This is a genomic window from Candidatus Endomicrobium procryptotermitis, from assembly GCA_031279415.1.
Classification (GTDB): Bacteria; Elusimicrobiota; Endomicrobiia; order Endomicrobiales; family Endomicrobiaceae; genus Endomicrobium_B; species Endomicrobium_B procryptotermitis.
The window spans coordinates 1-57,671 of record JAITIP010000037.1; the positions used below are offsets into that span (position 1 = coordinate 1).

Annotated in this window: 53 protein-coding genes (1 of these 53 running past the window's edge); all 53 read left to right on the forward strand. The window is 36.4% G+C overall.

Going from position 1 to position 57,671, the window contains the following annotated elements:
- The first annotated feature begins 146 nt into the window (after positions 1 to 146).
- A complete protein-coding gene (locus LBD46_07025; GenBank protein MDR2426907.1) occupies positions 147 to 1,241 on the forward strand; it encodes a metallophosphoesterase in 1,095 nt (364 codons plus the stop codon).
- A gap of 393 nt (positions 1,242 to 1,634) precedes the next feature.
- Entirely contained in the window at positions 1,635 to 2,717 is a 1,083-nt protein-coding gene (gene pheA / locus LBD46_07030) for a prephenate dehydratase (protein MDR2426908.1), read from the forward strand.
- Between the two features lie 38 nt (positions 2,718 to 2,755).
- Entirely contained in the window at positions 2,756 to 3,883 is a 1,128-nt protein-coding gene (gene hisC / locus LBD46_07035; GenBank protein ID MDR2426909.1) for a histidinol-phosphate transaminase, read from the forward strand.
- Complete coding sequence (gene aroF / locus LBD46_07040; protein MDR2426910.1) at positions 3,880 to 4,902, forward strand: 3-deoxy-7-phosphoheptulonate synthase; 1,023 nt, start codon at positions 3,880 to 3,882, stop codon at positions 4,900 to 4,902. The genes hisC and aroF overlap by 4 nt, the downstream gene beginning before the upstream one ends.
- Entirely contained in the window at positions 4,902 to 5,705 is an 804-nt protein-coding gene (locus LBD46_07045) for a prephenate dehydrogenase/arogenate dehydrogenase family protein (protein ID MDR2426911.1), read from the forward strand. The genes aroF and LBD46_07045 overlap by 1 nt, the downstream gene beginning before the upstream one ends.
- A gap of 2 nt (positions 5,706 to 5,707) precedes the next feature.
- Positions 5,708 to 6,991, forward strand: a complete 1,284-nt coding sequence (gene aroA, locus LBD46_07050; protein ID MDR2426912.1) for a 3-phosphoshikimate 1-carboxyvinyltransferase — start codon at positions 5,708 to 5,710, stop codon at positions 6,989 to 6,991.
- Positions 6,982 to 7,587 (forward strand): 1-acyl-sn-glycerol-3-phosphate acyltransferase, encoded by a 606-nt coding sequence (locus tag LBD46_07055; protein MDR2426913.1) that lies wholly within the window; start codon positions 6,982 to 6,984, stop codon positions 7,585 to 7,587. The genes aroA and LBD46_07055 overlap by 10 nt, the downstream gene beginning before the upstream one ends.
- Positions 7,584 to 8,435, forward strand: a complete 852-nt coding sequence (locus tag LBD46_07060; protein MDR2426914.1) for a 4-hydroxy-3-methylbut-2-enyl diphosphate reductase — start codon at positions 7,584 to 7,586, stop codon at positions 8,433 to 8,435. Before LBD46_07055 ends, LBD46_07060 begins: the two co-directional genes overlap by 4 nt.
- A gap of 31 nt (positions 8,436 to 8,466) precedes the next feature.
- Positions 8,467 to 10,152 (forward strand): 30S ribosomal protein S1, encoded by a 1,686-nt coding sequence (locus tag LBD46_07065; protein ID MDR2426915.1) that lies wholly within the window; start codon positions 8,467 to 8,469, stop codon positions 10,150 to 10,152.
- Positions 10,153 to 10,312: 160 nt separating this feature from the next.
- The gene (rplM, locus tag LBD46_07070; protein ID MDR2426916.1) at positions 10,313 to 10,759 is read left to right on the forward strand and encodes a 50S ribosomal protein L13; all 447 of its coding nucleotides are present in this window, start codon (positions 10,313 to 10,315) and stop codon (positions 10,757 to 10,759) included.
- Positions 10,756 to 11,151, forward strand: a complete 396-nt coding sequence (gene rpsI, locus LBD46_07075) for a 30S ribosomal protein S9 (GenBank protein MDR2426917.1) — start codon at positions 10,756 to 10,758, stop codon at positions 11,149 to 11,151. Before rplM ends, rpsI begins: the two co-directional genes overlap by 4 nt.
- Before the next feature lie 383 nt (positions 11,152 to 11,534).
- Entirely contained in the window at positions 11,535 to 13,223 is a 1,689-nt protein-coding gene (gene tadA, locus LBD46_07080; protein ID MDR2426918.1) for a Flp pilus assembly complex ATPase component TadA, read from the forward strand.
- A gap of 20 nt (positions 13,224 to 13,243) precedes the next feature.
- A complete protein-coding gene (locus LBD46_07085) occupies positions 13,244 to 14,494 on the forward strand; it encodes a type II secretion system F family protein (GenBank protein MDR2426919.1) in 1,251 nt (416 codons plus the stop codon).
- An 82-nt stretch (positions 14,495 to 14,576) separates the two neighbouring features.
- A complete protein-coding gene (locus tag LBD46_07090; GenBank protein ID MDR2426920.1) occupies positions 14,577 to 15,257 on the forward strand; it encodes a hypothetical protein in 681 nt (226 codons plus the stop codon).
- Between the two features lie 57 nt (positions 15,258 to 15,314).
- Positions 15,315 to 15,722: a prepilin-type N-terminal cleavage/methylation domain-containing protein gene (locus LBD46_07095; protein MDR2426921.1), complete on the forward strand. Its 408-nt coding sequence runs from the start codon at positions 15,315 to 15,317 to the stop codon at positions 15,720 to 15,722.
- A gap of 10 nt (positions 15,723 to 15,732) precedes the next feature.
- Entirely contained in the window at positions 15,733 to 17,373 is a 1,641-nt protein-coding gene (locus LBD46_07100; GenBank protein ID MDR2426922.1) for a prepilin-type N-terminal cleavage/methylation domain-containing protein, read from the forward strand.
- Positions 17,370 to 18,299 (forward strand): prepilin-type N-terminal cleavage/methylation domain-containing protein, encoded by a 930-nt coding sequence (locus LBD46_07105; protein ID MDR2426923.1) that lies wholly within the window; start codon positions 17,370 to 17,372, stop codon positions 18,297 to 18,299. The genes LBD46_07100 and LBD46_07105 overlap by 4 nt, the downstream gene beginning before the upstream one ends.
- Positions 18,300 to 18,439: 140 nt before the next feature.
- Positions 18,440 to 19,246 carry a hypothetical protein gene (locus LBD46_07110; GenBank protein MDR2426924.1) on the forward strand — a complete coding sequence of 269 codons (807 nt, stop codon included), beginning with the start codon at positions 18,440 to 18,442 and terminating at the stop codon, positions 19,244 to 19,246.
- A 2-nt stretch (positions 19,247 to 19,248) separates the two neighbouring features.
- A complete protein-coding gene (locus LBD46_07115; GenBank protein ID MDR2426925.1) occupies positions 19,249 to 20,262 on the forward strand; it encodes a pilus assembly protein PilM in 1,014 nt (337 codons plus the stop codon).
- Positions 20,255 to 20,860: a hypothetical protein gene (locus LBD46_07120; protein ID MDR2426926.1), complete on the forward strand. Its 606-nt coding sequence runs from the start codon at positions 20,255 to 20,257 to the stop codon at positions 20,858 to 20,860. Before LBD46_07115 ends, LBD46_07120 begins: the two co-directional genes overlap by 8 nt.
- Positions 20,860 to 21,789 carry a hypothetical protein gene (locus LBD46_07125; protein MDR2426927.1) on the forward strand — a complete coding sequence of 310 codons (930 nt, stop codon included), beginning with the start codon at positions 20,860 to 20,862 and terminating at the stop codon, positions 21,787 to 21,789. Before LBD46_07120 ends, LBD46_07125 begins: the two co-directional genes overlap by 1 nt.
- A complete protein-coding gene (locus tag LBD46_07130; protein ID MDR2426928.1) occupies positions 21,789 to 23,099 on the forward strand; it encodes a secretin and TonB N-terminal domain-containing protein in 1,311 nt (436 codons plus the stop codon). The genes LBD46_07125 and LBD46_07130 overlap by 1 nt, the downstream gene beginning before the upstream one ends.
- A gap of 12 nt (positions 23,100 to 23,111) precedes the next feature.
- Entirely contained in the window at positions 23,112 to 23,675 is a 564-nt protein-coding gene (locus LBD46_07135; GenBank protein MDR2426929.1) for a response regulator, read from the forward strand.
- 16 nt (positions 23,676 to 23,691) lie between these two features.
- Complete coding sequence (locus tag LBD46_07140) at positions 23,692 to 24,483, forward strand: hypothetical protein (GenBank protein MDR2426930.1); 792 nt, start codon at positions 23,692 to 23,694, stop codon at positions 24,481 to 24,483.
- Between the two features lie 168 nt (positions 24,484 to 24,651).
- Complete coding sequence (gene ppdK, locus LBD46_07145) at positions 24,652 to 27,438, forward strand: pyruvate, phosphate dikinase (GenBank protein MDR2426931.1); 2,787 nt, start codon at positions 24,652 to 24,654, stop codon at positions 27,436 to 27,438.
- Positions 27,439 to 27,612: 174 nt separating this feature from the next.
- A complete protein-coding gene (locus LBD46_07150; GenBank protein MDR2426932.1) occupies positions 27,613 to 29,016 on the forward strand; it encodes an OmpA family protein in 1,404 nt (467 codons plus the stop codon).
- Positions 29,013 to 29,873 (forward strand): hypothetical protein, encoded by an 861-nt coding sequence (locus tag LBD46_07155; protein MDR2426933.1) that lies wholly within the window; start codon positions 29,013 to 29,015, stop codon positions 29,871 to 29,873. The genes LBD46_07150 and LBD46_07155 overlap by 4 nt, the downstream gene beginning before the upstream one ends.
- A 10-nt stretch (positions 29,874 to 29,883) precedes the next feature.
- On the forward strand, positions 29,884 to 31,452 hold the full coding sequence (locus LBD46_07160; protein ID MDR2426934.1) for an NAD(P)/FAD-dependent oxidoreductase: 1,569 nt from the start codon (positions 29,884 to 29,886) through the stop codon (positions 31,450 to 31,452).
- Complete coding sequence (locus LBD46_07165; GenBank protein MDR2426935.1) at positions 31,421 to 33,091, forward strand: hypothetical protein; 1,671 nt, start codon at positions 31,421 to 31,423, stop codon at positions 33,089 to 33,091. Before LBD46_07160 ends, LBD46_07165 begins: the two co-directional genes overlap by 32 nt.
- A 787-nt stretch (positions 33,092 to 33,878) precedes the next feature.
- Positions 33,879 to 34,385: a translation initiation factor IF-3 gene (infC, locus tag LBD46_07170; protein MDR2426936.1), complete on the forward strand. Its 507-nt coding sequence runs from the start codon at positions 33,879 to 33,881 to the stop codon at positions 34,383 to 34,385.
- A 25-nt stretch (positions 34,386 to 34,410) separates the two neighbouring features.
- Positions 34,411 to 34,611 (forward strand): 50S ribosomal protein L35, encoded by a 201-nt coding sequence (gene rpmI, locus LBD46_07175; GenBank protein ID MDR2426937.1) that lies wholly within the window; start codon positions 34,411 to 34,413, stop codon positions 34,609 to 34,611.
- 36 nt (positions 34,612 to 34,647) lie between these two features.
- A complete protein-coding gene (gene rplT / locus LBD46_07180) occupies positions 34,648 to 34,995 on the forward strand; it encodes a 50S ribosomal protein L20 (GenBank protein MDR2426938.1) in 348 nt (115 codons plus the stop codon).
- A gap of 9 nt (positions 34,996 to 35,004) precedes the next feature.
- Complete coding sequence (locus LBD46_07185; protein ID MDR2426939.1) at positions 35,005 to 36,315, forward strand: hypothetical protein; 1,311 nt, start codon at positions 35,005 to 35,007, stop codon at positions 36,313 to 36,315.
- Positions 36,316 to 36,332: 17 nt separating this feature from the next.
- The gene (locus LBD46_07190; GenBank protein MDR2426940.1) at positions 36,333 to 37,025 is read left to right on the forward strand and encodes a TrkA family potassium uptake protein; all 693 of its coding nucleotides are present in this window, start codon (positions 36,333 to 36,335) and stop codon (positions 37,023 to 37,025) included.
- Positions 37,026 to 37,035: 10 nt separating this feature from the next.
- Positions 37,036 to 37,323: a tetratricopeptide repeat protein gene (locus tag LBD46_07195; protein MDR2426941.1), complete on the forward strand. Its 288-nt coding sequence runs from the start codon at positions 37,036 to 37,038 to the stop codon at positions 37,321 to 37,323.
- Positions 37,316 to 38,335 carry a phenylalanine--tRNA ligase subunit alpha gene (gene pheS, locus LBD46_07200; protein MDR2426942.1) on the forward strand — a complete coding sequence of 340 codons (1,020 nt, stop codon included), beginning with the start codon at positions 37,316 to 37,318 and terminating at the stop codon, positions 38,333 to 38,335. Before LBD46_07195 ends, pheS begins: the two co-directional genes overlap by 8 nt.
- Positions 38,336 to 38,351: 16 nt before the next feature.
- Entirely contained in the window at positions 38,352 to 40,715 is a 2,364-nt protein-coding gene (pheT, locus tag LBD46_07205; protein ID MDR2426943.1) for a phenylalanine--tRNA ligase subunit beta, read from the forward strand.
- A 91-nt stretch (positions 40,716 to 40,806) separates the two neighbouring features.
- Positions 40,807 to 42,333 carry a serine hydrolase gene (locus tag LBD46_07210; protein MDR2426944.1) on the forward strand — a complete coding sequence of 509 codons (1,527 nt, stop codon included), beginning with the start codon at positions 40,807 to 40,809 and terminating at the stop codon, positions 42,331 to 42,333.
- On the forward strand, positions 42,330 to 43,814 hold the full coding sequence (locus LBD46_07215; GenBank protein MDR2426945.1) for an FAD-binding oxidoreductase: 1,485 nt from the start codon (positions 42,330 to 42,332) through the stop codon (positions 43,812 to 43,814). Before LBD46_07210 ends, LBD46_07215 begins: the two co-directional genes overlap by 4 nt.
- Positions 43,815 to 44,052: 238 nt before the next feature.
- Positions 44,053 to 44,283 carry a hypothetical protein gene (locus LBD46_07220; GenBank protein ID MDR2426946.1) on the forward strand — a complete coding sequence of 77 codons (231 nt, stop codon included), beginning with the start codon at positions 44,053 to 44,055 and terminating at the stop codon, positions 44,281 to 44,283.
- Between the two features lie 2 nt (positions 44,284 to 44,285).
- A complete protein-coding gene (locus LBD46_07225; GenBank protein ID MDR2426947.1) occupies positions 44,286 to 44,576 on the forward strand; it encodes a cell division protein ZapA in 291 nt (96 codons plus the stop codon).
- A 195-nt stretch (positions 44,577 to 44,771) separates the two neighbouring features.
- Positions 44,772 to 46,091, forward strand: a complete 1,320-nt coding sequence (locus LBD46_07230; protein ID MDR2426948.1) for a replication-associated recombination protein A — start codon at positions 44,772 to 44,774, stop codon at positions 46,089 to 46,091.
- Positions 46,048 to 46,641 carry a 5-formyltetrahydrofolate cyclo-ligase gene (locus LBD46_07235; GenBank protein MDR2426949.1) on the forward strand — a complete coding sequence of 198 codons (594 nt, stop codon included), beginning with the start codon at positions 46,048 to 46,050 and terminating at the stop codon, positions 46,639 to 46,641. Before LBD46_07230 ends, LBD46_07235 begins: the two co-directional genes overlap by 44 nt.
- A 35-nt stretch (positions 46,642 to 46,676) precedes the next feature.
- Entirely contained in the window at positions 46,677 to 48,233 is a 1,557-nt protein-coding gene (gene rny, locus LBD46_07240; GenBank protein MDR2426950.1) for a ribonuclease Y, read from the forward strand.
- The gene (locus LBD46_07245) at positions 48,230 to 49,003 is read left to right on the forward strand and encodes a TIGR00282 family metallophosphoesterase (GenBank protein MDR2426951.1); all 774 of its coding nucleotides are present in this window, start codon (positions 48,230 to 48,232) and stop codon (positions 49,001 to 49,003) included. The genes rny and LBD46_07245 overlap by 4 nt, the downstream gene beginning before the upstream one ends.
- Positions 48,996 to 50,225: an exodeoxyribonuclease VII large subunit gene (gene xseA / locus LBD46_07250; protein ID MDR2426952.1), complete on the forward strand. Its 1,230-nt coding sequence runs from the start codon at positions 48,996 to 48,998 to the stop codon at positions 50,223 to 50,225. The genes LBD46_07245 and xseA overlap by 8 nt, the downstream gene beginning before the upstream one ends.
- Positions 50,218 to 50,490 (forward strand): exodeoxyribonuclease VII small subunit, encoded by a 273-nt coding sequence (gene xseB, locus LBD46_07255; GenBank protein ID MDR2426953.1) that lies wholly within the window; start codon positions 50,218 to 50,220, stop codon positions 50,488 to 50,490. Before xseA ends, xseB begins: the two co-directional genes overlap by 8 nt.
- Before the next feature lies 1 nt (position 50,491).
- Positions 50,492 to 51,382 carry a polyprenyl synthetase family protein gene (locus LBD46_07260; GenBank protein MDR2426954.1) on the forward strand — a complete coding sequence of 297 codons (891 nt, stop codon included), beginning with the start codon at positions 50,492 to 50,494 and terminating at the stop codon, positions 51,380 to 51,382.
- Positions 51,382 to 53,226: a 1-deoxy-D-xylulose-5-phosphate synthase gene (gene dxs / locus LBD46_07265; GenBank protein MDR2426955.1), complete on the forward strand. Its 1,845-nt coding sequence runs from the start codon at positions 51,382 to 51,384 to the stop codon at positions 53,224 to 53,226. Before LBD46_07260 ends, dxs begins: the two co-directional genes overlap by 1 nt.
- A 2-nt stretch (positions 53,227 to 53,228) precedes the next feature.
- Positions 53,229 to 53,966 carry a TlyA family RNA methyltransferase gene (locus tag LBD46_07270; protein ID MDR2426956.1) on the forward strand — a complete coding sequence of 246 codons (738 nt, stop codon included), beginning with the start codon at positions 53,229 to 53,231 and terminating at the stop codon, positions 53,964 to 53,966.
- Between the two features lie 16 nt (positions 53,967 to 53,982).
- Positions 53,983 to 54,765 carry a hypothetical protein gene (locus LBD46_07275; GenBank protein MDR2426957.1) on the forward strand — a complete coding sequence of 261 codons (783 nt, stop codon included), beginning with the start codon at positions 53,983 to 53,985 and terminating at the stop codon, positions 54,763 to 54,765.
- A gap of 132 nt (positions 54,766 to 54,897) precedes the next feature.
- The gene (locus LBD46_07280; protein MDR2426958.1) at positions 54,898 to 55,884 is read left to right on the forward strand and encodes a site-specific DNA-methyltransferase; all 987 of its coding nucleotides are present in this window, start codon (positions 54,898 to 54,900) and stop codon (positions 55,882 to 55,884) included.
- Between the two features lie 45 nt (positions 55,885 to 55,929).
- A protein-coding gene (leuS, locus tag LBD46_07285; GenBank protein MDR2426959.1) for a leucine--tRNA ligase crosses the window boundary here: on the forward strand, positions 55,930 to 57,671 show its 5' portion. It continues 697 nt past the right edge of the window; 1,742 of the gene's 2,439 nt are visible here — the first part of the coding sequence; the start codon lies at positions 55,930 to 55,932; the stop codon falls past the right edge of the window.

Below are 57,671 nucleotides of genomic sequence, written 5' to 3' on the forward strand. Positions count from 1 at the left end.
GCAAAGCTTGTTCCGAAATCGACCGTCCTGAAAGGTGCGGCTTTTTCTGGTTACGGCGCGAAAAATGCGCAAAAAGAAGTTGCGGATTGGATAAAAAAATTGGCGTTAAGTAATATGTATATATAAAATATGCAAAAGGATAATATATGACAAGGATGCTTTTACCACTTTTGTTGATTGCGATATTGAATGCTTATATGCCTTATAGGCTGGGAAATCTGCTAGGATTGAAAAATAAGAAAACACTGTATATTTTGTTTGCGGCAGGATTTGTATCGATATTTATTTCCATGCCGCTTATAACGAGATTCAGCGGTATTTTCACGACTATATATTACAATATATCGACTTTATGGCTTGGCAATATTTTGTTTTTGTTTTGCATTATGGCGGTTTTTGAGATTTTTAATCTTATTTTTAAATTTCCTAAGAAAAAAGCGGCTTACGTTATAATATCGCTTACTCTATTGATAGATGCTTATGCCGCGGTTAATGCAAGTTTTTTCAAAGTAGCTTATGTAGATATTCCAATAAAAAATCTTTCCGAAGAAATTAAAATCATGCAGGTTTCCGACGTTCATCTTGGCGCGCATAGAGGGGTTAAATATTTGGAAAAAATAATTCAAAAAACCAATGAGTTAAACCCCGATTTTGTCGTTATCACAGGAGATATAGCCGACAGCAAATCTGCTTTGACAAAAAATATGTTTACTCCTTTACGAAATCTTCACGCGCCATCTTATTTTGTTTCTGGAAATCATGACGTTTATGTGGGGCTTGAAGAAATAATAAAACGTCTTACGGAAAATGGCATTATCATAATGCAAAATAAAGTGATTGAGACAAATGGAATAAAACTCATAGGTTTGAATTATATGAAAGCCGATGACAGTGTTTATGATCCGCATCAGGTAAACGATAAAACTATTAAAGATACTTTGCCACTGCTAGATTTCAGCGGAGATATGCCAAAAATCGTTATCCATCATGGTCCTTGGGGGGTAGAATATATGAATGAATATGGAACGGATTTGGTTATATCAGGTCATACGCATGCCGGCCAGATTTTTCCCGCTACTTTAATTGCAAAAAGCAGGTTTCCGTATCTCAGAGGATTAAAAAATTATAAAGGTACTTATATTTATGTTTCACAGGGAGCGGGAACTTTTTTTGCAAGAATGAGATTTGCAACAAATAATGAAATAAATCTGATAACGCTAAAGCCTTCTCAGGCGGATTAGTTTTTGCAATTTCATTTAATATTACCTGTCAAAAATATAAATCCCATATTTATAAATAAGTTTTTAAATGATTGAATCGCGCTTTGAAAACAGTTGAAGCTGCTTCATTCTTATTTTGACTATATTTGTCATACTTGATATAATTATACAATTCTAAAAAAGCAGTAAGTTTTTTTATTTGTCTAAAAAATAAAAATGTCAACGGCAAAACAAAGGTTTGTTTGTCATTGTGCGCTTTAGTTTTACAATCTTAGTAGAAATTCGAAAAAGCAGTTCTAGAAACCTGTCTGATTTTATTTTAATATGAAGTTTCCAAACCCAGTCTACTATACAGCTTCTCAACTGCTTAATTTTAATTTTGATTTTGCGGTCTATAAGGACAAGGATAAAATTATGAAAAAGAACGTACAAAACGTAAGAAAAGATATAGATAGAGTTGATAAAGAAATTGTTAAATTGCTCAATAAAAGAGCTAAGTTTGCACTTGAAGTCGGGAAGTCAAAAGATAAAACTAGAGCGGCAATATATGTTCCTTCGAGGGAAAAAGAAGTTATGCGCAATGTTTTTTCAGCGTCCAGACAATCCTGCAGCGTTAAAAGCATTTTGAGTGAAGAATCGCTTGAAAATATTTATTCCGAAATAATAAGTGCATGCAGAAATCTTGAAGTCCCGGCAAAAGTCGCATTTTTGGGTCCATGGGCGACTTTCACTCATCAGGCGGCGATGAAAAATTTTGGTTCTTCAAGTTTTTTTGTTCCATGTTCGACGCCTTTCGAAGTGCTGAAAGAAGTTGAAAACGACAGAACGGATTTTGGTGTGGTGCCGATAGAAAATTCAAATGAAGGTTCGGTCAATGCCACCCTTGACATGCTTGTCGATACGGATATTCTGATATGCGGTGAAATAAGTTTAAAAATAGAGCAATGTTTTTTAGTTATAGACCCAAAAATTAAGCCTACAAAAGTTTATTCTCATCCTCATGCTTTAGCCCAGTGCAGTGCGTGGCTGGGAAAAAATTATCCCGACGCTCAGCTGGTGGCCACCGCTTCGACCGCCGAAGCTGCAAAACTTGCTTCTAAAGAAGTATATTCCGCAGCCATAGCCTCTCATGCCGCTTCGAAAATATATAAATTGTACGTTTTGCAAAAAGGAATACAAGACAGTAAACAAAACTATACGAGATTTCTAATAATAGGAAAAATAAATGCAAAGCCTACAGGCAGAGATAAGACAAGCCTTGTTTTTATGGGTAAAGACAGAATCGGCATGCTTTATCATCTTTTAGGAATATTTAACGAATATAAGATTAATCTTACAAGAATAGAGTCCAGACCAACTAAGAAAAAAGTATGGGAATATGTCTTTTTTGTTGATTTGGAAGGACATTCGCTTGATGCTAAAATTGTTCATGCTATAGATAAATTGAGAAAAAACTGTATATTTGTAAAGATTTTAGGGTCGTATCCTAAAGCGTAAAAATAGATTTAAAAAGTTTAATATAAAAAGAGGAAAAAATGGGAGACAAAATAACAAAAATAGTGAGAAGCAGCTGTTTAGGTTTTGAGCCGTATGTAGCCGGTAAACCGATTGAAACCATCAAAAGGGAACTCGGACTTAAAGCCGTGATAAAACTTGCCTCAAATGAAAATCCTATCGGACCATCAAAAAAAGCTTTACAGGCTATAAAAAACAATTTGAACAAAATATTTTTTTATCCAGATTCCAATTCTTATGAACTTAAAAAAGCACTATCGCAGCGATACCGGCTTCCGGCCGGAAATATATTTACTGCGGCAGGTGGAGATGAAATAATTGAACTTCTGGCAAAGCTGTTTTTCAATCCGGAAGATGAAATCGTAATGTCAAAGCATTCATTTATAAGGTATTCCATGGCGGCACAGCTCATGGGTGCTAAAGCAATAGTCGTACCCATGAGAGACGGTTTCACGCATGATTTAGAAGCCATGTCGAAAGCATGTACAAAAACAACCAAAGCCGTTTTTATAACAAATCCCAATAATCCTACAGGGACATATAACACGAAAAAAGAGCTTTCTTCATTTTTAAAAAGTATTCCAGAAAATAAATTCGGCATAAAGCCTTTGGTGATTCTCGATGAAGCATACAATGAATATGCCTGTGCCGAGAAAGATTATCCCGACGGGTTGACTTTTTTAAAAGATAATGCGAATTTGATAATTTTCAGGACTTTTTCGAAAATTTATGCTCTTGCTGGACTGAGAGTAGGATACGGTTTTGCCGATGCATGCATAGTAGATTATATTGAGAGAATAAGACCTCCTTTTAATGTCAACCTTCTTGCGCAGGCAGCAGCAGCGGCAAGTTTAAAAGATAAAGCACATGTAAAAAAAGGCCGGCAATTAGTAAAAAAAGAAAAAGAACGCATTTACAAAGAATTTAAAAAAATGGGCGTTAATTATGTTAAATCTGCGGCAAATTTCATTTTGTTTGAAGTTTCGCCGTTTAGCGCAAAAGGGTTCTTTTCTTTAATGCTTAAAGAAGGCGTAATAACGAGGGCAATGGAAGAATACCAGCTTGACCGATGGGTAAGAGTTACTGTGGGTTTACCCAAAGAAAACGATATATTTATAAAAAAATTAAAAAAGGTGCTAAAAAAATGATAATAACTTTAAGAAAAGGCGCAAAAAAGAAAGAAATCGATTTGGTATTGGATAAAATAAAAAAACTGGGTTATAAACCCCACGTATCCAAAGGCAAGGATATGACGATTATCGGTATGATAGGCGAATATGCCGAAAAATACAAAGATATTTTTTCGGCTATGGACGTAGTTGAAAATATAAGCGAAATACAAAAACCCTACAAACTCGCTTCCAGAGAATTTCAAAAAAATAATACGATAGTTAAAGTCAGCCGCAATGTCGAAATAGGTGGCAAAAAGATACATGTTATGGCTGGACCATGCGCCATCGAGACAAAAGAAATCTTGTTTAAGACGTCCAAAGATGTAAAAGATGGCGGAGCAACTATACTCAGAGGCGGAGCGTTTAAGCCCAGAAGTTCTCCATATACGTTTCAGGGGCTTGGCGAAAAAGGGTTGAAATACATGGAAGAAGCCGGTGAGAAACTACATATGCCGACTGTCAGTGAAGCCATGACTGTTGATCAGGTAGATTTGTTGTCAAAATATTGCGATATTATACAGATAGGTGCAAGAAATATACAAAATTACGATTTATTAAAAGCTGCAGGAAAACAAAAAAAGCCTGTTCTTATCAAAAGGGGGATGGCTACTACGGTAAAAGAACTTTTGCTTTCCGCTGAGTACATTCTTTCGCAGGGCAACTATAATGTTTTACTTTGCGAAAGAGGCATAAGGACTTTCGAGACTTCCACGAGATTTACTATGGATTTAAACGCCATTCCCGTACTTAAAAAACTTTCGCATTTGCCCATCGTTCTCGACCCTTCACACGGCGTCGGCATAAGGGAATATGTCGGCACGATGGCAAAGGCCTGCATTGCCGTAGGAGCTGACGCTTTGATTTTAGAAGTTCACCCAAAACCCGAGGAAGCTTTTTCCGATGGACCTCAAAGTTTGCTTCCAGACCAGTTTAAAAATTTGATGAAAGAGCTTGACTTGATTGCAAAAGCAGTCGGCAGGGAGCTTTTGGATTAATGTATAAAGTATCTATTATAGGTATGGGACAGATGGGAGGGTCGCTTGGCAAAGCGCTTAAAAAAGTCGGAAATAAGTATTATATAATAGGCGTAGATAAAGATAAAACAGTTTTAAAAGCTGCTCTTCAGATCGGTGCGGCCGATGAAGTTTCGCAAAATTTGAAAGCGATAAAAGAAAGCTGGATTGCGGTGATATGTCTGCCTGTAAATTTAATCGCGCCTGTTTATAAACGGATTTTAAAAATTGTCGGAAAAGAGACGGTTATTACAGATACTGGAAGCGTTAAAGGAAATATAGTTTCTGCTGCGGATAAAAATAATTTTGTGCCGGCTCACCCAATGGCGGGCAGAGAAAAAAATGGCATAATATCTGCCTGTGCGGAAATGTTTAGAAACGCAAATTTAATTATCACTGAAAATAAAAATCCCGCGGCAGAAAAAAAAGTCATTCAAATGTGGAAAGACGCCGGCGCAAAAATTGTTAAGATGTCTGTAAAAAAACACGACAATCTTGCTGCACTCACAAGCCATCTGCCGCACATAATAGCTTTTTCTCTAAATAAAATATATAAAAAGAGCAAAAAGAATAATCCTGAAATCGATATGCTTACGGCGGGCTCGTTTAAAAGCATGACAAGAGTTTCCATTTCAAGCACGGATATGTGGGCTCCGATTTTTGCTATGAACGCCGAAAATGTCGGCAGACATTTAAGTGATTTCATAAAAGAGCTTGAAACTTTTAAAAAAGCATTAAATAGTCAAAATAAATTAAAAAAAGAAATATTAAAAACGCAGAAATAAAAATGAATATCACGCTTAAAAAGGTCAATGAAGTAAAAGGCATTATGGAAATTCCCGCTGATAAATCCATAACTCACCGCGCAATAATGCTTTCTTCTTTGGCAAAAGGTGATTCCATCGTACACAATTACCTTCCTTCCGACGATTGCATAAGAACTATTGAAGCTTTTAAACTTCTCGGTGCTGAAATCAAAATTTGCGCAGATATTCTTTATATTAAAGGTGCAGGTTTGCGTCTAAAATGTCCTGAAAATGAAATTTTTGCTGGCAATTCTGGAACGACGGCAAGGCTTTTGTCGGGAATTTTGGCGGGACAGAACTTTGAATCCATAATTACTGGCGATGAAAGCCTTTCACAAAGACCTATGAAACGCATTATAGAGCCTCTTTCAAAAATGGGCGCTTGCATACAATCCGACAACTATACGCTTCCGATGAAAATAAAAGGTTCTTCTTCATTAAAAGCAATAAAATATGAAAGTGATAAATCGTCTGCGCAGGTTAAATCGTCCATTTTATTTGCCGGTTTATACGCTTGTGCGGCAACGACTTACATTGAATCCGTAAAATCACGTGACCACACTGAGCGCATGCTTAAATCTTTCGGTGCGCAAGTTGAGATAAATGCAAATGCCGTCACTATATGGCCGGCGGAGCAATTAAACGCGTCGGAAATTTCAGTTCCTGGCGACATTTCTTCTGCGGCATTTTTTATTGCTGCTGCTCTGATAACACCCGGCTCGCAATTGACGATAAAAAATATGGGAATAAACCCCACTAGAAACGGGTTTTTAGAAATGCTTTTAAAAATGGGCGCAAACATAAAAAAAAGCGATGAGAGAGATATTTCAGGAGAACCCGTTTGCAATTTAACTGTAGAATATTCTAAATTGACAGCCGTCGATATCGGAGGAGACGTCGTTCCGCACATGATCGATGAGATACCGGTTTTTGCTTTAATAGCTGCTCAAGCTGATGGAATAACAAAAATCACCGGAGCAAAAGAACTGCGCGTCAAAGAAAGCGACAGAATAAAAGCCGTTTATACGCAATTTCAGAAACTGGGAATTGAGATTGAAGAGCTTGAAGATGGTTTGATTATAAACGGAAGTTCCGGCAGAATGTTTGAAGGCGGAACGTTTGAAAGTTTTAAAGATCACAGAATAGCGATGACTCTTGCCATAGCGTCTTTAATTGCGGAAAATGAAGTGACAATACAAAATGCAGATTGTGTAAATATTTCATTTCCTGATTTTTATGAGAGGCTCAAAAATATATGCCGGTAAAAAAAAGTCCGATATTATTTTATGTGGGAAGATTTTTGTTTTATCTGTGTTTTCGCTTCATATTTAGATGCAATGTTGAAGGAAGAGAAAATATTCCTAAGGAATGCGGCATTATAATAGCATCTAATCATATAAGCGTATGGGATCCGCCGCTGACGGGATCTATGATGGAAAGACCTTTAAACTTTATGGCAAAACAGGAACTTTTTGATATTCCGATTTTGGGTTTTCTTATAAAAAGGACAAACGCTTTTCCCGTTAAAAGAGGAACGCAGGATATGAGCGCAATGCGTAATGCTTTTTCTCTTCTTGAAAATGGAAACGCTTTGCTGATGTTTCCAGAAGGGACGCGTTCAAAAGACGGCTGTTTGGGTAAAGCAAGAGCCGGGGTGGGGATGGTTGCCTGTCATGCTCAGGTGCCGGTGATACCCGTCAAAATAGAAAATACTAACAATGTGTTAAAATTAAAAAAAATAAAAATAAAATATGGCATACCGATAATGCCGCCCAAAGAGTATTCAAAAAGCGATTATATTCGATTTTCACAGAAAATTTTAGATCAAATAAATGAAATGCAGTTTGAAAAACAAGAATGAAAAAAATAAAAATAGCAGATAAATCAGGTTTTTGTTTTGGCGTGCAAAGAGCGGTAAGCCTTGCTGAGAAAACAGCCGGTTTAAATAAAAGAGTTTATACGCTGGGGCCTGTAATACATAATCCTCAGGAAGTTGAAAGGCTTAACAAAAAAGGAATTAAAACACTGGCTGATCCGAGAAGCGTTAAAAAGGGCATAATAATTCTGCGTACACACGGGATACCTTTGCAGCTTCACAAAGAGCTTAAAAAGAAAAAGTCAATCGAGATAATAGATGCAACATGCCCTTTCGTAAAAAGGGCACAGGATATAGTAAAGAAACTAAGTGCAAATAACGACACTATTATAATTGTCGGGGAAAGAGTTCATCCTGAAGTTGTTGCTTTGATGTCTTACGGCAACGGGAAATGCATAGTTGTCGAGAATATAAAAGAAGCGCAAAAACTGGAAATAAAAGGCGATTTAAACATAGTGAGCCAGACGACACAGACGCCGAAAAATTTTGACAGTATTGTAAATTGTTTAAAAAAAAGCTATAAAGTAAAAATTTTCAATACGATATGTAAAGCAACTTTTGACAGGCAGCAGTCGGCTGAGAAGCTTGCCAAGACGGTTGGTTTAATGATAGTTATTGGCGGCAAAAATTCCGGCAACACGACAAGGCTTGCCGAAATTTGTTCGGATAAAACGAAAACCTATCATATAGAAAAAGCCGACGATTTAAAAAAGTCATGGTTTAAAGATAAAGATGTCATAGGGCTGACCGCAGGTGCGTCAACGCCTTACTGGATAATAAAACAGGTGCAAAGGAGGATAGAAGAAATTTGTTCCATAAGCAACAAAGTTTAAAAAAAAGCTAAAAGTAAGGAGAAGAAGTAAAATGGTAGACAATATTAATTTAGATAAAAATGCTACTCATTTTGAAGAAAACGAAGAAATGAGCATGGAAGATTTGATGAAAGAGTTTGATTCCGCAGGGAACATAACAGTCGGTAAAGAACTTGACGTGACGATTATTGCTGAAAATGAAGACGGATATATGGCAGATTTGGGAATGAAGTCCGAAGGTATTATCCCTAAAAGTGAGTTTGACGAAGGAAAACTGCCTCCGGAATTGAAAATCGGGGCGGTTGTTAAAGTAAAAGTTTTAAGTACTCGTGGGCAGGCAGTTCTTTCTTACAGAGAAATGGCTGAAAAAGAGTGGTGGGATAAAGTTGAAAGCGCAGTTAAAGAAGGCAAAACAGTTAAAGGTATGATAAGCAAAACGGTAAAAGGTGGTTTTTTGGTTGATATAGGGGTAACCTCATTTTTACATATTTCGCAGATTGACATAAATTTTGTAAAAGATGGGGAGAAATACGTAGGGAAAACTTATGACTTTGCGATAATGGAATTTGACAGAAAAGCAAAGAAAGTAGTCGTATCGCGCAGAAAACTTTTGGAAGATGAAAAAAATGCGAGAAGAACTTCCGCCTTTGAAAGTATTGCCGAGGGTCAGATTTTAGACGGTACAGTTTCAAGAATTACCTCTTTCGGAGCTTTTATAGATTTGGGCGGAATAGATGGGCTGCTTCATATAGGCGAAATGGCGTGGTATAAAGTCAGAAAAGTTGAAGACTTGGTTCATCAGGGGCAGATGGTAAGAGTTCAGGTAACAAAAGTCGATAAAGATAACGAAAAAATTTCGTTAAGCATGAAAAGCCTAAGTCCTCATCCGTGGGACTCAGCGTCAGAAAGATTTCCGATTGGCTTGATAATGAAAGGAAGAGTGACTTCTGTTATGGATTATGGAGCTTTTGTGGAACTGGAGCCGGCGATAGAAGGGCTGCTTCATGTTTCAGAATATTCTTGGAATGACAGCGAAGCCTCTTTTAAAAGGAATGTCAAAAAAGGTACGGAGCTGGAAGTAAAAATAATCGACGTTGACAAAGAAAATAAAAAAATATCCTTGTCAGTTAAAAAAATGCAGGTTAATCCATGGGAAGAAGCCGTAAGGCATTACACTCCTGGTACAATCGTAAAAGGAACTGTACAAAATCTTATGCCTTTCGGGGCTTTTGTTAAACTTCCGGAGGGAATCGAAGGTCTTGTGCATATCAGCGACTTTTCTTGGACGAAAAGAATAAAACACCCCGAAGATGTCATAAAAAAAGGACAGGAAATAGAAGTTGTAATTTTAGAAGTAAACCCGCAAAATGAAAAAATTTTGTTATCAATAAAACACACGAAACCCGACCCTTACAAAAAATATAAATCCGGTGCGGTCGTAAGCGGGAAAGTCATAAGAGTTACAGAGTTTGGCGCTTTTATAGAACTTGAAGCAGGAATAGAAGCTTTGATAAAAAATTCCGAAGCTTCTTCTGTCAAAGCTGACAGGAATCAAAGCATTCTAAAAGAAGGCGAAGAGGTAGAAGCCAAAATAATAAAAGTTGATATAAGAGACAGAAAAATAGAAGCCTCAATCAGAAAACTTGAATTTGACAGAGAAAAAGAGCTGGTAAGAAAATATGCCAGTCAAGATGATAAGCCAACTTTGGGAGAAGTGCTAATTGAAGATGGGGAATAACCCCGTCACTAAATTAATTGACTGAATAAACGGGATGATAAGATAAAACAGTAATTAAAATTTGCAAAAATGTTGACAGCAAAAAGGATTATTGACTTTTAAATCCGAAATATCTTATAATACATCTCTCATTACTATTTACAGAGGATAGGGCTTTAAAATGAATAAAAAGACTTACTTACCAAAAGTTGACGGAATCGAAAGGAAATGGCATTTGATTGATGCCAAAGGAAAAGTTCTCGGAAGGCTGGCTGTGGAAATAGCCGACATTTTAAGAGGAAAAAAGAAAGTCATCTATACAAACCATATAGATTGCGGAGATTTTGTTGTTATAACTAATGCCGGCAAACTTGTTCTTACGGGAAAGAAGCTTGACCAGAAAATGTATTTTACTTTTTCCGGATATCCCGGCGGTGGAAAACTTACTCCTTACGGAAAAATGATGGAAAAGGCGCCGGAAAAAGTTTTGACGGCCGCGGTTAAAGGCATGCTCCCTAAAAATAAGCTTGCTGATAAGCAGCTTAAAAGGCTTAAAGTATTCAGAGATGACAGATATGACCATGCCGCTCAGTTGGCGGGATCGGTAAGTAAAGAGGAGAAAAAATGAGTAATGTTTCTTATTTAAGCACGGGACGCAGAAAAAATGCGGTTGCGCGCGTGAGAGTTTCCGAAGGAAGCGGAAGAATAATTATTAATGATAGACCTCTAGCCGAATATTTTGGCGGTCTTGAAAGGCATAAAAAAACTGTTCTTAAAACTTTTGAAGTCTGGAATGGCGTAAAAAGTTATGACTTTTATATAAATGTTTGTGGTGGTGGAGTAACGGGACAAGCAGGAGCAATAAGTCATGGAGTTGCAAGAGCCATTTTATCTCTAAACGAATCTTCAAAAGATATTTTAAGAAAAGAAGGACTTCTCACCAGAGATTCAAGAATGGTTGAAAGAAAGAAACCCGGAAGACCGAAAGCCAGAAAACGTTTCCAATTTTCAAAACGTTAAAATACATTTTTATTTTTTCAAAAAGGCGCACTTATATTTGCAGATAAATGCCAGTTTAAATTTGTGGCAAAGGTGCGTGTTCTATATTAAGATATTACAGGACAGTCGTCGTATAATCTTAACAGGAATTCGAAAAGGCAGTTCTTGTCGTTATTGCCAAGCTTCTAAACTTCTGTCTTTTGTTTTTTTTAAAGCCGCAGTGTCTGGTTTTTGCAGATGACAAATCAAAAAGACTGCTACAGTTTGTGGGTTTACAGTTGTTAATCTGTACCCTGTAGGTTGACGTGTGGATGTTCATTCACATTTTTTCATAAGTCGTTGAAAAGAAGTTTACAATTTGCTAAGCTTATATACAAGCAAAGCATAAATTACAGGAGATGCCGATGTCTATAGCTCCTTTAAGAAAAAAATATTTGGGAGAGACATTAGTCTCTCAGGGAGTTATAACACAGGAGCAACTTAACGAGTGTATAAGCGAACAAAAGAAAACTAAAGAAAAGCTCGGTAATATTTTTTTAAAAAAAGGATATGTTGTAAAAGACGTTTTATCAAATGCCCTGTCATATTGCCTTGGTGTTCCTTTTATAAGAGGATCAGATCTTCGGGTTGAAAGAGACGCTCTTGCGCTTGTTTCGGAAAGAAACGCAAGGCGTTTTTTTATTATGCCTATTTCGCTTAAAGATAACGTTTTAAACATAGCGATGGCAGATCCTTCGAATGTCGTCATGAAAGACGAAATTGAAAAGATCGTAGGCATAAAACTTTCTGTAAGTCTTATGGACGAAACAGAAATTAAAGAAGCAATAGAAAAATATTACGTAAGAACAAGTTTGGGATCGGATAGCGATGAGGAAGGAGATGTTGCGGCAAAAGAAGAAGAGATAACAGATGAAGATTTAAGCGAATCAGCGGAAGCTGCGCCGGTTATAAGATATGTTAATTCCATATTTTTTGATGCCGTCGTAAAAAAAGCCTCAGATATTCATTTGGAAGTTTTTGAAAAAGAAGTTGTATTAAGAATGAGGATCGACGGTATTTTAAGAGAATTTTCCGCGCCGCAGAAAAAATATTATAACGCCATAGTATCCAGAATAAAAATCATGTCGGATTTGGACATAGCTGAAAGACGTCTTCCGCAGGATGGAAAATGTAAAATCAAAGTTAACGGAAACAGAGTTGATGTCCGCGTGTCAATGATACCTACGGTTTACGGTGAAAAGGTTGTTATGCGTATGCTCAATAAAGAGCTTTTTGCTTTGGACATAGAAAAAATTGGAATGAGCGATAAGGAACTCAGACTTTTTAAAGAAGCTATTAACATGCCTTATGGAATGATACTTGTGACAGGTCCTACAAGTTCCGGTAAAACGACCACGCTGTATTCTGCGTTAAAATATCTTAACACTCCGGATCTGAATATTTTAACTGCCGAAGATCCCGTTGAATACGAATTAATGAATATAAATCAGGTGCACGTAAAAGCCGACATAGGACTTACTTTCGCAAGTATTCTGCGTTCTTTCATGCGTCAGGATCCGGACATTATTCTTGTGGGAGAAATAAGAGATCAGGAAACCGCAGGTATTGCCATTCAGGCGGCGCTGACCGGACACACTGTATTTTCTACGCTTCACACAAATGATTCCGTAAGCACGCTTTCGAGAATGTCATTTATGGGAATAGAATCGTTTTTGATTGCAGACGCCGTGAATTTGGTTATGGCGCAAAGACTTATAAGAAAAATATGTCCATTCTGCAAGGAAGAGGTTACAAACCTTCCGGACAACGTGTACGAAAAACTGCGCATTTCTCCGGATACAAAAATTTATCAAGGAAAAGGCTGTGAAAAATGCGATAAGTCGGGATATAAAGGCAGAACGGCAATATTTGAAATTCTTGCGATGTCGAGAGATATAAGAGAACTCATAGTGAAAGACGCACCGGATCTTGAAATAAGAGATAAGGCGATAGAACAGGGCTTTGTGACGCTTAGGGCAGCCGCAATCAATAAAATGAAAGAAGGCATTACTACGGTTGAGGAAGTTATGAGTGTAACGATAGCATCTTCATAATTATTTAATGGAGAAATAAAATGCCGCAGTTTAAATATCAGGCCATAGATTCTAGAGGGCAAAAAATAAGAGGTGTCAGAGAGTTCCCTACGAAAAAGGATGTAATTTTATTTTTAAGAGGCGAGAGGCTTACTCCGGTAAGCATTGAAGAAAGCGGCGGAGCTAGAGCTGTTATTACTAGATCTTTTTCAAATGTGGCAAAACCAAAATATAAGTCCGCAGCAAAAATACCGGGTAAAGTCAAAATAGAAGATATTGCACTTTTCTGCCGTCAGCTTGCCACTCTGGTGGGAGCCGGAGTAAATCTTCTGGAAGCTGTTGATGATATTTCCGATATGTCAAACAATCCGAAAATGAGGGGTACTCTTAAAGAAGTAGCCGGAGATCTAAGAAGCGGAACTCCTCTTTCGGACTCTTTAAAAAAACATAAAATGTTTACAAAAACACTCACCTCAATGGTTGAAGTTGGGGAAAGATCCGGAAAACTTTCAAAGGTTTTGGGTGATTTGGCTTTATATCTTGAAAATAACGTTAAGCTTATAAGAAAAATAAAATCCGCAAGTACTTATCCTATGTTTATAGGATGTTTTTTTGTTCTGGTTTTGCTTGCTTTAATAGTGGGAATAATACCGAGATTTGAAGAGATGTTTATGTCTTTTGGCGCGGATTTACCGGCGCCCACTAAAGTTGTTATGAATATAAGCAACTTTGTTATAGGAAATGGTTTATGGCTGTTTTTAGGAACGGTTTTTTTTATTATAGGCTTTATGTTGTTTAAAAAGAATCCGCGTGGAAATTTGATATATTGCCGACTGCTATTTAAAATGCCAATTTTCGGCAAGATTTATATGAAAATGGTTCTTGCAAGATTTTTTCAAACGCTTTCCACTCTTGTAAAAAGCGGAGTCGATATTGTCGCTTCTCTTGATATATCCACAAACGTCATGGATAATTCTTTTACTGAAAGCATAATGCGCAAAGTAAAAGCAAAAGTGCTTGAAGGCAATCAGCTCGGAATGGAAATGGAACAATATGAGATGTTTCCCAGAATGGTTACAAGGATGACCATCGTCGGAGAAAAATCAGGACAGCTCGACGCTATGTTTGACAAAATAACGGACTATTTTACCGATGAAGTTGACGCCGCGGTAGCGACTATTAGTTCCGTTATTGAGCCTGTTCTTATTATAGGTTTGGGTTTTATAGTAGGTTTGGCGGTAACGGCAATGTATTTGCCTATATTCTATCTTGCTTCGGCAATGATGGGTTAAGAAAAGCATTGATTTTTAAGAAATGTCGAGTATACTATCGGATGGATATATCAATCATCCATGAAATAAGGAGATTATAACAATGAAAAAGATTTTCATGGCTTTTGCAATGTTCGCAATGTTGTTTTGTATCGTTTCTTGTTCCAAGAAGGAGGATAATAATAAGAAAGAATTCAACTATAAAGGGTATTCTATTTCAGTTGCTGTTACAGAAGTGTATACTGTTGATATAGACAACTTGGTTTTAGCTCCAGGACAACAAATACATTTAAAAGCCACCATAAAAGATGCAAGGGGCAACATAACCGTAAATACACCTGTTAATTGGAGTGCTTCTTCAGAATTAGGATCTTTTTCTCAAAATACCGCAGAATATACTACTTTAATTGTTAGTGCAGCCAGTGGTGATAATTATTATATTAAAGCAGAGTTTGGAGGGGTAGAAAAAACAATACCTGTTATAGTTGATACTCTCAATGTGTCTTTTCAACTTGATCCGCTTGAGGCTATTATATATCCTGAGGCCGGAATGCGCTCTGTTAAGGTGACAATAATGCGCAGCGGCGGACAAGAAGAGGATACAAATAGTATAGTAATATGGAACGCTGCCAAGACTCCGGGTAATTTTGTATCTTACACTACTAAGTCTGGTGAATGGAATGGATATCAACCGGCGGCTACTCTTTTTGGTTCTGTTCAGATATATGTAATAATTAATGGTCTTGAGTATGTTTCACCATCATATACAGTAGCTCAGCTATAGTAGCTCACCTATTTATTTAATAGAATTGGATTGAACACGCCTTTTTAAGAGTTTTGAATGATTAAAAATAAACGCGGTTTCACCATGATTGAATTTATTATAGTGTTATTAATAAGCTCAGTGCTTATTGTTATTCTCTCAATAAGCAGAAGATCGCAAATTAAATCGACATATTTTCGTGAAGCTGATGTTCTTATTGCTGATATTGTAAATAAAGAGAATTTGGCTTATATGGCTGCAAATATTTCTACATTTTTTAATGTTCCTCTCTCATCTTATGCTCTTGTCGGCGGATTGGAGGTTGTAGATGGCAGAAAGTATTTATACTTTAATTCTTTCCAAGTTACAAATGCAGACAGTTCGTCGTTTATTGTCACTGTTTACGGAAATGAGGACAGCATAGCTAAAGGTGTGGTACGCAAAGTGAGATATCAGGATGGCGATATCATCCCGATTCTAAACTAGGAGAATGCTTATGAATAATCAAAAAGGTATGACATTAATTGAAGTGATGGTTGCTATGTTAGTGCTCTCTATTACTATGATTGGTGGCATCTCTTTTTTTACAAGCGCTTATAGAATAAATTATGCCTATATGGAATCAGCAAATAGAATTGACCATGCTTTAAGATATGTCGAAAAACTTAAAATCCAAAGGAGAGATTACCCTACTTTTGGAGCCTTTGCAAATAGCGGAGGAAACGGTTTTACTGCCTTTTTTGTCGACAGTGAGTTTAATGATGATTATTCAGCTGATCCTTATTTTTATGAAAATTATTTTTCTGGCACAATTAGAATTCCTGCAACTTTTACAACATCAAGTTTTCCAACCACTAATAGTAAAACTATGATTAATGGTACTCAACAGCCTACAGGATATTATTATTGGGATGAGGCTAGTAAAATCATGAATAGTACTGCACCATATACAGGCGATTTGGTGTCTACAGATTATCCCAGTAACGATTATCATAAATACAGAATATCATTGGCTTTTGAGGATGCCTATGCAAGTAACACTCCTCTTAAAGTCGGCGTTTCTGGCATTGTAGATTATTATTTAAACTATCATTATAATGGAACTGGAACAGAATTTTCAGATGCTTATTCAGAAACTACATTTACAAAAATGGCTAACTTCGCCAAACAAAATAAATACAGTTCAATATACGATAACAATAGAAAAATGCATAAGTATAATCAGATAACTTCTCTTTCCACAATGTTTTCAACTAGTAATATTTCCTTTTATATATTTCCTTCAGGAATAAAACAAACTACTATTAAAACTCCTGTCTCATTAAGAGAGGAAAATATTAATAATAGCTCTCCTGGGTATTATGTAACTCCATACAGTTATTTTAGTGTTTACGGTGGCAGTTCTGGAAGTAAAGCCTATGGCTATTACTATAAGCAGGCTTCGCCTTCTGTTGCAAGCCCAATTCTTTTGAAGAAAGGTAGTGTGCAGGAAAATACAGGAGAATCTTCTTCATTAATAGGCAATGAAAGTTTTTCTTTTGACAGCAGAAGATTTTACAGGTCTTATCCAAGTGAAACAAATCAGGATGAAATTGTTGAACTTAGAGATAAAGTCAGTAGTATTTATACTAGTTATACATATAAAGACTATGATGACGTTAACAAAACTGTTCTGCAAACTCCAGATCCAGCTGCAATTGGTAATGCCAATCTATATCATAAAGATGCGTTGTATGTTGCTTTAGTTTACAAAGGAGATGCTACTGGAAAAGAACAGATACATTATTTGTATTATTGGAACTACTATCCAGGCAGTGGCAGTATACCAGGCTATGTTACGCCGTATAATACTTATGCTTATGCTGCATATTTTAAACTGTTGCCTTCGGGAGAAATAAATCAGCGCAGGTTTACGAAATACAGACGCAGTGTGTATATATCTGTATGGCCTTTCAATAGTGATGCGCAGGCTAGGACTGCAATGAGAAATGCTATAGCTTACAGTCAGGATCTTAATGCTAGAATTAATTATATAAAAGATCAAGCAGGAAAAACACCTGGACAAAGGATGATAGTAATTCCATTCATACAGCTGTATGCAGATAATGATAATTCTACTCTTTGCGAGGCATTATGAAAATTAAGCAAAGAGGCAGACATGGATTTTCATTGATAGAAACGCTGATTACTATTGTTTTGGTTGGTATTTTATCTATGGCATGTGCCACTATGATGGTATTTGCGTATTCAATGTTTGAAAAAGTGATGGGTAATGGAACGGCGTCTATCGAATATAAAACTTTTAGATTCAGAACCGAAAAAATATTCAGAAATATGACAAAAGATGGACCGCTGATTTATGACTGGATCACTGATGATGTATGCAGCAAGGATAACAGACCTCCTGCAACTCCGAAAGAAGAAGAAAATTGCATAAAAATGGATGTGGAATACTTTCCTATCCCGTATGCGGGTGAAGTATTTACCAGAAAATATTATCAAACCGTGCCTGGTGCCGCAACTACCAAATATAAAGTGAACGGAGGAGCTGTAGATCCTGGTATTTGGGAGGGACATGTAGGCAGAACTGTTGCTGTTTACAGTTGTGTTGAAAATGAAAAAATCGATAAAAATTATAAAAGATATTTGATGACATTGGAAAAATCTACCGAAACAGCTAAAAAAATGGTTGTTTTATATTCATGGGATGCTAATCTAGACTCAAATGGCAAATTCCTTAAAATTGATTCTGAGTCGATGCAGAATGGGAACTATAATAAAAGTGATGCTTCTCTTCCAGGCGGAGGTTCTTCCCGCGCTCAAAGAGAAGTCCTACTGCACGATGTGTACGATTTTCAGGTAACGGCAAGATTAAGCAATCTGGCGCTTAACAGGATTACCGATCCTGACTTTGAAAATATCGCTGTTGTAAGGCTTTTTGTTAAGTTGGGAGAAGCTGCCGACGCACAATACTCTAATGATTTTATTTTTGCAAATAAAGCTATTTATGGTAATATCGATAGTTTTTTTACCGGGATAAATGAAAGTTATATAGTGCCTTGATATATAAAACGCAGCAATGTGTATTTTTTGATAAGCAATTAGACGGCAAAACAAGTAAGAGAGTTTTAAAAGATAATATTAAATTGTTAAATAAAAATATATTCTTCGGCTTATATTTTGTTTTTATTGTATAGGGAAAAATGAATAATAAAAAAGGAAGCATACTTGCCATAGTAATAATATTTATTTTTATATTTACCTTGCTTGGTATGTTTGCGATGAGGCTTGTTATTTTGCAGAACGAGATTTCCGACTCTGAGCTTTATTATACAAGAGCTCATTTTGCAGCTTTATATGGCAGCGAACTTGCTTTTTGGCGTATCATGCAGTGGGAAAATATCCCTACCAATTCAACCGTACTAAATCCTGACGGCAGAAAATTCCTTGCCAAGGAACCGTCTTGTTTTGGTTTTTCAAATAATGTCTGGTATCCTTTGCAGGGGCTTAAAATCATAGAAGAGAATTTTGCCGATGACATTTCTGGTGGAGCAGGCAGTGGTATTCATGTTGATGTGACTGTAGAAGAAGATTTAAATCCTAATATTAATGACGGATTTATTCCTGATACATCACCAACCAGTTTTGATCAAAAATACGGAACTTATAAATTTTATGTTATTAAAACCACTGCAACCATATATAGAAACCTTCAAGCCAAGTCAGGCGAAATATCGGAAGCTAAAGATTACTTGTATTTTATGATAGCTTATTCTACTGGAACTGCTGGAGCGAGAGCTTTGAAAAATGTTCCAGAGGCTGACGGTAATATCGTTATCGGATTTTATAATGATACTGAACTGATAAATATGTTTCCCGGTTTTTCGGGCGCAGAAAGGGAAAGACTTATAGAGGAAAAGACGCGGCATTATACTTCTGCGCCTTACAGATCGCTTATAACGGGAAAGGTTCAGCCTATTTTCAGATATTATATCAGAGGGAGGAGATAGATTTGATTGCTCTTGATTGGGGCGCGAAGTTTATTAAAGCTTGTGCTGTTTCGGCAAAAGGAGATGGAAAATATATAGTTTATGCTTCAATGATTTCTGCAGATGGTAAAAACGGAGAGAGGGAAGAAAACCCTTTACTTCTTAAAAATAAAGTAGACACTCTCTTGCGCCAGCTGAGAATTAAAGATAAAGAAACATCTTTATCGATAGGCGGTATTGATTTACTTGCCAGAGATTTTTCGTTGCCTAAAATGTCGCCTGAAAACATTGAAGGCGCTGTTATGATAGAAGCGGAAAACAGTATTTTTGAAACATTGGACGATATGTATTCGGATTATGAAATTCTGTCTAATTCCGATGCCGATAAAATGGACGTTTTATTCATTGCGTTTCCCAAAGACCATATAAACCATATTTTAGGTAGTTTTTCCCAATCCGAATTGGATATTGTCGGAATTGTGCCAGATAATATAGCTTTGGCAAATTGTTTTTTGGCTTTTGAAGCAAAAAGAGCTTTTTCGGAGTCTGTTGTTTTGGTTAATATCGGGCATGAAGTGTCAAATATTGCCATTATCGACAGAGGGGAACTCAAATTTATAAGAAATATGTATTTCGGCGGGTTGGATGTTACCAGAGAAATTGCCGAAATTTATGAGGTTGATTTAAATACTGCCGAGCAAATAAAAAGACAGCCAGAATTATGGGAAAGCATGGGTTTGAATATAAGGAATATTCTCAAAAAGAGTTCCAGCAATTTGCTTGAAGCAATATTTCATTCGATGGAATATGCAGTTTCCAGACAAAGAATAGGTAAAGTCGATAAAATATTGCTGACGGGCGGCGGTGCAATTTTGACGGGAATCGAAAATTTTATATATGAAACTTTAGGGGTGAATACAGAAAAATGGAATCCTTTAACTTCTTCCGATATCATAGGAGCGACGGATAAAGAAAAGGGGTTTTTTATTGCTGTGGCATTAGGGCTTGCTCTCCAAAAAGGAGAGAGTAATGTATAATATAAATCTTGTTCAGCGCGTCAGGGTTTCATCGAAAAAAAGCCTAAAAGCGGTTAAATTTTTTAAAATTATTTCGTTGCTTATGACTTTTGCCATCGCAGGGCTTATTGCTCATACCGTTCGCACGCTTATGGAAATAGAGAAAGTGATCGATCAAATCAATGAACTGAAGATAAAAATTGACGAAATCAGGCGTTTAAATAAAATAAAAGATTCTGAGTCCGAATGGACTTTAAATTATAATAAAATGCTTGCCATAAAAGATATGATCTCCAATAATACAAAAACTGGGCTAATGTTAAGAGAAGTTGGACTTTATATGCCCGAAGGCGATTTTTTATGTTCTTTCATATTAACTCCTGACAACATTATTAAAGAAACTGTTAAAGTGAATGCATTATCGGCAGCAAAAAATTTTAAAGATTTAAAATATGATAAAAATTCTTATATTGAAACGATAAAAACCGCTTATGAAAGAAGTTCGTATATCGGAAAAGATCCCATAGAAATAAACGGTGACCCAGAAGAGATAGAAATAAAACGTCATAAAGTGAGAGTTTTAAATGTGACAATGCCTTTTGTGACGGGTAAAAAATAATGGAAAATTATTCGAAAAAAAAATTAATTTATGTAATAATAAGAAATATTTTTTTTACCTTTGCTTTGATTGCGCTCTATCAGTATGTCTATAAAAATTTTGAACTGCGGCTTAAGGAACAAAATGTTTTATATGAAAAATTTCATAGCGTGTACAATGATTTGCAACAGTTTATAAAAATTAATGAAAATATGTATGAAACGAAGATACAGATAGAAGACATTATTAACAGCATCCCTTTAGATTATGTGCCGAATCAGGATTTATTGACGGGATATAGAGACAGGGTCATTGAGGTTGCTAAAAAATATTCCATAACCAATTCGACGGAAACTTTTGCAAGAGACGAAACTTCTGGTATAGTGACTTTGACTCTTAATTTTAAGCTGAAATACGAACTTTTATATAAATTTCTTTTTGATATCGAAATGTTTTCAAAGGTTCATTCTCTTTCTATAGATACCGAAGGTAACATTGAAGTCAGCAGCAGTCCTCTGCTTTACAGCGCTACGATAGATGATTATTTCAGTGGTAGATTTGGAAATATGGAAGAAGTAAAAGCCGCAGGTTATTTTAAAGAAATTTTTAAAAAATCTGCAGATCAAATAAATAAAATGGGACACATTCCTACGTGGCGGGACATAGATCCTGCGCCTAACAATCCGTTTTACGAATATGTTCCACCGCCGAAAACAAAATCGGAGGTCATAAGGAAAGTCATAAGGAGAAAACCGCCTCCAATGGATATTTCAGGTATCATCTTTGACGCTGCCAATCCTATTGTCATTATAGAAGGGAAAATATATAGAGTCGGTGATTTTTACAAAAAAAATAATATTATGGTTAAAATAGTAGCGATTCTGGAACGAACAATTACAGTTGAACTTGACGGGCAAAAATATATTATAAAGTTTAATAAGGAGGAGTAATGAAGAAGTTTTTAGTTTTGCTAATTTCTGTAGTAATACTGTCTGAAACAGCCTTTGCTGCTATTGAATCCAGGGGGTTGATTTCCGTTGACTTTCAGGGTACGACCCTTTATACGGTATTAAATATACTCAGTATGAAAACGGGGAGGAAATTTGTTACCGACGCGGATCTATTGAATAAGAAAATAGTATTGTCTCTTAAAGATGTTACTCCCGATGAAGCATTAAATGCCCTGCTTGACACATACGATTTGTACTATGTAAAACAAGGCGATACAAACATTTATGTTATTAAAAGCAAAAGCGACGTTTCTCCGATTACCGTATCTAAAGTTATTTTTTGTAATTATGCCAAAGCTTTGGATTTGGAAAAGGTGCTTCATGCAAGGCTTTCAAAAGGCGGCAAGATTGCTTCCGATGAAAGAACGAATTCAATCATTATAACGGATTTGGCCGACAGTATAGACAAAATGGAAAATCTTATCCGTTCGCTGGACGTGCCTACTCCGCAGGTTTTAATTGAAGCAAGAATAGTGGATGTAAACATAGGAAGTAATTTACAAATCGGTACGCAAATAGAAGATATTTTTAGAATGCCTAGAGCATACCAGAATGGCGCAGGGAAATGGACAATTGATTCGAACGGTCATGCTTGGATTGATCCAGTATCTATTATGGGTGAGGATAATATTCCGATGCAGTCGGCAAGATATACGACTGAATACAGTCAATATCTTTCATTGCCGCCTGTTGTAGGCACCGGCCGTTTAGCAACTGCAATTGTTGCCGGCGAGTGGAATATATTAGGCAATATTTTTATGGGACTTGAAGAAAAAGACGCAAAAATTCTCACAAATCCTAAATTGATAGTATTAAATAATCAGGAAGCCACTATTGAAATTATAGAAGAAATACCCTATCAATCGGATAGAATCATAGATTCCGAAACCACCGCTATTATGGCAACGACGTCATTTAAAGAAGTTGGTCTTAAGTTAAAAGTTAAGCCTCAAATTAACAGAGACGGAACAATCGTTTTGCAGGTTCAGCCGGAGCAAAGTTTTAGAACTGGAGAAGCTATTGAAGGCACCCCTGTTATTAATACCAGCAAAGCGGAAACAATTATGATGCTCAGAAGCGGAGAAACTGCTGTTATCGGAGGTTTAATAAGGGAAACGGAGACAAAAACCGAAAATAAGATTCCATTGCTGGGAGATATTCCGATTTTAGGCTATTTGTTTAAAAGTGTCGTAAAAAATAAAGTAAGATATGAACTTACAATATTTATTTCTGCAAAAATTATAAACTAAAAAGGTATTTAGGTGAGCTATTCGGTAAGAATATTAGTTATTGAAGATGAAGAAATAGTCAGAGAGACTTTAGCGGAAAACATAAGAGAAAAAGGTTTTTTTGTAGAAAGTGCCGAAAATGCAGTTTCCGCTCTTGAAATGATAAAAAAGTTTCATTATGATATTTTGTTAGTCGACTATCGTTTACCTGACATGAACGGTCTTGTGCTGATAAAAGAAGCTCTCATGATTTCAAAAGATACTGCTCCCATAATAGTTACGGGTTACAGTTCCGTTGAAACTGCCGTCGATGCTATGAGGATGGGAGCATATGATTATCTTTTAAAACCCGTTGATATCGAAGCTTTATTGTCAGAGATAAATACTATTTTACAGGAAAAAAATATTTTCAGAAGAGGAAAGGAAAGGTTTCACGAATTTATCATAAGTTCTTTAAAACCTTTAAATGACATGGAAGTTGTTATCTTAGCAAGTAAAGATAGTCTTATACCCTTTGAAAAAGAGGGTATATTAAAAAAAATAATTTCTATACCCGGAACGTTTGTAAGAAAAATAAAAGAATTTTATTGGGGATAGTGCTTAAGGAGCTTTTATGAGAATAAATTTATTATGTGCTCTTTTAATGACAGTGCTTTGTTGTGCCTTGGTGCAGGCCAGACCTAACAAAAGAGGTGCGGATTCCGACGAATATGCTGCAGCTGCAACATCGACTAAGAAATATCAAAAATACGATGCATCCCATTTGTCAAAAGTCGAAAATTATTATTTTGATGGCAGACTTGAAAAAGCAGAACTTATGCTTAATGAAATTCTGCTGGCTTATCCTGATAATACGGAAGCTCTTGAAATGAAGAATAAAATATTGATAATAAAAGAAAAACTGTTTGTTTTCAAAAGAAATACTGCTGAAGATTACTTTGTCGAATCGGAAAGAAGTCTTAGAGACGGAAATTATTACGAAGGATTATTGTATTATAAAAGAGCTGTCGATTTAATGCCGGAAATTTACGATGCCCAAAGATACAATACTATAATAGGAGAATTAAATGCTCAAGCTTTACGTTTTAGACGTTCGGACAGAAAAGAATTTCTGATTTCAGTAGAAGCTTTTCAGGATGGAAAGTTTAAGAAAGCTAAAAGTTTAATTGACAATTTATCACAAAGATACGAGAATATGTCCGATTACAGAGGAATGGCAGATTTTTATCAAATCGAGTACACAAACAAAAAGAGAATGAAAGATTATTTTAAAGAAGCGTTAAAGAATTTTAAGAAGGGCAGATATGAAAACGCAAGAAGCGCATTGGATTATGCGATAGCTATAAATCCTAAAGATTTGGATATAGCGCTTTTGTCAGAACAGATTAATTTGGAATTGCAATAAAATTAAACGGATGTGGGTTTTTAATCCTATCTTTTTTTGTAACCAATCTGTTTTTTCGCGGCATAAACCTGAAAATTATCAAAAAATGTCAGTATTGACTTTGATAAGTGTAATTTGTAGAATTTTGCTTGTTTAACGTCTGAAAAATATATGGAAAGGAGTAAGAAAATGCCTAAGAAGTACGTTTATTTTTTTGGTGGCGGAAAAGCTGACGGTGATGGAAGTATGAGAAATTTGCTTGGAGGAAAAGGCGCAAATCTTGCCGAAATGGCCGGGCATAGAGATCTAAAACTACCCGTTCCCCCCGGATTTACGATTACTACAGAAGTATGTACATATTATTATGAAAATAAAAAAAAGTATCCGAAAGAGCTTGAAAAACAGGTTGCTCAGGCTTTAAAAAGCGTCGAAAAAGTTATAGGTAAAAAATTTGGCGATATTAAAAATCCTCTTCTTGTTTCCGTGCGTTCCGGCGCCAGAAGTTCGATGCCAGGCATGATGGAAACGGTTCTAAACGTAGGTCTTACGACAAAAACTATTCCAGCTTTAATAGAAAAGACAAAAAACGAAAGATTTGTTTATGACGCTTATAGAAGGCTGATAATGATGTATTCGGATGTTGTCATGGAAAAAGCCGCCGGCATTGAGCCTAAAGATGACGAAGGAATTCGCAAACAGCTTGAAAGAATAATGGAAGAAAAGAAAAAAGAAAAAGGCATAACTCTTGACACCGATCTTACTGCGGAAGATTTAAAAGAGCTTGCCGAGAAATTTAAATCCAGAGTAAAAGAAGTTTTGGGTAAAAATTTTCCTGATGACCCGTTCGAGCAGGTTTGGGGCGGAATAGGCGCCGTGTTTGCTTCATGGAACGGAAAACGCGCAATAGCTTACAGAAAAATTGAAGGCATACCGGATGAATGGGGAACTGCAGTAAATGTTCAGTCGATGGTTTTCGGAAATATGGGAGACACGTCGGCTACGGGAGTGGCTTTTTCAAGAAATCCTGGAAATGGCGATCCGAGATTTTACGGCGAATATCTTATCAATGCGCAAGGCGAAGACGTTGTTGCAGGAATCAGGACGCCTGCTCCTATAAATGAAGCTGCAAAAAGCGAACATAACAAAGATGAAAAAACTCTTGAAGAAGTTATGCCTAAAATATACAAAGAATTATTTGCCATACAGAAAAGGCTTGAGAAGCATTACAAGGACATGCAGGATATAGAATTTACTATTGAAGACGGCAAACTTTGGATGCTTCAGTGTCGCAACGGAAAGAGGAACGGTCCTGCTGCGGTTAGAATGGCATTGGATATGGTAAAAGAAAAACTCATAACCAAAGAAGAAGCTGTTTTGAGAGTAAGTCCTGCGCAGCTTGATGAGCTTCTGCATCCTATCATAGATGCTCATGCGGAAAAATCTGCGGTCATTTTGGCAAAAGGTCTTCCTGCAGGTCCAGGAGGAGCTGTAGGCTCAATAGTTTTTTCATCTGAAGAAGCAATAGCTGCAGCAGAAGTCGGAAAGAAGGTTATTCTCATCAGAGAAGAAACCAATCCTGAAGACGTTGAAGGTATGAGAGCCGCTCAGGCTATTCTTACTGCCCGCGGAGGTATGACTTCGCATGCTGCTCTTGTAGCGCGCGGCTGGGGAAAATGCTGCATAGTCGGCTGTTCATCGATAGCCGTTGATTTAAATTCAAAAAGCATGACTATAGGCGGCAAGACTTTCAAAGAAAATGACTGGATTACTTTAAACGGCACCAAAGGAATAGTTTATGAAGGAAAACTCGACATGGTTGACGCCACTGAAAACGCTCTTCTTTTTGATTTCCTGAAAGTATGCGATGCCGTAAAAGTGTTAAAAGTCCGCACGAATGCGGAAACTCCCGCTGACGCAAAAAAAGCAAAATCTTTTGGCGCAGAAGGCATAGGATTGTTCAGAACTGAACATATGTTTTATGGAGAAAATTCTGAAAAACCACTTTTTGCTTTAAGAAAAATGATATTATCTTCGACTACCGAAGAGAGAGTGAAAGCGTTAAATGAAATTTTCCCATTCTTTAAAGATTCTATAAAAGGAACTCTTGAAGAGATGGATGGATATCCGGTAACGATAAGACTTCTTGATCCGCCGCTTCACGAGTTTATCCCTCAGGAAAAAGATAAGCAGCAAATAATTGCCGACAGCATAGGCATTACCCTTGATGAATTCAAAAAAAGGGCGGAAAAACTGCACGAGACAAATCCTATGATGGGACATAGAGGAGTGAGGCTTGGCATAACGTATCCCGAAATAACTGAAATGCAGATTCGTGCTATTTTCGAAGTGAGTGCGGAACTTATAAAAAACGGCAAAAAAGTACAGCCTGAAATTATGATACCAGTAACTTGTTCCATAAACGAACTTAAAAATCAGAAAGCTATAATTGAGAAAGTTTATAAAGAAGTTTTAGGAAAAACTGGAGTTAAAAAAATTCAATATTCCGTAGGAACAATGATAGAAATACCGAGAGCCGCTCTGCTTGCCGATCAAATGGCCGAAACTGCCGAGTTTTTCTCTTTCGGAACGAATGATTTGACGCAGATGAGTTTTGGTTTTTCAAGAGATGATATAGGCGCTTTCATGGGAGATTATCTTAATAAGAAAGTGCTGACTGACGATCCTTTTCAGACGGTAGACATTGAAGGCGTCGGACAACTAATATCTTACGCAACCGAACTCGGAAGAGACGTTCGTCCGGGAATAAAGCTGGGAATATGCGGGGAACACGGCGGCGATCCTAAATCCATAGAATTTTGCCATAACATAGGACTTACCTATGTGTCATGTTCACCTTTTAGAGTGCCGATTGCAAGGTTGGCAGCGGCACAGGCTGTGGTAAAACAGAAGAAATCCGAATGCGATAGCGATAGTACCCGCAGAAAATCTAAAGCCAAACCCAAAAAGAAAAAATAAGTTTTATGATAGTTAATTCCGGCCGGTATAAAAATATATCGGCCGGAATTTTGCATTTGCGTAATATATTGCCGTTATCCTTCTTAGTTCCAAGTCCCTAGCATCTCAAATTATAAAGGACAAAGCATTTAAACTTCCGAAATAAAACGGGAAATATAGTATAATAATAGTATTATGAAAAAATCTTTTTCATTATTATTGCTATTATTTTGTGCGACAGCCGTTTGCGGACAGACTGTGCGGGAAAAAACTTCTCTGACAGTTTCTGTTGAAAACACGTTATTTTCTGCCGTTGCTGAAAATAATGGCGGAGCAGTATTTAAAGCCGAAGTCAGAAATGCAAAAAAAATAAAATTATGGTTTCTGACAATAAGAAATAGTGAAGATAATAAAAAAGTAAGAGAATTTATCATAAAAAAAGCTCCGCTTCCGGAAACAGTTTTATGGGATGGATTAACTTCCGATGGAATGATTGCTCCCGATGGGCAATATTCGTATAAGTTTTTTGTTCTTGCCGATAAAGGCAGCGCGGTAGTCGAAAAATCAAAAGTTATCACCATAGATTCAACTCCTCCTTTTGTTTCTTTAAAATGTGATCGTGACGTATGCTTTATAAATCAGGAAGATGGCAAATTTAACAGAGACTTGGTCATTTATTTAAGTGCCGGCGACGAAAACGGCATAGATTTTTCCAAGAGTTATTTGGAAGTTTTAAGTTATAATGATAAAAGAGTGAAAGAGTTTCCTTTCAACGGTAAAATTCCGGAATTTGTTATCTGGAACGGAATAGATGAAGTTTATAATATGCCTCTTCCGGTTGGTAATTATACGGTAAATTTTGTTGTCGCCGATCAAGCAGGAAATGTTTCCCGTATTTCGAGCGAAATATCAATAGCGACTATGCCCAAGGATCCAGAACCGGAACTTCAAAAAGAAGTGGAAGTTAAAAAAGAGGAAAGAGGCCTTGTCATCAATCTTTCAAGCAAAGTTTTGTTTGACGTTTCAAAAAGCGAACTTAAGCCAGAAGCCGAAGACTCGCTGAATGAAGTTTCGGAAATTTTAAAAGTTTACTTAAAAAATAAAGTATTGATTGAAGGACATACCGACTCAAGCGGAAATAAAGAAAAAAATATGCAGCTTTCAGTTGAAAGAGCTCAATCCGTTTATGATTTTTTTGTTAAAGGAGGCATTGACGAAGAAAGAATGACGGTTTTAGGTTTTGGTCCAGACAAACCCGTTGCTTCAAACCATACGGAAAAAGGAAAAGAACAAAATCGCCGCGTTGAAATTATAATTTTAAAAACTCAAGAGCCTCAGCCTGAAACTGAGAAAAGTGAAGAAGCGCAAAAATCAGAAGAGCATTCGAATACTATTGAAAATGAAGATGTACCTGAATCACAGAAACAAGAGACTGAAAATTCGTCAAAGGAAGAAGTGCCAGAACCGCCAGAAATTGAAAATCTTCAAAAAGAATTTTATGAAGGATATGAACAAGAAAATATTTCTTCAGAAGTGTCCAAAACTGCCGAAAATGAAAGTTCAAATTCGGAAGATGGATCCATTATGGACGGTGAATGAAAAATATTTTAATAATCTTTTTACTGGTAATCTTCTTTTTCACTTTAATTTTTGCCGTGTACATAACGGGTTTTAAGATTTACTTCAACAGCGGCCGTCTTATAAAACAATCAAAGCATATTGTCAGAATGATTTTCCAGAGAGACAGTATTATTTCAAAGATAAAAATTTCTCCCTTCGGGAAGATTTCCGTAGAATCTTTTTCTATGGCACAGCGCGGAGGTTTTGATAAAGGCACTTTATTATCCATAAAATCCGTGTCTGCTCATGTTGATATACAAAGACTTTTTCGAAGGGAATTTTTGATAAAAGATATTCATGCACGCAGAATAAATATTGATCTGGATTATTCTTCAGGGAATTTTAATTATTATTTTTTTTCGAATGTTAAATATATTTTTATGAATAAATTTTCCGGATATGGCATGATAAAATCTGTTAAGGCGCATTCCATATTATTGGATGATGCAGAGGTTGCTCTGAAGCTCAAATCCGGCATGGTGAAATTTAAAAATATAGTTTTATTTTCAGAAGTTTTTAATCATGGAAATACTTTTGAAGGAACGGGAACTTTTGATTTTGAATTTAATGTTTTGTCTTCAAGCGCATCGTTTAGATTCAGTTATAATAAAGAGGAGCAAATCATTTATATAAGCGATTTTATAAGCCCGTCGCTTTCTTTTTCTGCTGAAGGTAAAATAAAATTTAAAGACGGCAAAGCGGATTTGGAATATACGGTTAAAATAAACAAAGAAAAATTTCCAACAATCCTGTCATTAATTCCCGGAATTCAATATTCCGCGGTCGCAAATGCACCGTCGGACGGAGCGGAAGAAATTATTATTTCTTATCACTAGGAGTGAACTGATGGCAAAACAGGTCATTATTGTAGGCGCTGGTCCTGCGGGACTTACTGCGGCTTATGAATTACTGGTTAAAAGCGATAATATTCCCATAATAATAGAAGCCTCGGGAGATATTGGCGGCATATCTAAAACTATCGATTATAAAAATAATTTCATGGATATAGGTCCGCACAGATTCTTTTCTAAATCTGACAGGGTGATAAACTTTTGGTTGAATATTCTTCCTTTGCAGACAAAACCTTCCAAAGACGATATTCTTTTAAACAGAAAAATTTCTTTTCCTGCAAACACACCAGAACGCGACCCTCAGACGCAGGATGACGTAATGCTTATAAGAAACAGGTTGACCAGAATATTTTTTTTAAGAAAATTTTTTGATTATCCGATAAGTTTGAGTTTTAACACGATGAAAAATCTCGGAGCTGTTCGCCTTTTGAAAGCGGGGTTCAGTTATCTTTATTCTCTGTTTATAAAAAAGGAAGAAAATTCCCTTGAAGATTTTATGATAAACAGGTTTGGCAAAGAATTGTACCTGACATTTTTTAAAGATTATACGGAAAAAGTCTGGGGTGTGCATCCTATAAAAATACCGGCTGACTGGGGCAGGCAAAGAATAAAAGGTTTGTCCGTAAAGAAAGTTCTTGCCGAGGCTATAAAAAAGATTTTTTTAGGTGGTACAGGAGAAATTTCGGATAAAAACACTGAGACAAGCCTTATTAAAAGGTTTTACTACCCTAAATATGGCTCCGGACATTTCTGGGAGTCTTTGGCAAAAAAAATAACGGATAAAGGTGGAAAGATAATTTTTAATCAATCTGTATTTGCTTTTGAGACTAGAGACAATAAAGTCATAAAAATTTCTGCAAAAGACAAAGACGGCAAAATTCATGAATATGAAGGTGATTATTATATGTCCTCCATGCCTGTAAAAGATTTGATAGCGGCTTTTGACAAAAAAGACGAAATAACAGCGCACGTAGCTGAATCTTTGAAATATAGGGATTTTATGACCGTGGGTCTTTTGTTGAAAAAACTTGAAATTACAAACAATACTTCAATTCCCTCATATAAAAATATTATACCCGACGTGTGGATTTACGTTCAGGAACGCGATGTAAAAATAGGACGTTTCCAGATAATCAACAACTGGAGTCCTTATATGCTGGACGATTATGAAAATACCATATATATAGGTCTTGAATATTTTTGCAATGAAGGTGACGAACTTTGGAGTATGGGCGAAAAAGATTTTATAGATTTTACAATATATGAACTTGAAAAAATCAACATAATAAAAAAAGAAAATGTGCTTGGTACCCACGCGGTAAAAGTTCCTAAAGCCTATCCCGCCTATTTCGGTGCATATGAAGAGTTTAATGTTATAAGGAAATTTACGGACGGGTACGAAAATTTGTTTTTAATGGGAAGAAACGGCATGCACAGATATAATAATATGGATCATTCCATGCTTACGGCTATGGAAGCTGCCGAAAATATAATAAAAGGCGTTAAAACTAAAGACAATATTTGGAAAGTAAATGCCGAAAGCGATTATCATGAAGAAAAATGATACGGCCGAAAAAACAGAAATTAATGTAGCAGGTACAATTTTTCAAAACAAAATAGTAAAAATTTGTATGGCTGTTTTTATTATTGTCGCTGTTATATTTTTATGTTATGGAAAAATTATTAACTTCGGACTTACCGAACTTGACGATCATAATTTTATTTTTTTATGCGCTCCATCTTATGATCAGAATTACGCTTTAATAAAAGCATTCAAAGCAAATGTGATGTTTGATAAATATCCGTCGCTTTATTATAGGCCTATAGTTACATGCGCTTTCATAATACAAAATAAAATTGCAGGTCCTTCTGTAAAATTTGCGCATTTTTCAAGTGTGTTTCTGCATATTTTTGCTTCAGTTTTGATATTTTTCTTCTTAAAAAAATATCTTTTTAGCACGGAAATATCTTTTGCTGCGGCTTTGCTCTTTGCCGTTCATCCTTCGGCTATGTATTCGGCCGTCTGGGCAACGGCCATACAAGAGTCGATTCTTTTAATATCTTTTATAATTTCGCTGGCTTGTTTCAGCGAATACATAAAGGGCGTGAAATACAGGCAGATTTTTTTTGCGTTACACATAATCTTTATGCTTATTTGTTTTTTTGATAAAGAGTCGGCTGTTTCATTTCCTTTTATTTTTCTTTTATATTATTTTCTTTTTAAAGAAAATAATCAAAAGCTGCAAAAGCATGTTTATGTTATATGGATTGCGTCGATGTTTTTCTTTTTGTATATGCGCCGTCTTGCCGGTAATTCCGGAGGCATCGGACTGCCGCATATTACCGCAGACAACATTGCAATGTTGTTTGATTATTATTACTCCTTAGTTTTTTTGAGAACTCCGTTTGGAGCAGTTGTAAGTACTAAAATATTTGTTTTTGGAGGCATAGCAATACTTATTTGTGCGGTATTTGCTTTTTTAGACGGCAAAAAATTTAAAATAAAAAAGATAAATCTTTTTTATTTCCTGCTTCCGTTGCTTATAGTCGGGCCTAGCATAATTGCCGGGAACAGATTGTGGTCGCAGGGAAACAGAATTTATCCGATGTGTTTTGCCGTAATTATAATATTTTTCTTTTTCCTAAAACCGTATATTGAAAATAAAAAGACAAAAATTTATGTAATTATTTTTCTTGCTGTGTTTATGATAGCATGCGCGTCAATTTCTTACAAAAGATCTGAAGTTTTTAGAAATGGAACTAATTTTTGGTCAGAAATATTAAAAGAGGCTCCATATAACATAACAGCGATGAAATTTCATGCTCTAAGTTTGAGAAAAGAAGGAAGATTGCAGGAATCGCTACAGGAGTTTCATTATTTGTCTAACACAACGAATTATTTATATGATGAAGTAAATTATCATTTTGCAGAAACCTTACTATTAGCCGAAGCTTTTGGTGATGCCGCAAAAGTGTTTGAGCGTATAATTGAAAATAAACAGATGCTTATTGCGCAGGTATATGCCGGAGCTGTAATCGCTAATTATTTTTTGAATGAAAAGGATAAAGCCGACATTTATTTCAATAAACTCACCGAGATGTTGAATGCAGATTTCGATAATACAAATAAATATTGCAATTCGTATTTTCAATACATACATACGCTCAAAAGAGAAATGGAACAACATGATGTGCAGCACTGAGGATTTGTCTGCCATATTTATCGTAGCTTGGCTTTGAATAAAAGATTTGATGGGTGAATCGTTAGAATCGTTAGGGCAAGGAATAATGTCTCTATTTTAGGTTAAAGAATTCTCTATTTGAAAACAGGCGGCTGTTAAAAATTAAAGATCTGTAAAGATTTAAATAATTATAAGCAAATTATTTTTGTTTAACAAATTTTTGCAGCCGTAAAAGTTATCAGAAAGCTCATTGTAATAATGTAATAAAGTATTCTTCTTGGCAAGTTATGTTAAGCCTTTAACATCTGCATTTAAATTATGGGTTTTCTTTGCGGCAAGACAAAAAGAGGGATATTTGTATAAAGTTGCAATGCCTTCTTAAACCGAGTTCTTTTTTTTGCTTTTGGGTTATTTGGCTTTTTGTGGCTATTTCTGATATTTTGCTTAAAATCAGCCCTTTTGACTTTAATTTATCGGCTTGCTCTAAAATATTGCGTCTTTGTTCTATTTCTTTTGCAATGTTTGTTGCCATCCCCATTTTTTATTATATTTAAAAATTTGACCTTAACACAGGATTTGACAAAAAAATATTAGTTATATATAATTTTAAAATTGCGGACATAATGTCATCAGCACAAAGAAGCCGTCCCGGTTCACCTTTACCAGAGGGAAAAGGTTAAAAAATAAGAAAAAAATGGGTATATCCTATTTATCATATTTGCGGGGCGGAATCAAATTCTGTCCTGCATTTTTATTTGAATTCGGGTAATACCGAGAGGAGGATGTCGTCGAAAACAGAAGATTTCGTATAAACCAGTTTATAAGAGTTCCTGAGGTCAGGCTTATTGATTCAGACGGAAGTCAGGCAGGCATAGTAAAAGTTAGCGATGCTTTATTGATGGCCCAGTCAAAAGATTTAGATTTGGTCGAGATTTCTCCGATGGCCAAGCCGCCTGTATGCAAGATAATTAACTTTTCCAAGTTCAAGTATGAAATGGAAAAGAAAGAAAAAGAAGCAAGAAAAAAACAAAAAGTTTTCCATGTTAAAGAGGTCAGAATCAGACCTCGTATAGGCGAACATGATTTAGAAATCAAAATCAAGCACGCCAGAGAGTTTATAGGAGACGGTAATAAGGTGCAGCTTACCGCTATGTTTTCCGGAAGAGAAATGCAGCATAAGGATTTAGGAATTAAAATTATGGACAGAATCAAAGAATCGCTGTCCGATATTGCTGAACCCGAAGGAAAAATATCTTCGATGGGAACGAGAGTATTCCTGACGCTTGTTCCGAAGAAAAAATCAAATTCAAAATAGGCTGTAAATATAATCGGAGGCCACAATGCCAAAAATGAAAACGCACAGCGGCGCAAAAAAACGTTTTAAAGTTACCGGAGGCGGTAAAGTAAAGTATAAAAAGCCAGGACAGAGGCATCTTCTTACCGGAGATTCAGGTAATCAAAATAGGAAGTCAAGAAAATCCTCAATCGTAGATTCTACGGATATGAAGATAATGAAAAAATATATGCCGTATAACTTTTAATAATAAATTATTACTGAATACTTTAAGGAGATTTTAATGCGTACGAAAAGTGTGGTATATACCAGACAAAGAAAAAAGAAATATTTTAAAATTGCAAAAGGCTCTTATGCTACAAAGAAAAACCGCTGGAGAATGGTCATGCAGCAGGTTGAGAGATCTCTCAACTATGCATATGTCGGCAGAAAAGACAAGAAGGCCAGCTTCAGAACTCTTTGGATTATACGTTTGAATGCGGCCGTAAGAGAAGAAGGCATTTCTTATAACAAATTTATTTCAGGTCTTAAAAGAGCAAATGTCGCTATAGACAGAAAAATGCTTGCCGAAATTGCGGTAAACGATAACATTTCTTTCAAACAGCTTGTTGAAATAGCCAAAACCGCATAAAAACGATAAATGAACTACTCTCCCGTAAAGACAATATTTTTGTTTTTTTTGGGACTGATAATAATCGGCTCTCTTCTTTTATCTTTGCCGGTATCAAGAAGCGATGAGTTTGATTTTTCTTTTCTAAATAATTTATTTACTTCTGTGTCGGCTGTGTGCGTTACAGGGTTAGAAGTTGTTGCGATAGGAGAGTTTTATTCTTTTTTCGGGCAGACGGTAATTTTGATTTTGATTCAGGTCGGCGGTTTGGGATATATGCTTGTTTCTACTGTTGTTGCTTTGCTGATAGGAAAAATATCGCTTAAAGACAGACTCATACTTAAGGAAATTTTTGACGTTTCATCTTTCGACGGGTTAAAAAAAATAACTTTAAAAGCTTTAACTTTTATTTTAGTTATAGAAACTGCAGGAGCCGCGGTACTTACAAGTATCTTTTTAAAAGAATATTCTTTTTTTAAAGCTCTTTATTTAGGAATATTCCATTCCGTTTCGGGTTTTTGTAATGCGGGATTTAGCCCTTTTGCAAACAGCCTTGAAAATTATTCTTCAAGCCCTGTTTTATTATATACGGTTGCGGTGATGGTTATTTTAGGTGGTTTGGGTTTTTTTGTGATAGTGGATTTGTATGATCATTTTAAAAATAAAACGCGCCTGTCTTTTCATTCGAAAGTCGTTCTTTTCATGACGGCGGTGATAATGGCCGTAAGTTTTCTGTTTTTCTTTTTTTACGGACAAACAAGCTTTATGAATGCTAGAGAAGGCATAGGTTATGCCATAAATAACTCTTTTTTTCAGGCGGTAAGTTCCAGAACTGCGGGATTTAATTCGGTTCCAGTCGAATGGTTTGACGAATTTAGTGAAATGTTTTTGATTTTCCTTATGTTCATAGGTGCGGCTCCCGGAAGTGCTTCCGGCGGTTTAAAAATAACGACGCTTGTGCTTGTATTTATTTTTGTAAAAGGTGTTATCAAATCGGAAGATTCTTTTGTTCTTTTTAACAGAACTATACCGGACGATTTAATAAAAAAAGCGTTGGTAATTTTTGTAATATTTATTGCAGTAGCAACTTTTATTTCAATGATGCTTGTTTTTTTGGAAGATGGCATGCGAACAATAGATATTGCATTTGAAGCCGCTTCGGCAGTTGGGACAGTAGGGTTGTCAAAAGGCGTTACGACAGGTCTTTCGGTTTATGGAAAAATATTTGTTATTATAGCGATGATATTCGGAAGGCTGGGAATTCTTATGCTGTTAATGTCTATGCTTGATGTGGGATATAAAAACGTTAAATATCCAGAAGCAAGAATACTGGTCGGATAGTTCTTAAGGAGGCATAAATGCCGAAAAAACAGTTTGGAGTTATAGGTCTTGGAACTTTCGGATCGAATGTCGCAAAAGAGCTCGCTAAAAAAAATATGCAAGTGCTGGCTATAGACAATGATATGGATGCGGTCAATAAAATAAGTCAGTTTGTGACGCAGTCGTTGGCCGTAGACGCTACCGATGAAAAAGCCATGAAAAACACCGGAATTGCCGATTGCGATACAGTTATAGTTTCGATAGGCGAAAGCGTTGAAACAAGTATTCTTGCTACGTTAATAGTAAAAGAACTCGGCGTAAAAAATATTATAGTTAAATGTTCAAGTCAGTGGCATTCAAAAGTCGCCGTTAAAATAGGCGCGGATAAAGTTGTTTATCCAGAATTTGAAATGGCAAAAAAACTTGTAGAAAATATAGTTTCTCCAAATATTTTGGAGCAGATTGAATTGTCTAAAAATTACAATTTAATCGAACTGGTAGCTCCTAAAGAATTTTGGGGTTCTACTATAAAGGATTCAGGTATAAGAAACAATTACAGAATTAATATTATTGCCATACGCAGACGTATTCCAATGGTTGATGATGAAGGAAACGCTGCAATAAAGGAAGAAATCAACATGCTTCCATCTGCTGATGATGAAATAATGCAAAATGACACTTTAGTAATCATAGGATCTAAGGAAGATATCACTAAAATAAAAAAGGTTTAAAAGGTGTAAAATGAACGATGATACAAAAACGCAGAAAAATAATAAAGATGGACATATGGAACTTGGCAAATTTTATTTTTTAAATAATAAATATGATGCGGCCGTAGCGGAGTTTCAAAAAGTTCTTGAGATTGACGCCGGAAATGCGGAAGCTTACTATAATATAGGTCTGGCTAGAGAAACGTACGGTGATTTTGACGGGGCAAAAGAAATGTATTCCAAAACCTTAGCGTTAGATGAAAATTATAAAGCAGCCAGAGAAAGATTAAATAAACTTATAGGATTAAAAGATGAATGACATTGAAAAAACGGTTGGAGAAGCCGTTGCAAAAATCGCAGATGCAGACGTCACTTTGCTGGAATCCATAAAAAATGAATATATGGGCAAAAATGGAACCTTGACGCAGATTCTTAAATCTCTCTCCCAATATTCCATTGAAGAAAGAAAAGTGATAGGTTCTGCGGCAAATAAAGCGAAGTTCATTATCGAAAGCGAAATTGAAAAAAGAAAAGATTTTTTAAAGAAAACCCTTATTGATGAAAAAATGGCAAAAGAAAAAGTTGATTATTCGTCGGCTTTTTACTTTCCTTTTTCAAAAGGCAGTTTTCATCCTATTACTCAAATTATAGAAGAAATTTCGGATATTTTTAAATCCATGGGTTTTAGTGTCACTCAAGGACCTGAAATTGAAACGGATTGGTATAATTTTGAAGCTTTAAACATTCCAAAAAATCATCCGGCTAGAGACACTCAGGATACTTTTTATCTAGAAGGAATGAAAAATGTAATGAGAACCCATACTTCCCCCGCACAGATTCACGTTATGGAAAAGCAGCAGCCGCCCGTTAAAGTTATAGTGCCGGGAAGGGTATACAGAAATGAAGCTACAGATGCTTCCCACTCGGCAATATTTCATCAAATTGAAGGATTGTCAGTAGCTGAAAATATAACTTTTGCCGATTTGAAAAGCACGCTTACACTTTTTATACATAAATTTTACAGCACCGATGTAGATTTGCGTTTTAGACCTTCCCATTTCCAGTTTACTGAGCCTTCTGCGGAAGTAGATGTGCAATGTGTCCTGTGTAAAGGAAAAGGCTGTAGGGTATGCAAAAATTCTGGCTGGCTTGAAATGCTTGGCTGCGGAATGGTTCATCCCAATGTTTTTAAAGCGGTTAATTACAATACGGAAAAATATACAGGTTTTGCTTTCGGAGTAGGCGTTGAGCGTCTTGCGATGTTAAAATATGGTATTGACGACATACGTCTTTTCTACGAAAACGATTTGAGGTTTTTAAAGCAATTTTAAAAAGAAGGAACTGAAAATGAAAATTTCGTATAATTTGCTTAAAAAATTCGTGGATTTTAATTTAACTCCTCATGAACTTGCGAAGCTGCTTACTCTTATAGGCGTGGAAACTTATGTGGTCAGCGAACAGGGAAAATGGAGTAACGTGATTACAGCAAAAGTTTTTGAAAAAGAAAAACATCCCAATGCTGATAAACTTTCCGTATGCAAACTCACCGACGGCTCAAACATATATTCTGTAGTTTGCGGCGCTCCGAACGTTGCAAAGGAACAAATTGTTTCTCTTGCCAGAGCAGGAGCAATTTTGCCCGGAGACTTTAAAATAAAATCCTCGAAAATAAGAGGAGTCGATTCAGAAGGAATGATATGTTCCGAAAAAGAGCTCGGTCTTTCACAGGAGTCTCGGGGAATAATGGTTCTTGACAAAAATACAGAAATCGGAATTCCTCTGGAAAAAGCTTTGAACGATATTGATAGTATTCTTGAAATCGAAGTTACCACAAACAGAGGAGACTGTTTAAGCCATTTGGGAGTTGCAAGGGAAATAGGGGCAAAGTTGAGAAAAACTCCGGTTTTACCTCTGATAAAAACCCCTAATCTTTCCACTGCAAACAATATAAAGGTGGAATCCGGACTTTGCCAGCGGTATGTAGGCTGTATAATTTCCGGAGTAAAAGTGGCTCCTTCGCCGAAATGGCTTTCTGATGCCATTGAAAAATGTGGAATTAGATCGATTAATAATATCGTTGATATTACAAATTATATTCTTTTAGAGCTCGGACAGCCGCTGCATGCTTTTGATATATCAAAACTTACATCTAAAAATATTATAGTTAGGAAGGCAAAAGAAGGCGAGAAGATAACTGTTTTAGATGGAAAAGAGTACACCCTTGATTCTGAAATGCTTGTTATTGCCGACGACAAAAAGCCCATTGCTATAGCCGGCGTGATGGGTGGGGAATTTTCCGGAATAGATGAAAAAACGGAAAGCATTTTTCTTGAGAGTGCGGTCTTCAGCGCCGACTCCATAAGAAAAACTTCAAAAAAGCTCAATCTTTCAAGCGATTCTTCTTACAGGTTTGAAAGGGGCGTCTCACATGATATTGCCGAATTTGCATCATGGAGGGCGGCAAATCTTATATATCAAATTGCCGGTGGCCGTATAGAATCCAGAGAAGACATACAGAAAGTAAAATATGAAAAAATGAATATTACTTTAAGAATTGAACGTGTATCAAAAGTTTTAGGATACCAAATCGAAGAAGATGATATTGTTGAGATTCTAAGATTTTTAGGCATAGTTCTTCAACCCAGAGGAGAGATTATTCTGTGTGAAATTCCTTCATGGCGCAACGATATAAAAGAAGAAGTGGATTTGATAGAAGAAATTGCAAGAATAAACGGATATGAAAATATTCCTAAATCCGCAAAAAATGAAGATTATGTTTTTACGAATAGTGATTCATTCATGCCTAGACTTGCCGAAAATTTTAGAAAAAACCTTTACGGTCTGGGTTTCAGCGAAGCTATGAATTACAGTTTTTCTGAAGTAAAAGACATTGATTTTTTCGGATTGAAATATTTTTATAAAATAGCAAATCCCATATCAAAAGAAAATGAAGTTTTAAGACCTTCTTTGCTGCCCGGTCTTTATAAAAATCTTATTTTAAATGTCGGTCAGGGAGCGGAAACGGTAACTCTTTTCGAGTATGGAAAGATTTATACAGAACCGTATGAAAGAAAAACTTTTGCCGCTATAATGTACGGCAGAGTTTGGCGTGAGTGGTGGAAATGGGCAGAAAATAAAATAAATCAGGATTTTGATTTTTATTTTGGCGGTGGAATTATTAAAAACATACTGTCAGTTGGAGATTTTATAATTTCGGAAAATCTTCGCCCGAAACCTTATTTTCATCCCGGAAAAACCGCTGCTGTTGTTTACAAAGGAAAAACCGTCGGGCAGTTCGGTATTTTAAAGCCTTCTGTACAACAGGATTTGAGAAAAGAAATATTTTATTTTGAGATGGATTTGGAAGCTGCTGAAAATAGCTGTTCGTCGGGAGAACACGTTTACAGACACATTTCTAAATTTCCTTCGGTAAAAAGGGATATATCGGTAACCGCCGATAAATCTCTGCATTTCTCAAAGATTGAAAAAGTTATAAAAGCTGTAATGAAATCGGGCGGCATATTAAAAGAATACTCGTTGTTTTCTGTTTATGACGACAATTCAAAAATTGCAGAAGGAAAAATAAGTTATTCGTTCAGGCTTTCTTACAGAAATAATGAAAGAACTTTAAAAGATGAGGAAGTAAATAAAGACATGAACGAACTCTTATCCAAGCTGGATGTAGAGCTTGGAGTAAAATTGAGAACGTAAGACAGCTTTACTGTTTATTTTTAGAGAAAACATAACTGGACGCAGGAGTAATTTATCCTGCGTCTGTTTGTAATTATGGTATAATTACAGCATGAAAAAATTATTTTTGTCGTTTTTAATTTTAATTTTGTGTCTTAACTCTGTATTATTGAAGGAATTGGAAGCGGAATCTTCTTCTCCTGATTTGCAAAAGATTCTTGAAGAGTTTGACACATATGTGAAAAAAACTCAAAAACAGTGGAACGTTCCTGGAATGTCGATATGTATTGTAGTAGGAGACGAAGTCGTTTATAAAAAATCTTTTGGTATAAGGCAGGTAAATAAAGAAGATAAAGTCAATAATCGAACGATATTTCAGATAGCGTCCTGCACAAAAGCTTTTACAACGGCGCTGGTGGCAATGCTGGTTGATGGAGGATATTTGAGCTGGCAGGATAAAGTCATTAAGTATCTTCCAGATTTCAGACTTGAAAACAAAAAAATAAGTGATGAAATGACAATAGAAGATCTGCTGGCACAATACAGCGGACTGCCTTCTTATTCACAGCATCTGATGATGCTTTTCAGATATGACAGCAACTATATAATAGAGTCGATGCGCTATATAAAGCAGACGGGGTCGTTTAGAAAATCTTTTAGTTACCAAAACAATTTATATCTCGTGATGGGAGAAATTATAAAAAAGGCCACGGGCAAATCATGGGAGTACAATATAAAGAAGTATATTTTCAATCCTTTGGCAATGGACTCTTCTTCTACGGATTACAAGAGTTATCTTAAATCAAAAAATCGCGCTCTAGGCCATTACTATGCCGGCGGAAAGCTTAAAGCTTTATCAGATAATTTGCCATACAATGGCTGGCCGTACACTTTTGCTGCGGCAAGCGGTATAAATTCGAATATTGACGATATGTCACAATGGCTTTTGTTTCTCGTCAATGACGCATCGTCATTCGGCTGGCATCTGATTTCAAAAGAAAATTACGACAAATTGTTTGAAGGAAGAGTTTTTATAAGCAACAGCACTGACAATAAAAAGAGCTACTATTGTCTGGGCTGGAAAAGTATGGAATATGAACCAGAAAATATTATGTGGCATGCGGGTACTACCGATGGTGAAGGAGCTTATATCTCTTTCATGAGAGATAATAAAATAGGAATATCGATTCTCATGAACCTGCCGAACGGAAGAATGGCCGACGCTCTTGCCAAAAAATTTTATGATTCTTACCTTCAAAATCCTGAAGTTAACTGGAGTGCCATAAAACTTGACGAAGCCAATAGATCACATAAAAAACGCATGCAGAAAGCGCCTCCAGAAATAGTAATTCCTCCGATGGAATTGAAAAAATATGTCGGAATATACAATAACGTTTTATATGGAGACGCCGAGATAAAGCTTGACGGAGAAATGTTAAAGTTCAGCGCAGGCCCAAGAAAAGTTTGGGTTACTCTTAAACATTATAGCGGCAACTCGTTTGACGGTATAGGAATTCCCGGCTGGAGATTTAAAAGACCTATGTTCGCTTTCAAAGTTTATGAAAATTCAAATATAAGAGGGCTGATAGTGGAAGACATGACCGACGGCACGGATCCGATGTTTAGGAAGATTAAATGATAATAAAAAGAGATTCGGATATAATTCAAAATTATTTTGAAGACAATTCCGGTGTTACGGGAGCTTTTGCCGAATTTGTAGCCCTAGCTGAAAATGAAGAAGAAATACCGGATTTTTTATCCGAAATGGCTGAAAAAAAAATTCCAGTTACGATTGCAGGCGCTTTGACCGGAAATACGGCTTCGGGACTGTCATTCGGCGGAACGGTTTTATCACTTGAAAAATTAAGTAAAATCGGCAAAATAAAAAAAACAGATTATAAAACGGCCGAAATTACAGTTCATGCAGGAGCAAGGATAAAAGATATCAAAGATAAAGCTTATAGTGAAGGCTGGATGTATCCTCCCGACCCTACAGAGAAAAATGCTTCGATAGGTGGAAATATCGCGACAAACGCTTCAGGAGGCAGAGGTTTTAAATTCGGTGTTACGCGCGATTATGTTAAATCGCTAAAAGTTGTTTTCACAGACGGATCTTATGCTTATATTGAAAGAGGAAAATATTTTGCCGATGATAAAGGCATAATATCTTTCGATACCGATAAAGGAACAAAAGAGATAACTCTTCCGGAATATAACCTTCCACTGATAAAAAATGCTGCCGGATATTATAATTATCAAAATGCGGACTTGGTAGATGTTTTCATAGGTTCTGACGGCACTTTATGTGTTACTGTTGAAGCGACTCTGAAGCTCATTCCTCATTTTAAAGAGGCTTTCGGAGGAATAATATTTTTTGATAGACGAGCTAAAGCATATGATTTTGTAAATAAAGTTAAGATCGCGGCAAAAGAAAAACAAGAAAATTTGATTGATCCTATGTCTCTTGAATATTTCGATAAAAATGCTTTATTTTTAATAAAAAACGATTACCCCGTGATACCGGAAAATACCGAAGCAGGCATTATGTTTGAACAGGATGTTTATGAAGATAATTTTGACATTTTGATGGAAAAATGGGTTATGCTGATTGAAGATAGCGGAGTTGACACTGAAAAAGTATGGTTTGCTTCAAATTTGAAAGAGCAAGAAGAGTTTAGAATATTCAGACACAGAATTCCAGAAAGAGTAAACGAAAAAGTTAAGAAAAATAAAATTCCAAAAGTTGGCACTGATTTTGCTGTCCCAGAAGGGAAACTTGCTGAAATTGTAGATTTTTGTGATAAAGAGTTTGAAACTGCTGGACTTTTTAACGTAACATTTGGACATATAGGTGAAAACCATCTGCATGCCAATATCATAGCTGCAAATGAAGTAGAATATAAAAAAACAAGAGAGATGTATGCAAGAATAGCGCAGAAAGCCGTAGAACTTGGAGGAACCGTATCGGCCGAACATGGAATAGGCAAGTTAAAGCATATATTTTTGGAAAAAATGGTCGGCAAAAAAGGTTTTGAAGAAATGGCAAAGTTTAAAAAAAGCTTAGACCAAGCCAACATTCTGGGGCAAGACAATATATTTCCCAAACAATATTTAATATAATCCGTATTTTTTATGATATTCTGATACATAGTGCTGTGTGTGCATCTGTCACCTCTGAAAAAATTTTAGAATCTATGTCTTTTACAAATTTGTATTAAAGAAAAAAATTTAGCCGTTGACGCCTTGCTGTTTAGACCATTTTTTATTTTGAAAAATCATTTAAAATTTAATTATTTTTTGAATTTTATATCGGTTTGACAAGTTTGTCAACAAATTATAAAATATTTCCTGGAAAGGTATGGAAAATCTCGAAATTTTATCAATAAAGATTAAAAAAGCAGTGGAAAAGCTTAAAAAGCTCAATGATGAGAATTTAAGGCTTAAAGCAGAAATAAATTTTTTAAGAAAAGAAAGCGAAAATAGCAGGGAAAAAATCGGAGAATACACTATACTAAAAGAAAATGCAGAAAAGGCCGTCATAAAAATAGAAAGAATTTTGAAAAAAATAGATACGGTCAAGGTAAGATAATTATGGCAACTGCCCGTACAAGAATAATGGGAAGAGATATAGATATTAATGTAGATGAGATGGACGAATTGAGTTTTTCAAGTGTAGTAAATTATGTAAACGATCAATGGCAGGAAGTACAACGGGATAATTCAAACGTGCCTGACACTCAGAAAATCGCTGCGATGACCGCAATTAAAATTGCGGCTGAACTTCTTAAAACTAAAGGTTTGCAAGAAAGTATTTCAGATAATTACGAAAGAAAAATCAAAGAGTTGATTAAACTGCTTGAAGAAGTAGAATATTCTAATTAAAACTGAAATGCTTTAATGTTTTTCCTGCAGTGTTGGCGAACGTTTTAAACGTATTGAATCCTACAGGTCCTATTTAAGAGAACAGCAGTCGAGCGTATGCTCGTGGGCTTATGCCACTGTATCTCACTTATTAATGAGGGCTTTCATTCGTTAAAAACTAGCGGCACTGCGGGGATTTTTTTTGTGGTATTCGCAATGAAACAGACTAACTTTCTTGAAAATGAGGCAAATAATAAAAACAAGCCTTTGGCCGCGCGGATGTCGCCCAAAAATTTTGAAGATTTTATGGGGCAGGAAAGTATAGTCGGTGACGATAAGCTTTTGCGACGATTGATTGAAGCAGACAATTTGGGGTCAGTAATTTTTTTCGGTCCTTCCGGTACGGGAAAAAGTGCTTTGGCGAGAATTATAGCTTCAAAAACAAAAGCTTATTTTGAAGAAGCTAATGCCGTAACGATAGGAATTGCTGACATAAGAAAAATTATCGATCAGGCAAAAGCCAGAATTGAAATGAGCAGCAAAAAGACGATTTTAATGCTTGACGAAATCCATCATTTTAACCGCTCTCAGCAGGATGCACTGCTGCCGGACGTTGAAAGAGGGTTGATAACTTTAATAGGAATCACTACTGAGAATCCGTTTTTTTATATCAATGCTGCGATTCTTTCAAGAAGCATGGTTTTTGAATTTCAAACTCTTTCAAAAGAAGCGCTTTCAAAAATTATGGAATCGGCTTTAAAAGACAAAGTAAACGGGTTGGGAAATTACAAAGTGGAAATGTCGCAGGAAGCAAAACTACATTTGATTTTGAACGCTAATGGAGATGCAAGAAAACTGCTTAACGCGCTTGAAGTAGGCGCACTTTCAACGAAAGTAAACGAGAAAGGAGTCAGGGCTTTTGATATTTCTGTTGCACAAGAATCTATGCAGAAAAGAGCGATTTTGTACGACCGTTCAGGAGATGCGCATTACGATCATATTTCGGCTTTCATTAAATCCATGAGGGGCAGCGATCCTGATGCTGCGGTTTATTGGATGGCTAAAATGCTTGCAGCAGGCGAAGAACCGCGCTTTATTGCAAGAAGAATAATAATATGTGCTTCCGAAGATGTAGGAATGGCTGATCCGCGTGCTTTAATGCTTGCGGTATCGGCATTGCACGCAGTTCAGTTTGTAGGTATGCCAGAAGCCAGAATAATTTTGGCTCAGGCGGCCATATATGTAGCGTGTTCCCCAAAGTCCAATACGTCTTATATGGCTGTGGAAGCTGCTTTAGACGAGGTAAAAAATGGAAAAGTCCGCAGCGTTCCAAACCATTTAAAAGACGCAAATCTTGACGGAGAAAAGCTTGGACATGGGCATGGATACAAATATCCACATGATTACAAAGGACATTTTGTCGAGCAGCAGTACTGGACTGATCCGATAGAATTTTATAAACCGACAAGTGAAGGATTTGAGGTGAAAATTCGTGAACGATTACTTGGAATCAGAAAAAAGAAAAGTAAGATATGAGTTTTTAAATTTGAGAAACAGGATAGAGCCTATTTTGTCGTCAGCTTACAGCGGCATGATTTTTGCTAGAATTAAAGAATTCCCTGTTTATGAAAAGGCAAAAACTGTGATGTTTTATTTATCTTACGGCTCTGAAGTTGTAACTGATGCAATGGTATCTTCTTCTATAGAAGAAGGTAAGATTGTTGCGGTTCCTGCCATACAAAATCCTGGTGATGGAAATATGGTTGCCGTAAAGTTACTAAAGCTTGAGGATGCATACCAGTCCGTATATGGAATAAGGCAGCCCGAAATAAATCAGGAAGATATATTGGAAAAAGATGAAATAGATTTAGTCTTTGTTCCTGGTATAGCTTTTGATTATGACGGTTTCAGGATAGGGTACGGAAAAGGCTATTTTGACAGATGGCTTGAAGGTATACCGCCAGAAAAGACTATAGGCATTGCATATGATTTTCAGCTTACGGACAAAATGCCGGCCGGAAAATATGATATGCCGGTGGGTATGATTATTACCGAAAAAAGAATTATTCAGATCAAAAAAAATTAAAATTTTAGGGACTGACACCCTGAAGGAGCGGCGTGATGGAAAATTTGACGGCGATTCTTATATCCGCTTTGGCGGCTTTTGCGATAGGATTTATTGTCCGTATGATATACGCGAAGTTGAGCGCTAAGTCGGCTGAGCAGGATTCAAAAAGAATAATAAAAGAAGCGGAAATAATGGCTGAGGCCAAAAATAAAGAAGCTCTTTTGGAAGCGAAACTTATCGTTGATAAAGAACGCAAAGAATTCGAACAGGAAAGCAAAGAGAAAAAACAGTCTTTACAGAGCATGGAAAATAGGCTCAATCAGCGCGAAGAAAATTTAGACAGAAAATTAGACGCAGCCGATAAAAAAGAAAGAGAAATTTCAAATAAGGAAAAAGATTTGGCTTCTAAAGAACAGATACTTAAATCGAAATTTGACGAAATATCCAAAATAAAAGAAGAACAAAGAAAAGCGCTGGAAAAAATATCCTGTATGACAAGGGAAGAAGCTAAAAAGACGCTTATCGGTGAGATGGAACGGGAAGCAAGGCAAGATGCCGCGATTCTTGCTCAGAGAATTGAACAGGAAACCAGAGAAAATGCCGACAAAAAATCTAAAGAAATTTTATCTATTGCGATTCAGAGGATTGCGGCCGACCATACAGCCGATATAACGACTTCAACCATACATATTCCAAATGACGAAATCAAAGGAAGAATCATAGGCAGAGAAGGAAGAAATATCAGAGCTTTTGAACAAGCTACGGGGGTAGATTTAATCGTTGACGACACTCCAGAGGCGATAACCGTTTCCGCTTTTGACGGCGTGAGAAGAGAGATAGCGAAAATCGCGCTTGAAAGGCTCATTGCAGACGGTAGAATTCATCCCGCAAGAATAGAGGAAGTCGTATCTAAAGTTCAAAAAGAGATGGATGAGAAAATTAAAGAAGTCGGTGAGCAGGCCATAATTGACGCCGGAGTTCCTGGACTTCATTTAGAAATCATAAAACTTTTGGGAAAACTAAAATACAGAACATCTTACGGTCAAAACCAACTTCAACACACATTGGAAGTCACTTGGCTTGCCGGAGCACTTGCCGGAGAACTGGGGCTTGACATAATGTTTTGCAAAAAGGCCGCTCTTTTACACGATATAGGAAAAGCCGTGGACCACGAAGTCGAGGGAACTCATCATCAGATTTCGGCAGACATAGCGAAAAAATACGGTGAGTCGCCGAAGATGATAAATGCGATTATTTCGCATCATGAAGGATACGAAGCACCTGGAAGCGCGGAAGCATTTATAATTTCGGCCGCCGACGCAATTTCGGCCGCAAGACCTGGTGCAAGAAGAGAATCCGTCGAGCATTATCTCAAAAGGCTTGAAAAGCTTGAAGAAGCTGCTAAAAGTTTCAGAGGCGTTTCCATGGCTTACGCTATACAGGCAGGACGGGAAGTTAGGATTCTCGTTGAACCTGAGGACATTGACGATAAACAGGCTCAAGTTTTGGCGCACGACATCGCCAAGAAAGTCGAACATGAGCTTGAGTACCCCGGTCAGATTAAAATAACCGTCATAAGAGAAACAAGGGCACAAGACATAGCTAAATGAGATTAATTTTTATTGCCGATATAGTCGGAAGACTTGGAAGAAATATAGTAAAAAATAAACTTTCCGCTTTATTTACGAAAAATAAGCCGGATATAATAATCGCAAATGCAGAAAATGCCGCCGGAGGAAAAGGTCTGACTCCGCAGACGGCAAAAGAGCTTTTTGAATGCGGAATAAACGTGATAACTCTCGGCAATCACGCTTTTGACAGGCATGAAATATTTGATATTCTTGCGGAGAGTGCCGTTTTAAGACCGGCGAATTATCCGCAGTCTGTTGCAGGCAAAGGTTATGGGGTTTTTGTTTGTGCAAACGGCGAAAAAATAGCCGTGATAAATCTTATCGGCAGAGTACATATGCCTATTACGGATTGTCCTTTTGCGGCCGCAGACAGAATAATAGAAAAAGTTTCAAAAGAAACTAAAAATATTTTTATCGATTTTCACGCCGAAGCAACTTCTGAGAAAAATGCCATAGGCTTATATCTTGACGGCAGGGTTTCAGCTGTTGTCGGTACTCACACTCATGTTCCGACTGCTGATGAAAGAATTCTTCCCAAAGGTACGGCGTATATGACTGATGCGGGAATGACGGGACCTTCGGACGGGGTTATAGGAACAGACGCGGAACTTGTAATCCAAAAATTCGTAACAGGCGTTCATAAACATTTTGTGCTTGCAAAAGGCAAAAGCGTTTTTCAGGGCTGCATAATTGACATAGGAAATAGCGGTAAAGCGCTGTCTATAAAAAGGTTTTGCGAATATGAATGATTCCGAAGAAAATAACAAAGATTTTTTTGTCTATACCGTAACGCAGATTAATGACGAAATTAAATATATGCTTGAAGAAGTTTATCCGGGAGTCTGGATAAGCGGAGAAATCTCTAATTTTAAGCTTTACTCTTCAGGGCATATGTATTTTAGTATAAAAGACGAAAACTCACAGATAAACGCCGTGATGTTCCAATCTTTGAATACCGGATTGAATTTTTTTCCGCAGGATGGCATGCAAGTTTTGGTTTACGGGCACATAAGCGCATATCCGAAACGCAGCAATTATCAGATAATAATCGGCAGCATGCAACAACAGGGTAAAGGGATATTGTCCGTAGAATTTGAGCGGTTGAAAAAAAAGCTTCAAATCGAAGGGCTTTTTGACAAGTCCACAAAAAAGCCTGTGGCGGAAATAGTAAGCAAAATAGGAGTAGTGACATCACAAGATGGTGCCGCACTTCACGATATTCTTAAAGTATTAAATAATCTCAAAGCTGATGTTGATGTTTTAATTTATCCAGTGCGTGTGCAGGGAAAAGAAGCCGAAATTGAAATTCCCGAAGCGATAAAATACTTGAATAAAAATCATAAAGAGCTGGACGTTTTGCTTGTTGGTAGAGGCGGCGGCTCAATTGAAGATTTATGGGCTTTTAACACCGAATCGGTGGCAAGAGCGATTTTTGAATCTGAGATACCCATAATTTCCTGCGTCGGCCACGAAATCGATTTTACCATTGCAGATTTTACCGCCGATTTAAGATCTCCGACACCTTCGGCCGCTGCGGAAATGGTGGTAAGAAACGCTGTCAGATTAAAACTTCATTTTGAAGATTTAAAAGAAACATTTTTTGACATTATAAATATTGTTTTTAAAAATGCCAAATTAAAACTGGAAGCACTTTCTTCGGCAAGAGCGTTCACGAAACCATACCTCATTTACGAAGATAAAATAGCTTATGTCGATTTTCTTAGCGAAAGAATAAAACAATCTTTTGATAGAATTTTGAGAGTAAAAAGTGACAAAATTAGCGTTGTAATGCATGCTCTGGATTTGGTTTCTCCTTTGGCTGTCCTCAACAGGGGATATTCAATCTGTAGAGATGAAAAAGGCGCTGTCGTCAAAGATACTTCCGTGGTTAAAAAAGGTGAAAATATTTCATTAACGCTTTCAAAAGGAAAATTAAAAGCAGTTATATCGGGAGTTAATGACAATGGTTAAAAAAAACGTTATAAATTCAAAGCTGCAGGTATCTGAAAAAAATTTTGAACAATCTCTTCGAAGGCTTGAAGAAATAATAAATGATATGGAAAATGCCGACCCGGACTTGGATAAAGCTTTGGAATTGTTTACCGAAGGTCTTGAACTTGTTCATTTTTGTTCCACAAAGTTAAATGATGCAAAAAAACGCGTGGAAATTCTCGTGAAAAAAAACGGCGCGGTAAAAAAAGAAAAATTTAATAATGATGAAGGAGAGAAAACTTAAATTGAGAAATGATTTAAAAAAATATTTTTCACAAAAAGCAGCCTTTGTAAATTCTGCTCTGAAAAAATATCTTCCAAAAGATAATTCAATAATATCAAAAGCTATGCGTTACAGCATTCTTGCCGGCGGTAAACGGCTGCGGCCGATTTTTGTTTTGCTTGCAGCTGAAATATTCGGAGTAAAAAATAATAAAGTCATGCCTGCGGCCTGTGCGGTTGAATACCTGCACACTTATTCGCTGGTGCATGACGATCTTCCTGCTATGGATAATGATGATTTAAGAAGAGGAAAACCTACAAATCATAAAAAGTTTGGCGAAGCGGCGGCGATTTTATGCGGCGACGCTCTTTTGACCGAAGCTTTCAATTTGATGATAAAATCGAAATCTTCGGACAAAAATATAAAAGAAGCTGTAAATACTTTGTCGCGTTTGAGCGGCTGCAAAGGAATGATTGCCGGGCAGGCGGAAGATACTTTGGAAATGGGAAAATGGAAAAATAAAAGCGCAAATTTTCTGAGGAAGAAATTACATTTTATACATATGAAAAAGACGGCAGATTTAGTTGTTGCCTGCTTTAAAATCGGAGCTGTTTTGGCAGGCGCCGATAAAAAAAATGTTAAAGCTCTTGAAGAGTACGGCAAAAACATAGGTTTGGCCTTTCAGATTACAGACGATATTCTCGATGTATATGCGGATAAAAAACTTTTAGGAAAAAAAGGCAGTGATAAAGATAACGGAAAACTTACCTATCTTTCTTTTTACGGAAAAGAAAAAGCTGAAAAAGTCGCCGAGTCTTATGCAAAAAAGGCAAAAAGAGCCGTAACGATATTTGGAAAAAAATCGGAAATGTTAAATATGATTGCCGACTACACAATTTCAAGGAAATATTAGTGGAAATACTGGATAAAATAAACAATCCTCAGGATTTAAAAAAATTAAAAAAAGAAGAACTTCCTAAACTCGCTGAAGAAATAAGGCAAGAAATAATTGACACAATTTCAGAAAACGGCGGTCATTTGGCGCCAAGTTTGGGCGCTGTGGATTTGACGATAGCGATGCATTATGTTTTTGACAGTCCTAAAGATAAGATCATATGGGATGTTGGCCATCAGGCTTATTCGCATAAGATACTGACCGAAAGAAGAAACAGTTTTAAAACAATAAGAACTCATAACGGACTGAGCGGTTTTCCTAAAAGATCTGAATCGGAATATGATTGTTTTGGTGTCGGACACTCTTCGACTTCGATTTCAGCGGCGCTGGGTTTTGCCGTTGCGCGCGGCATAAAAGATGAAAATTATAAAGCGGTTGCCGTCATAGGAGACGGCTCGATGACCGGCGGTCTGGCTTTTGAAGGATTACAAAATGCCGGACATCTTAAAAAAGACATGCTTGTCATTCTAAATGACAATGAAATGTTTATATCTCAAAAAGTAGGCGCCATAGCTGGGTATTTCGCCAAACTTCTTACGATGGGTACCGTAAAAAAAGTTGAAGATACAGTAATGAAAACTGTCAGCAGATTTCACAGTTTCGGTTCACCCTTCGGAAAATTTATAAGAAGAGCGAAAGTAATGCTTTTTCCAGGCATGTTGTTTGAAGAAATGGGTTTTACTTATATAGGTCCCGTACAAGGACATGATATTGGCAATCTCGTGACAATACTTTCAAATATTAAAGATATGAAAGGTCCCGTTTTGCTCCATGTAATTACAAAAAAAGGCAAAGGATACCGACCGGCTGAAGAAAATCCCATACAATTTCATGGAGTGGGAAAGTTTAATCGACTAACCGGCGAAGCTGTAAAAACTAAAGAAGTGCCAAGCTATACGGAAATTTTTTCAAATACTTTGATAAAAATGGCGCAGTCAAACGATAAAATAGTAGCCATTACCGCAGCCATGCCGGAAGGCACCGGACTTGATAAATTTGCCAAAGAGTTCCCGAACAGATATTTTGACGTAGGAATAGCCGAAGGGCATGCCGTAACTTTTGCCGCGGCTCTTGCCGCTGGAGGAATGCAGCCTGTATGCGCCATATATTCTACGTTTATGCAAAGAGCTTTAGACAATATAATACATGACGTTGCAATACAGAAACTTCCTGTTGTTTTTGCTCTGGACAGGGCTGGACTTGTCGGTGAAGACGGAGGTACTCACCACGGTGCTTTTGATTTATCTTTTTTAAAATACATTCCGAATCTTATAGTAATGGCTCCTGCCGATGAAAATGAATTACAGCATATGCTTAAGACGGCTTTCAACTCAAACATGCCTTGCGCCATAAGATACCCCAGAGGTTCAGGAACAGGAGTTTCTTTGGATATGGCTCCCGCCGTTTTGCAGATAGGAAAAGCCAAAATAATACAGGAAGGAAAAGATATTTGTCTTTTGGCAATAGGCAGTCAGGTTGACAATTGTGTTAAAGCTGCGGAAATGCTTGGAGAAAAGGGCGTGAATGCTTCAGTCATCAATATGAGATTTTTGAAACCTTTAGATAAAAGTATTATAAAAGAGATATTTGCCATAACGAAGAAGTTTGTTGTGGTTGAAGAAAACGCTCTTATCGGAGGTCTTGGTGAAAGCGTAAAAGCTGTTTTATGCAATATGGATGCCGTTGTGGAATGCATAGGGCTGCCGGATAAATTTATAGAACATGGTGACGCTAAAATCTTAAGGGAGAAATATGGACTTACGGCAAAAAATATAGCTGAGACGGCCTTGAAGATAGTGTGATTATGGAAAAAAATAAAAATAAAAAGCGTCTTGACATTTTGGTTTATGAAAAAGGCTTCGCCGAAACACGTACAAAAGCGCAGGCTTTTATAATGGGAGGAAGTGTTTTTGTCAACGGTAAAGTTGAATACAAGTCCAGCACACTTTTTTATGAAGAAGATATAATTGAAGTAAAAGATATAAATCCCTATGTTTCACGCGGTGGGTTAAAACTTGAATCTGCGTTCAAAGCTTTAAATATTGATATTACTGGTTTTATTTGTCTTGACATAGGTGCGTCTACTGGCGGATTTACTGACTGTATGCTTCAGAAAGGCGCCGTTAAGGTATATGCCGTTGACGTAGGCACCGGACAGCTTCATTACCGGCTCAGGCAGGACCCAAGGGTAATTAATATTGAAGATGTTAATTTCAGATATTTTGACAAGTCTTTGCTTAAAGATGAGATAAATTTTGCGACAATAGATGTTTCTTTTATATCGCTGGATAAAATTCTTCCGATGGCTTTAAAAGCTGTCGAGGACGGTGGATTTGTTCTGGCTATGATAAAACCGCAGTTTGAACTTGAGCCTTCAGAAATAAAAAAAGGCATCGTAAGGGATGAGAATCTCAGACAGAAAGCGATAGACAAAATAAAAAAATGTGCTGTCGGTTTGGGATTTAAAATAGTATCTGAGGCTGATTCAGGACTGAAAGGTCCGAAGGGTAACCTGGAGCATTTCGTGTTGTTAAAGAAATAAGCTTAAGGAGGTTTTTGTGAATATTTGGACAAAAATTAGTATAGATTATGCAAATCAAAAAAATTATTTAGATGATCTTTTTAGAGTTTATCCTACTATTCCTGAAGGGATTAGAGATATTGATAAAGATGCTTGGATAGTTGTTGAAAAAGCATTTAAGAAAAAAGATAATATAAAGTTATTGAAAAACCTATTAAAATTTAAGTTATTTCCAATCAAAGATTCATATGTGGCGTATCTGAGACGCGATTGTTCTGCTTTAGAGCGAAACCCTAATACTGTTAATAGACTTGCTGGACGTTTATATGAAATGGGGCTGAACAAAATATATGAGAGTTGTTCTCAACCTAAAGAAACTAATAGGCAGATTGGTCCATTATTCAAAAGATGGGTGAATGATAAGTCATTGGGTATTATACCTGTGAGTGTTAATCAATTTTTAAAAACAAAAGAAAATGCCATTCTTGATGCAAGTGATGCTGAGATGATGTCTTTTGCAAATGAAAAACTAGGTTATAACCATAATAAAGGATTAGACTTTATTGCCCGATTTAATGGAAAATATATTATTGGTGAAGTAAAGTTTTTAACTGATTTTGGAGGACACCAAAATGCGCAGTTTAATGATGCTGTCACTACTATTAAGACAAAGAAAGTAAATGCTATAAAAATTGCGATTCTTGATGGAGTTGTTTATATAAAAAGCAATAATAAAATGTATAAAAGCATTACAGGCTACTTAAAAAAAGAAAATATAATGAGTGCTTTAGTTTTGCGGGAATTTTTATATCAAATTTAACTTATGCTAATGACATATAATATAAAAAAAACATCAAAGTGCATTATTCAGCGGACTCTCAAGGCTAATCTTAAGGTTATTTCAGGCAAAGGTTCAGAAAATAAACTTATTTTTGGAGATAATTTATCTGTTATGAAAAAACTGCTAGATACTTATTCCGGCAGAATAAACCTTATTTATATAGATCCTCCTTTTGCAACAAATACTAACTTTAGGATAGGAGATAATAGAGCTAACTCGGTCAGTAGCAGCCACAGGGATGAAATAGCATATGATGACACTGTTTTAGGAGATGAATTTTTAGATTTTTTAAAAGAACGTTTAATTTTCCTTAGAGCATTATTGTCTGACAGTGGTTCAATATATCTTCATATTGATTATAAAATAGGTCATTATGTAAAGCTTATTATGGATGAGATATTTGGGCAAAAAATGTTTAGAAATGATATTACTCGTATTAAATGCAATCCAAAAAATTTTCAGCGTAAAGCATATGGAAATATCAAAGATATGGTTTTATTTTATTCTAAATCAGATTTTTACGTTTGGAATGAGCCAATAGTTCCATTTTCAGAAGAGGATAAGATAAAATTATTTAAGAAAACAGATATTGATGGTCGTAAATATACTACAATACCATTACATGCACCAGGAGAAACTGTTAACGGTAATACAGGAAAAGAATGGAGAGGGATTAAACCTCCAAAAGGTCGTCATTGGCGTAGTGATCCATCTATCTTAGATAAACTTGATGAACAGGGTTTGATTGAATGGTCTGTAAATGGAGTTCCTAGAAAAAAAATATTTTCTAATAACAGAGAAGGTAAAAAAATGCAGGATATTTGGGAATTTAAAGATCCTCAGTATCCAACGTATCCGACAGAAAAAAATTTAAATATGCTAAAGTTTATAATAGAGACATCCTCTAATGAGGGTGATTTAGTGCTTGACTGTTTTGCAGGCTCAGGCACTACTCTTGCGGCTTCTCAGGAGTTAAATCGTAATTGGATAGGTATAGATAAATCTGAAAAAGCAATAAAAATTATAAAGAAAAGATTATCATTATTGCCAGATACATTATTCAATAAAGTTAAATATGAATTTTTGAAACAAATATAGCTGATAATACGAATTACAAAATAATATTTATTTTGAGGGAAAATCATGTCAGATTATAATCATTCAGAAGTAGAAAGCAAATGGCAGCAAAAGTGGAAAGACAACAATACTTTTAAAGCGGTTGAACAGGAAGGAAAAGAGAAATACTATTGTCTTGTCATGCTTCCTTATCCTTCGGGAAATCTGCATATGGGGCATGTAAGAAATTATGGAATCGGCGATGTTTTTGCGCGTTTTCATAAAATGAAAGGGAAAAACGTCATACACCCGATGGGCTGGGACGCTTTCGGTATGCCTGCGGAAAATGCGGCTATCAAAAATAAAATTCATCCTGCCAGATGGACAAAACAAAATATAGAGCGCATGAGGCAGCAGTTTAAAGCGCTTGGCATTTCGTATGATTGGGACAGGGAAGTGGCTTCATGCGATCCGCAATATTATAAATGGAATCAATGGCTTTTCATAAAAATGTGGGAAAAAGGTTTGGTATTCAGAAAATCGGCGAATGTAAATTGGTGTCCGTCATGCAATACCGTTCTTGCCAATGAACAGGTTTCAGAAGGTGTATGCTGGAGATGTAAAAATCCCACCGAACATAGAGATCTTGAACAATGGTTTATAAAAATTACAGATTACGCCGATGAACTTTTGGATGGGCACAAGCAGCTTTCAGGATGGTCTGAACAGGTTTTGTCTATGCAGAAAAACTGGATAGGCAAATCTTATGGAGCCGAAGTTGATTTTGCTATAAGCGGTTCTAACAAAAAACTAAAAATATTTACTACGCGTCCTGACACGCTTTTCGGAGCTGCTTTTATGGCGGTTGCTCCTGAACACGAGATAATAAAAGAACTTCGGCCTAAAATAAAAAACTGGAATGAAGTTGAAAAATATATAATTAAAAGTGGAAAAAAATCTAATATAGAAAGGTCTTCAAGCAAAGAAAAAACGGGCATTAAACTTGAAGGCGTAAGCGCAGTAAATCCTGTAAACTCAAAAGAAATGCCGATATTTGTAGCGGATTATGTTTTAACCGGATACGGAACGGGCGCCATTATGGCGGTTCCTGCGCATGATCAAAGAGATTGGGATTTTGCGAAAAAATATAATATTGAAATTATTGAAGTCATTAAAGGTGAAAGTTCCGATATAACAAAACAGGCATACGAAGATGAAGGCGTACTTGTAAATTCGGGTCAGTTTGACGGTATAAAATCCATAGACGCATTTAATACCGTTTCCGAATGGGTTGAAAAACAGGGTTTTGGCAAAAAAACAATCAATTTTAAATTGAAAGATTGGTTAATTTCAAGACAAAGATATTGGGGAACTCCCATTCCAATGATACATTGCCAAAAGTGTGGAATAGTTGCGGTTCCAGAAAAAGATTTGCCCGTAACTCTTCCCGAAGACGTTGAATTTACAGGAGAAGGCGAATCGCCTTTAAAATCAAATAAATCTTTCGTCAATGTAAAATGCCCTAAATGTTCAGCGGCTGCAAAAAGGGAAACAGATACTATGGATACTTTTGTGGATTCTTCATGGTATTATGCAAGATATTGTGATGCGCATAACGACGCCGCTCCTTTTGACATTGCAAAAGCCAATTACTGGATGCCTATTGACCAATATATCGGTGGCATAGAGCATGCCTGCATGCATTTGATATATTCGAGATTTTGGTATAAAGTCATGAGGGATTTAGGAATGGTTAAAACCGATGAACCATTTACAAATCTGCTTACGCAGGGTATGGTTACTCTCGGCGGAAGCGCCATGTCAAAATC

Excerpts from the sequence above, each read along its gene's own strand:
- LBD46_07025 (MDR2426907.1), top strand. The coding sequence starts at position 147 with ATGACAAGGATGCTTTTACCACTTTTGTTGATTGCGATATTGAATGCT.
- pheA (MDR2426908.1), top strand. The coding sequence starts at position 1,635 with ATGAAAAAGAACGTACAAAACGTAAGAAAAGATATAGATAGAGTTGAT.
- hisC (MDR2426909.1), top strand. The coding sequence starts at position 2,756 with ATGGGAGACAAAATAACAAAAATAGTGAGAAGCAGCTGTTTAGGTTTT.
- aroF (MDR2426910.1), top strand. The coding sequence starts at position 3,880 with ATGATAATAACTTTAAGAAAAGGCGCAAAAAAGAAAGAAATCGATTTG.
- LBD46_07045 (MDR2426911.1), top strand. The coding sequence starts at position 4,902 with ATGTATAAAGTATCTATTATAGGTATGGGACAGATGGGAGGGTCGCTT.
- aroA (MDR2426912.1), top strand. The coding sequence starts at position 5,708 with ATGAATATCACGCTTAAAAAGGTCAATGAAGTAAAAGGCATTATGGAA.
- LBD46_07055 (MDR2426913.1), top strand. The coding sequence starts at position 6,982 with ATGCCGGTAAAAAAAAGTCCGATATTATTTTATGTGGGAAGATTTTTG.
- LBD46_07060 (MDR2426914.1), top strand. The coding sequence starts at position 7,584 with ATGAAAAAAATAAAAATAGCAGATAAATCAGGTTTTTGTTTTGGCGTG.
- LBD46_07065 (MDR2426915.1), top strand. The coding sequence starts at position 8,467 with ATGGTAGACAATATTAATTTAGATAAAAATGCTACTCATTTTGAAGAA.
- rplM (MDR2426916.1), top strand. The coding sequence starts at position 10,313 with ATGAATAAAAAGACTTACTTACCAAAAGTTGACGGAATCGAAAGGAAA.
- rpsI (MDR2426917.1), top strand. The coding sequence starts at position 10,756 with ATGAGTAATGTTTCTTATTTAAGCACGGGACGCAGAAAAAATGCGGTT.
- tadA (MDR2426918.1), top strand. The coding sequence starts at position 11,535 with ATGTCTATAGCTCCTTTAAGAAAAAAATATTTGGGAGAGACATTAGTC.
- LBD46_07085 (MDR2426919.1), top strand. The coding sequence starts at position 13,244 with ATGCCGCAGTTTAAATATCAGGCCATAGATTCTAGAGGGCAAAAAATA.
- LBD46_07090 (MDR2426920.1), top strand. The coding sequence starts at position 14,577 with ATGAAAAAGATTTTCATGGCTTTTGCAATGTTCGCAATGTTGTTTTGT.
- LBD46_07095 (MDR2426921.1), top strand. The coding sequence starts at position 15,315 with ATGATTAAAAATAAACGCGGTTTCACCATGATTGAATTTATTATAGTG.
- LBD46_07100 (MDR2426922.1), top strand. The coding sequence starts at position 15,733 with ATGAATAATCAAAAAGGTATGACATTAATTGAAGTGATGGTTGCTATG.
- LBD46_07105 (MDR2426923.1), top strand. The coding sequence starts at position 17,370 with ATGAAAATTAAGCAAAGAGGCAGACATGGATTTTCATTGATAGAAACG.
- LBD46_07110 (MDR2426924.1), top strand. The coding sequence starts at position 18,440 with ATGAATAATAAAAAAGGAAGCATACTTGCCATAGTAATAATATTTATT.
- LBD46_07120 (MDR2426926.1), top strand. The coding sequence starts at position 20,255 with ATGTATAATATAAATCTTGTTCAGCGCGTCAGGGTTTCATCGAAAAAA.
- LBD46_07125 (MDR2426927.1), top strand. The coding sequence starts at position 20,860 with ATGGAAAATTATTCGAAAAAAAAATTAATTTATGTAATAATAAGAAAT.
- LBD46_07130 (MDR2426928.1), top strand. The coding sequence starts at position 21,789 with ATGAAGAAGTTTTTAGTTTTGCTAATTTCTGTAGTAATACTGTCTGAA.
- LBD46_07140 (MDR2426930.1), top strand. The coding sequence starts at position 23,692 with ATGAGAATAAATTTATTATGTGCTCTTTTAATGACAGTGCTTTGTTGT.
- ppdK (MDR2426931.1), top strand. The coding sequence starts at position 24,652 with ATGCCTAAGAAGTACGTTTATTTTTTTGGTGGCGGAAAAGCTGACGGT.
- LBD46_07150 (MDR2426932.1), top strand. The coding sequence starts at position 27,613 with ATGAAAAAATCTTTTTCATTATTATTGCTATTATTTTGTGCGACAGCC.
- LBD46_07155 (MDR2426933.1), top strand. The coding sequence starts at position 29,013 with ATGAAAAATATTTTAATAATCTTTTTACTGGTAATCTTCTTTTTCACT.
- LBD46_07160 (MDR2426934.1), top strand. The coding sequence starts at position 29,884 with ATGGCAAAACAGGTCATTATTGTAGGCGCTGGTCCTGCGGGACTTACT.
- LBD46_07165 (MDR2426935.1), top strand. The coding sequence starts at position 31,421 with ATGCCGAAAGCGATTATCATGAAGAAAAATGATACGGCCGAAAAAACA.
- rpmI (MDR2426937.1), top strand. The coding sequence starts at position 34,411 with ATGCCAAAAATGAAAACGCACAGCGGCGCAAAAAAACGTTTTAAAGTT.
- rplT (MDR2426938.1), top strand. The coding sequence starts at position 34,648 with ATGCGTACGAAAAGTGTGGTATATACCAGACAAAGAAAAAAGAAATAT.
- LBD46_07185 (MDR2426939.1), top strand. The coding sequence starts at position 35,005 with ATGAACTACTCTCCCGTAAAGACAATATTTTTGTTTTTTTTGGGACTG.
- LBD46_07190 (MDR2426940.1), top strand. The coding sequence starts at position 36,333 with ATGCCGAAAAAACAGTTTGGAGTTATAGGTCTTGGAACTTTCGGATCG.
- LBD46_07195 (MDR2426941.1), top strand. The coding sequence starts at position 37,036 with ATGAACGATGATACAAAAACGCAGAAAAATAATAAAGATGGACATATG.
- pheS (MDR2426942.1), top strand. The coding sequence starts at position 37,316 with ATGAATGACATTGAAAAAACGGTTGGAGAAGCCGTTGCAAAAATCGCA.
- pheT (MDR2426943.1), top strand. The coding sequence starts at position 38,352 with ATGAAAATTTCGTATAATTTGCTTAAAAAATTCGTGGATTTTAATTTA.
- LBD46_07210 (MDR2426944.1), top strand. The coding sequence starts at position 40,807 with ATGAAAAAATTATTTTTGTCGTTTTTAATTTTAATTTTGTGTCTTAAC.
- LBD46_07215 (MDR2426945.1), top strand. The coding sequence starts at position 42,330 with ATGATAATAAAAAGAGATTCGGATATAATTCAAAATTATTTTGAAGAC.
- LBD46_07220 (MDR2426946.1), top strand. The coding sequence starts at position 44,053 with ATGGAAAATCTCGAAATTTTATCAATAAAGATTAAAAAAGCAGTGGAA.
- LBD46_07225 (MDR2426947.1), top strand. The coding sequence starts at position 44,286 with ATGGCAACTGCCCGTACAAGAATAATGGGAAGAGATATAGATATTAAT.
- LBD46_07230 (MDR2426948.1), top strand. The coding sequence starts at position 44,772 with ATGAAACAGACTAACTTTCTTGAAAATGAGGCAAATAATAAAAACAAG.
- rny (MDR2426950.1), top strand. The coding sequence starts at position 46,677 with ATGGAAAATTTGACGGCGATTCTTATATCCGCTTTGGCGGCTTTTGCG.
- LBD46_07245 (MDR2426951.1), top strand. The coding sequence starts at position 48,230 with ATGAGATTAATTTTTATTGCCGATATAGTCGGAAGACTTGGAAGAAAT.
- xseA (MDR2426952.1), top strand. The coding sequence starts at position 48,996 with ATGAATGATTCCGAAGAAAATAACAAAGATTTTTTTGTCTATACCGTA.
- xseB (MDR2426953.1), top strand. The coding sequence starts at position 50,218 with ATGGTTAAAAAAAACGTTATAAATTCAAAGCTGCAGGTATCTGAAAAA.
- LBD46_07270 (MDR2426956.1), top strand. The coding sequence starts at position 53,229 with ATGGAAAAAAATAAAAATAAAAAGCGTCTTGACATTTTGGTTTATGAA.
- LBD46_07280 (MDR2426958.1), top strand. The coding sequence starts at position 54,898 with ATGAAAAAACTGCTAGATACTTATTCCGGCAGAATAAACCTTATTTAT.